This window comes from Trinickia sp. HAY1-2D (genome assembly GCF_056754935.1).
Window position 1 is genome coordinate 4,213,072 of record NZ_JBPGWX010000002.1, and the last position, 55,952, is coordinate 4,269,023.

Genomic DNA, 55,952 nt, shown 5'->3' on the forward strand with positions numbered 1-55,952 from the left:
GCGCTTCAACGCCTCGGGGTTGGCGGCGCGAATCACCACATGGTCGATATCGCGGATGATCGGCTTCATCGGCACACCTCCTCTCATGGGTTCGCTCGAATATCGTTGCCCAGTGTAGAGCGCGGCCGGAATACAAGCGCGGAAGCCCGAAGAGCGGGCGAAAAAAAACCCGCTCGAGAACGAGCGGGTTGAATCCATATCAGGAGGAGACATGGAGGAGACAAGTCACACTATACACAAAGTCATGGTGCAATGCAATATATTTTTGTCGGAACATTGAAAGGTGCGCGGTGAGCATCGCCGCCCGCGTTTCCGGCCGCTCCAAATTAGACCGCAAGATGCGGCGCGCGGAGGACCCGGCGCAGGCATACAGTGAAGCTCATCGATCTTCTTTTTGCGAGGAACAACATGGATTCCGCCTACCGAACCGACGACGAACGCTGGCGCGCCGTGTCGGCTCGCGACGCCAAGGCCGACGGCGCGTTTTTCTATGGTGTCTCCACGACGGGGGTGTTTTGCCGGCCCTCTTGCGCATCGCGTATGCCGCTCCGCGAAAACGTCGCCTTCTTCGCGACTGCCGACGAGGCGCGCGCGGCCGGTTTTCGGGAGTGCAAGCGGTGCCGGCCGGGCGGCCTGCCGCGCGAATTCGCGATCGTCGAGCGCGCCCGTGCAGCCCTCGACGCGGATCCGTCGGCCCGAATGACGCTCGCGCAGTTGAGCGATGCCGTGCATGTGAGCCCGTTCCACCTGCAACGATTGTTCACGCGCGTCATGGGCCTCTCGCCGCGCCAATATCAAGCGGCAAGGCGTGGCGCGGCGCTACGCGATGCCTTGCAGCGCGGTGAACCCGTCACGCGCGCGGCGCTCGACGCGGGGTTCGGCTCCTCGTCGCGCCTTTACAGCAACGTCGCAGGCGATCTCGGCATGGCGCCTTCGACCTACCGGTCAAAGGGCGCCGGTCTTGTCGTTCGCTACGGCTGCGCGCCGACCGTCCTCGGCCACGTGCTCGTCGCGGCCACCGATAAAGGCATCTGCCGCATTGCGTTCGGCGACGACGCCGGCGAGTTGGTTGCCGAGTTGCGCGGCGCGCTCGCGAATGCCTCGCTCGGAGAGGACCCGGCTCGAATTGCGCCGTTCATCGCCCAGATCGAGGCCTACCTGAGCGGCTCGCGCGAGGCGTTCGAGTTGCCGCTCGATGTGGCGGCAACGGCGTTTCGACAACGGGTCTGGGACGCGTTGCGGCGGATACCGTACGGTGAAACGAGGACGTACACGGATATCGCCGAATCGCTCGGCGAGCCGCGGGCCGTGCGGGCCGTGGCCAGCGCGTGCGCCTCGAATCCGGTCGCGCTCGCCATTCCGTGCCACCGCGTCATCCAAAAGGGCGGCGCATTGGCAGGCTACCGATGGGGCCTCGAACGCAAAGCGGCTTTGCTCGAAGGGGAAGCCAGGCGGCGCGGCAGCGGGGCGAGTCGCGCGCCGCAGGCCGCCGCGGCCGAAGACAAACGTGCCGATATGGACGACGCCGCTTGAATGCCGCGCCGGAAGTCACCTTCGAGCTTCGATTCAAAGCGCCCTACGATTGGCCGCGGGTACTGCGCTTTTTCGCGGGCCGTGCAACGCCCGGCGTCGAGATCGTCGAAGACGGCGTCTATCGCCGCGCCATCGAATGGCATGGCGAAACCGGCACACTCGCCGTGCGCCGGCATCCGCGTCGGCATTGCCTCGTCGTCACGGTTCAGGGACCGGCGAGCCGCCATGCCGATGCGCTCGCCGCGCACGTCGGCGTCATGTTCGATGTCGGCGCCGATCCGGCCCGCATCGGCGGCCATCTCGGGCGCGACGCGCTGCTTGCGCCCCTGGTCGAAACGGCGCCTGGCCTGCGCGTGCCGGGCGCGTGGTCGGCGTTCGAGCTCGTCGTGCGTGCGATCGTCGGCCAGCAGGTCAGCGTCAAGGCGGCGACCACGCTCATCGGCCGGCTCGTGGCGCGCGCCGGCGCGCGTATCGAAGACCATACGCACGACGGCACCGCCTGGCGGTTTCCAGGCCCCGCCGCCCTCGCCGCGGCGGATCTGAACGAAATCGGCATGCCCGGCAAGCGCGTCGCGGCGCTGCAAGGCGTCGCGCAAGCGGTGGCATCCGGCGCGGTTCGGATCGAACGCCCCGACGACCCACGCGCTCCCGGCGCCGATCTCCCGACGCTGCGCGCGGCGCTTCTCGCATTGCCGGGCATCGGCCCGTGGACCGTCGAGTACATCGCCATGCGGGCCTGGCGCGATGCCGATGCGTGGCCGGCGACGGACCTCGTGCTGATGCAGTGGCTGAGCGCGCGCGACGCATCGTGCGCCCGCCCCGCCGGACAACATGCGCGCACGGCCCCTTGGCGCCCCTGGCGCGCTTACGCCGCGATGCATCTCTGGAACGAGACGGCAGACCGTGCGGCCGGCGCACGCGGCGGCTGAGCGCGTCCACGCTGCCAACAGGCACGACACTCCGAGGATGCGCCAAGCGCGCTTCCCGGCGCGGTGTTAAAGTGCCCGCTACTCAAAAACGATTGCCCGGCATCGCTCGCGAAACGTGCGAATTCCGGGCTGGCTTCGATGTCAGACAACCCATCTTCGATCCGCTCCGAGACGTTCGCGCGGCGCTTGTCCGTGCTGAGCTCGCCCAAAGCAGGCGACGTGCTCACGCGCGGCCTGCGAGGCATCGAGAAGGAGAGCCTGCGCGTCACACCCGACGGCTCGCTCGCGATGACGCCGCATCCGCGCGCGCTCGGCTCGGCGCTGACCCATCCGTCGCTGACGACGGACTACTCCGAAGCGCTGATCGAGCTCATCACCTCACCCGAGCGCGAGCCCGCCGACACACTTGCACGCCTCGACGAGCTCCATCGATTCGTCTACTCGAAGCTCGGCGACGAGATGCTCTGGACCGACTCGATTCCCGGTGCGCTGCCCGAAGACGACGAAATCCCGATCGCGCAATACGGCACGTCGAATATCGGCCGGCTCAAGCATGTGTACCGTCACGGGCTCGCGTTGCGCTACGGCCGAACCATGCAGTGCATTGCGGGCATCCACTACAACTACTCGCTCGACGAGGAAGCGTGGCGCCTGCTTCACGCGGCCGAGCCGTCGCCCGCCACCGCTGTCGATTTCCAGTCGGCTCGCTACTTTGCGCTGATTCGCAACTTCCGCCGCACGAGCTGGCTGCTGATGTACCTGTTCGGCGCATCGCCGGTGCTCGATCGCGGCTTCTTGCGCGGGCGGCCGCACACGCTCGAGCCGTTCGATGCCACGACGCTTTACAAGCCTTATGCGACGAGCCTTCGCATGAGCGATCTCGGCTACTCGAACACGACGGCCCAGGCCGCCTTGAAGCCTGACTACGATTCGCTCCCCGGCTATCTCGACGCGCTCGCGCGCGCGGTGAGCGAGCCGTATGCACCCTATGAAGCCATCGGCACCCATCGCAACGGCGAGTGGGTGCAAATCAATACCAACGTATTGCAGATCGAAAACGAGTTCTATTCGACGATTCGTCCGAAGCGCGTCGCGCGCTCCGCTGAAAGGCCGCTGCATGCGCTTGCAGCGCGCGGCGTCCAGTATGTCGAGGTGCGCTGTCTCGACATCGATCCGTTCGAGCCGTGCGGCATCTCGCTCGAAACGGCACGGTTTCTCGACGCTTATCTGCTGGTGTGCGCGCTCGACGACAGCCCGCCGCTGCCGCACGCCGCCTATATCGAGGCGAATGCGAACTTCGGGCGCGTCACGCTCGAGGGGCGCAAGCCGGACCTGCGGCTCACGCGCGACGGCCGCGAGGTGCCGCTCGTCGATTGGGCCGACGAATGGCTGGCGAAAATCGAACTCGCCGCCGATGCGCTCGACGCAGTGGCCGGAGGCGATGCGCATCGGCGCGCGCTCGATGCGCAGCGGGCGAAACTCGCGGCGCCCGAGACCACGCCGTCCGCGCGCGTGCTCGCCGCGATGCGCGAGCGCAAACAGGATTTCCTCGCGTTCGGTCTGGCCCAAAGCCGCGCGCACGCTGCCTACTTTCGCGCGCGGCCGCCTGCTGCCGACGAGGCCCGCGCGGCAACCGAGTTCGCCGAACGTTCGCTCCAGGAGCAGGCCGCGCTCGAGCGCGACACGGACCCGGATTCTTTCGACGCATTCGTCAACGATTACCGCAGCTATACGCTCGAACGCTTCAGCGTTTGAGGGCGATCGGCGATCGGAACCGTTTTCACCGATCCACGGCAAGGCTGCTGCGATCCGGCGCGAACGCCGAGGCGCATTGCGCGTCGAACTGGCATGCCAACCAACGAGGGGCGGTTCCGAATGAAGACCATGCCATGGGTAGCCGCGTGCGTACTCGCCGCGGGCTGCTCGACGACGGATCGCGTGACCCCTGACACGATGCAGGCCGCCACCGCGCCGCTCATCTGCGCGCATGCCGACGAATGCGCACGCTGGTGGGTTCGCGCCCAGCAGTGGGTCACCCGCCACAGCGAATACCCCGTGCAAACAGCGAGCGACTCGCTGATCGTGACGACGGGCCCCGAGGGGGGCAGTGGCAAGCTGGCCTATCAAATTACGAGAACGGTCAACGCCGACGGCTCCGAGACGATCGGCTTCTCCGCCCATTGCGACAGTATGACGGGTTGCCGGCCCGATCCGTGGCAGGCGGCCGCCGAGTTCAAACAGTTCGTCAGGGCCGGCGCGGCGCCGGCCAACTGAGCACCGAACTCAGTGCGCCATCGCCGGGCCCGCGCCGCGCCTTGGCTTGGTCACCCAGACGAGCATCGCGAGCAGCACGAACGCGATACATGAGATGCGAAAGAAGTCGTTGGTCGCCATCATGTAGCCCTGCTGCGTGACGAGCTGGTTGATCTGAGCCGTGGCGCCGCTGCCCGCGATGCCCAGCATGCTCAGGGCGTCGAGATAGTGTTGCGTGGCGGCCGAGTAGGCATTGACCGATTCCGACAGCACCGCGTGGTGATAGACGGCATCGTTTTCCCAGTACGTCGTGCTGATCGCGGTACCGATCGCGCCGGCCAGTGTACGCAGAAAGTTCGAGAGACCCGACGCGCTCGCGAGGCGTTCGTCGGGCACGCTCGAGAGCGTGATCGTGGTCATCGGCACGAAGAAACAGGCAACGCCGATACCCTGCACGATGCGCGGCAAAATGACGTGACTGAACGGCACGTCGAGCGTGAAGGTCCCGTTCCAGAGCGAGACGATCGCGAATACGGTGAAAGCGAGACTCGCCACCATTCTCAGATCGAGCCGGTGCATGTTGCGCCCGATGATCGGCGAGAGCACGAGCGCGAGCAAGCCGACCGGCGCGGTCGCCAGGCCGGCGAGGCCCGCGGTGTATCCCATGACGGTCTGCAGCCAGAGCGGGAAGATCACCACGGACCCGAAAAACGCCATGTATCCGAAAAAAATGATCATCGCGCCGAGGGCGAAGTTCCGGTCCTTGAAAAGGGTGAGGTCAATGACGGGGGTGCGTTCCGTCGCCTCCCATACCAGCAGGAACGCCAGCGCCACGGCCGCAGTCAACGCGAGCCCCACGATGAATTGCGAGCTGAACCAATCGCGGTCCTTGCCGAGGTCGAGCATCATCTGCAGCGAGCCCACGCCGACCACGAGCAGGCCGAGGCCCACGCCATCGATGCGCTGGTGCGCGGTGGGCGTCTCGCGGCCACGCAGCAGAAAATACGCCGACGAGGCGGAGAGGAGGCCGATCGGCAGATTGATGTAGAAAATCCAGGGCCAGCTGTAGTTGTCCGTAATCCAGCCGCCCATCACCGGACCGAAGATCGGCGCGACGATCACGGTCATCGCCCACAGCCCCAGCGCAAGGCCGCGCTTTTGCGGCGGGTACGAGCGCATCAGGATCGTCTGCGAAAGCGGCACCATTGGCCCCGAAACGAGCCCCTGGAGCAATCTGAATGCGATCAGCGATTCGAAGTTCGCAGCGAGGCCGCACAGCGCCGAAGCGATCGTGAATGCGAGCACCGCCAGCGTAAAAAGCCGCACTTCGCCGACACGCCGCGCAAGCCAGCCCGTCAGCGGCACGGCGATCGCGGCCGCGACGGAGTACGACGAGATGATCCAGGTGCCGTCACTCGCGGCAACGGCCAGACTGCCCGAGATCGTCGGCACCGCCACATTGGCGATCGACGTATCGAGCACCTCCATGAAGGTGCCGAACGCCAGGCCCACCGTCAGGAGCGCGAGTGTAGCGCCCGTGAGCGGAGCGGGCGGGTCGGCTCGCCGAGGCGAAGCCGTCGAGGAAGCAGCGTTGCTCATTCATATCCCCTTGAATGGTCCATCGCCACAGCGTCGTCCCGCAGATGACGCCTGCTTGTCGAGCTGGTCGACAATATCGCGCTAATTGATTGACATGTCAATATTCACCTATGCAATCATTTTGTCGGCGCGCGGTAACCTGTGTCCTACTGTAATGAGGCGTAACCCGGCCGGGGCACGCACTGCGCTACCATCGCCGCATCGCAAGCCGGGTCCCACCTATGCAGTCCTCTCGAATTCACGCGCGCACCGCCGCGGGCGGCCGCCTGTCGGTGTTTCCTTTCCTGCCGGTCGCCAAGGCGGCCGCGTTGGCCGCGGCGCTCGCGCTCGCCGGCTGCGCCGTCGGGCCCGATTACCACCGGCCCGCGGCGTCGGTGCCTTCGTCGTTCAAGGAGGCGCCGCCCGGATGGAAAGTGGCCGAGCCGGCCGATCGCCATGACCGCGGCCCCTGGTGGGCCATCTACGGCGATGCGCGGCTCGATGCGCTGATGACCCAACTCGATACGGCAAACCAATCGGTGGCCCAATTCGCGGCCGCGTACCGCCAGGCGCGCGCGCTCGTAGACGAAGCGCGCGCCGCGTATTTCCCCACGCTCGGCCTGTCGGGCAGCGCCACACGTTCGGGCCAGCAACTTTCGAGCACATCGGCGTTCGGCACGACGCGCTCGCGTGTTTCGAACAGTTTCCAGATCGGGCTCGACGCCACCTGGGAGCCGGATCTCTGGGGCAAGGTCAGCCGTTCGGTCAGCGCCGAGCGGGCCGGCGAACAAAGCGCCGCGGCCGAACTCGCGAATGCCCGGCTCTCCGCGCAGGCGACGCTGGCCCAAACCTACTTTCAGTTGCGCGCCCTCGATTCGACGCAAAGACTGCTCGACGATACGGTGAAGGCCTACGGGCAGGCGCTGCAGTTGACGCAAAACCGTTACACACAAGGCGTTGCCGCGCGCTCGGACGTCATCCAGGCGCAAACCCAGTTGCAATCGGCCCAGGCCGCCGCGATCGACAACGGCGTCGCTCGCGCGCAAAACGAACATGCGATCGCCGTACTGGTGGGCGTGCCGGCCTCGACGTTCTCGATCGAACCGATCCCCCTCGAGGCCGAGCCGCCCGAAGTCCCGCTCGAGCTGCCTTCCGCGCTGCTCGAACGGCGGCCCGACATCGCCGCCGCCGAGCGCAAGGCGGCCGCGGCCAACGAGCAGATAGGCGTTGCGATAGCGGCTTACTTCCCGTCGCTGACGCTTTCGGCACAGGGCGGGTTCGAGAACTCAGTGTTCTCGAAGCTGCTCACGCTGCCTTCGCGGTTCTGGTCGGTCGGCCCTACGCTTGCGGCCACGCTCTTCGACGCGGGGCTGCGGCATGCGCAGACGCAAGCCGCGCGCGCCGCCTACGATCAGCAGGTCGCGGCCTATCGGCAGACTGTGCTCACGGCATTCCAGGACGTCGAAGACAATCTCGCCTCGCAGCGCATTCTCGCGCGCGAGATCGTCGTGCAGCGGCAGGCAGTCGATTCGGCCCGGCAGGCGCTCGCCATCGTCACGAACGAGTATCGGGCGGGGACGGTCGGCTATGTGAACGTGTTGACCGCGCAAACCACGGCATTCGCCGCCGAGCAAAAACTGGCCAATATCGCGGGGCAGCGGATGGTGTCGTCGGTCGGGCTCGTGAAAGCGCTCGGCGGTGGCTGGGATGTCGCGCGCATGGCGGGTGAAGCCGCCACTGCAGCGGGCGCCGCGCCCGCCTCCGCACCGCTCGCGCGGTAATCGAGCGCGTTCGCGCTGTCTACCGCGTATAGTCGAGCGCGACCGTACCCGTGCCCGTCGGGCGTCCGAGCAGGTTCAAGAGCCCGGCCAGATTGTCGCGCGCGTCGGGGGCCGAGTTCGCCTCGCCGTGAAACGATACGCCGCCGCCCGCGAGCGTTCCGTGACCGCTCAGCAGCAACGGACCTTTGAGCGTCGACAGATCGAGCGTGAACGCCGCTCCCTGCGCCTGCAGCACGACACGGTAGGAGCCCAGCGGCTTCACCTGCGAGACCCGCGAGACCATATCGTTGAGTCTCACATCGAAGCGGCCGAACAGGTTCCTGTGAATCAGGTGCCACTCCGTCCACGTAACATGCACGCTGCCCTTGAGGTCGAGCGTATTGAACGGCGCCCCGAGGCCGTTCAGCAAGGCCGCCGGGAGCGCCATATCGCTCGCGGAGAGCCGGGCGCCGCCGAACGTCGCATCGACGCTTACGGGCCGCGGCATTGCGTCGGTCTGCCGAACGCGGAGGTGCAACCGTCCCGTCAACAACGGCCAAAACGCGGTTTGCCATTCGATGCGCCCGGGCAAGACCGTCGCGCCGCTCGCGTCTGGGCCCGCCGCGAGCATCAGTGTCGCGGAGCCGCTCCAAAGCGAGCCCTGCGGCTCGATCAAATTGATGTGCCCCTGTGTCGCCTTGGCCACCTGTGGTGTGATCCATGCGGCGGGAAGCAACACGAGCAGCACGGCGGTACAGGCCACGACGGCAATCGCGAGCCAAGGCAACGCCGCGGCGATGCGGCGCATCCAGATCTTCATTCGTCGTTCTCTCGGGAAACGTTTCGCTGCGTGTCAGTGGCCTGCACGCGCGGCCGACGGGGGCTGCAACGATGCCGTCAGATCGACCTGGCCGTCGACCTTCAGGGCCGTCGCATGCGCTTCCACCACCTGCACCTTGAATTGCCGTCGGGCATCGTCGAGCCACATCGCCCAGGCCGCAAACGACGCATTCTTCAATTCGATGCGCACGGCGTCGCCGGCGAGCTGCACCTGCGGTGAGACGAAGCCGGCCTGCGTCAGCGAAGCGGCCAGCGCATCCTTGAGCGCAAGCCCCGTGGGCGCCGCTCCCTGCGCGGCCGGCGCGAGCGCGCGGGCCTCGTCCGCCTCGGCCGTCATTTGCGCGAGTTCGCGCTGCATGGCCGGCAACGCCGCGCGCAGCTCGGCACGTCCTTGCTGAGCCGGCGCCCAAAGCACGGAGTAGGCGATCACGACCGCCAGCAGAGCGCCGCCCCATGTCAGCAGCGTTTTCTCGCGGGCCGTGCGTCCGGCCCAGAACCCCGCCCAAGCGTTGGCGAGCACGGTCAGGGTCTTCATTGTCCGCTCCGGTTTCTGATGGTCCATTTGCCCGTGTTGCTGTCGAACTGGCCCCCAAGGCCGTGCTGCGCGAGCCGTGTCAAAAAGTCCGGATCGGCACTGACGTGCGGCTTGAAGGTCAACTCGAGCCGGCGGTCGTGATAGTCGAGCGCCGCGATGCCATTGACGGGCAGGGACCCGAACGCGGCGGCAAGCCGCGATGCCAGCGAGAGGAAATCGTCCGGCGACATCTGACCTGCGGCAAGCCGCAGGCGCTCGAGCTGCGATTTCATCTGCGCCGGCGGATCGAGGACGGCGGCCGTCTTCGGAAACGCGTTCAGCAGCAATTCGGTCATCTGCGCGTTGAGCGCGTCGCGCTCGCGTGCCAGCATGAACCACTGCACATTCGCACTGACGATGGCGACGACGAGCGACGCGGCGATGAGGCCGATCGGCACGCGCAACCGCCTCACCGTCGCGCGATCGAGCCGCCATGGCCGAGACTCGAACTCGAACTGGCAAAGATCGAAGCGAGCGTCGAGTGCCGCGCGGGCGAGGCTCTCGAACGACAACGCGGCGGCTGTGGCAGTCGCGGCGACATGGGTACCGTATGGCCCCGGCGCATCGAGCCGCGGCTCGCTGCCGGGCAAGCCGGTGAGCTCGAAGAGCTCGAACGCGTGACCGCCCGCCAGCGCCGACAGCGTCGAGGCGAGCATCGAAGCCGGCACGGCAAGACCCTCGCCGAGTGCACCGCGTGCGATGGCTACTTCGACCCGCGGCTCGTTCGTCGCGAGCGGCGCGGGGGAGCCGCTTGCCGCCGTCTCGGCCAGGATCGCGGGCGCCGTTTCGCCGACCGCGCCGAGCAGCGCCGCCACGACAGGCTGCGGCTCGGCAATGAGCGGTGCGGAGACCACGGATGCGGCGGGCTGCAGCGGTGCTGCCGCCGGCGCGAGTCCGGCTTCGGCAAGCGCCGGTTCGGGCTCGGCGACCGGAGCCGCGCCTGCGGGCGCAGGCAGGCATCGCGTCACCGGAACGGCACGCAAGCTTCGATGTCCCGCCGCCGAGAACGCCTCGACGATGAAACGGAACCACCCCCGGTCGATGACCGCGAGCACGCGCGCGCCGGTTGGAAGCGGCTGCGGATCGAGCGCGACATGGCACGTCGCCGCGTCCTGGATCAGCCGATCCTCCACGACGTTCGGCAGCGCCTGTCTGAGCCGCGGTCCTCTGAGCGGCGGCAGCATCGCCGCGAGCATCAGGACGTCGCGCGCGGCGACGATCAGGACGGTCGTCGATGCGCGCGGCAAAAAGGCGAGTTCCGCGCGGCCCGCGCGTTCCTTGCGGCCGCCCTTGTCGAACAGGACGAAGGGCATCTCGGGCAGTTGCCACTCCTGCGACGGCACTGCCGGGTCGCGCGGCGGCAAAAATACGATCAACGTGCTCAAAGGCCGTAATCTCCTGGTTGGCTAAGGTCTTCGCAAACCGTCTCAAGGCGCGTCCTCGACGCGCACGATGCGAGTCGAATGCGTCAACGGGTCGCGATAGACGAGGGTCGTGCGATCGACTTCGGCGCGCCGATGCTGCACGCGGCCATGGACGAAAAAATAGCTCGTGGTGACGTCGATGGGAATCGAATTTGTGTCCGACGCCTGCGGCGGCGCGCCGGCGCCGCGCAAAGCCAGCGTCACGTCGCCGGTGTTTCGAAAAAATACGCTCTGGCGCCGCGAAACGAATGCCTGTGCCGTCGAAACCGTCATGCCCGGCGTAATAGCGGCGACCACTTCGGCCGGGGCGGTATTCATGTTGATCGGCGTTTGCGTCGGCAACACCGTCACGAACGGGCGCAACCGCTCGACGATCTCCGGTGTAAAGCCCGGTACGTTCAGCAGTGAATCGACGCTCGTCATCTGCAGCGGTACATCGCCCGAGTCGTCGTCGGTATCCTGAAGCCCGGGTTTGCTCGTGAAATTATTGCCTCCCACCGCGCCGCCGAGTTGCTGCGGCTGAGCGTTGCCCGTCAACGGATTGTTCTGCGCCTGAAAACGCGTGGCGGATTGCTTGAGCGACGCGCGTATGTAAACCGCCGTTTTCCGCGCGAGTTGCTGTCCGGCAAAGCCGAACGATTGCAATAAGCGCTGGAAGGCGAGGGTCTGCTGAATGTCGATCTGCAACTGTCCGGGCGCCGGTATGGAGACGAGATTGCGAAGATTGAACTTGCCCTGCGCGTCTTCGATGGAGCCCGATACATACGTCTCTTCGCCTTGCCCCGCCTGCGCGACGCCGATTTTGCCGAGAAAGTCAGAAAGCTTCGTTTTGGCGATCGGAACCGCCCAGACGCCGCCAAGATACGTAACGGTCGGCGCCGTATCGGCTTCGGCCCGCAAAATGAGCCGCGTCCAGTCGAGCGCGCCGCGCGAGACCCATTGCGCCTGCGCCAGCAGACGCTGGTTCTCGATGCGGCGCACCTGGATCTGTTGCCGCCAGAGCACGCTTGCGACCAGTATCGCCGCCAGAGTGACGACGAAAAGCGCGGTGACGATCGCCGCGCCGCGCTCGTTCGCGCGCCCACGCGGCGCGCCAATACGGGCGCACGACGTCATGCGGCGGCGAACGGCAGGAACGCGAAGGCGCATCGTCACTCTCCGACCAGAAAGACGCGCTTGATCGGCGCGTGCAGGGACGTGGCGCCGATGCTGAGTTCGAGCCCCTTGACCGCGCGATCGAGCGGCGCGTTGCCGAATTGCGGCACTTTGAGATTGTTGGCGTTGCGCGCGATTTCGTCGCTGACCTCGCTCATCTGCGTAGTCCATCCGACGCGCGGCACGAAGAGCCGCGCGTTGATCGCGCCGACACCGCCGATCAACGGCACCGCGCTCCACGCACCGGCGCCGCTCGAGGCATCCAGCAGCCGGCGCAAGTCCCCGGCCGTCGCGACCGGTGGCGAGGCGTAGCGCGTCACGCGCCCGTTCGCGATCTGATACCTGACCACCTGCAAACGCGGCGCTTCGCCTGCCATGCCGAAATGCCGCACGATTTGCAGCGTACTGCCGGCGACGGACACGGACGGTTGCCCGACTTCGTCTTCGGTGGCGGCTTCGCGCGCATCGATGCCGACTTGATCGAACAGCTGGACGAAGACCCGCTCGTCTTCCATCGCATTGGTAATCGTCTGTCGCGCCCGAATGATCTGTTCGAGCCCGCGCCATGAGAGCACGGCGATGACAGCGAGAATCGCGATCGCGACCATCAGTTCGATCAAGGTGAACCCGCCCGTGCGCCGCGAGCGCCGCGCGGCATCAGAGCGCACGGTTCGTCTCATTGGCCACCACCGTGACGAGTTGGGCGAGCACGCCGTCTTCCCCCGGTACCGTCACGGAGACCTCGACGCGCCGAAAGACCGGATTGGGCGTCGCCGCGACGCGCTCGGTGCATGACAACGGTTGGTTGCCCTGCGAGCAATCGAACGTGCGCGCGCCGATATCGGGCCACTGCCGGGCGAGATAGAGTTGCGCGAGGGCGTTCTCGGCGCTCCATCCGGCGAGCAGACGCCGGTGCAGGCCGGCTTCGTCTGTCGCGAGCATCGCGCTCGCGCGCAACGCGGCCGCCAGGGCGACGGCAATGATCGCGAGCGCAACGAGCACCTCGATCATCGTGAAACCGTTCGGTCGGACAAGACATCTTGCGCGGCTTGCGCGCCGGGTGAGCAAGAGTAGGCGTGCAGGCATCGTCAGCGCACCTCGAAGCGGCCGTTTCCGGTGCCGACGACCGTGACGCGGCCGACCTCCGAAAAAAGCGTGACGGTCACCGCGGCACCGATGCTTTCCACCCCGAACACGATGCGATCGGGATGGACATCGGAGCCGGGGTAATCGATCGCGACGTCGGTGATGCCGGCTTCCCACCGCCTCTCGCGCAACAGCTCGTCGCGCTGCAGCGGCCGCCAACCGTCGTCGGTACGGATGTCGAACCGGTAGCCGCCCGCCACCGGCTGCCATGCAATCGGCCGCGCCCGCACCTGGGCTTCGTCGGAGGCCGATTCGAACAGCAACGCAAGGCGCTGCGCCTGCTCCTTCAGGTCCGTGCGCGGATTACGGGTGATCGACACCGACGCGAGCGACACGAGCAGCCCCGCAATCACGAGCACGACGAGCATTTCGAGCAGCGTAAAGCCACGCACGCGCGCGTACGTGGCTTTACGAAAACACAGGCGGCTCGTCGTCGAATCGGGCATCGTCGGTTACCAGGATGCGGCGTCCAGGGGGCATCGCAACGGGCTTACTGCCACGACCCGATATCGGCGTCGTTGCCTTCGCCGCCTGCTTTGCCGTCGGCGCCGAAGCTGAACACATCGATTTCCCCGTGTACGCCTGGATTCAGATACTGGTAAGGATGCCCCCAGGGGTCCGTCGGCAGCTTGTCGAGATAACCGCCGTCCTTCCAGTTATTGGGCACCGGATCGGTCGTCGGCTTGCTGATGAGCGCCTGCAGCCCTTGGTCCTGCGTCGGATAGCGGCCATTGTCGAGCCGGTACAGATCGAGCGCCTGCCTGATCGAGCCGATGTCCTGCTTGGCGGCGACGCGGCGCGCTTCGTCGGGACGGCTCATGATCTTGGGCACGATCAGCGCGGCCAGAATGCCGAGAATCGCGATCACCACCATGATTTCGATCAGCGTAAAGCCGCGCTGGCGCCGTGCACGCGCCGATTCCAGCTCCATATGACGTCGGGTCCATCTTTGCATCATTCCTACCTCGTTCTCAAAAAGTTTGGCCAAAAACGCCGCTGCGTCCGGCGCTCGTTTCGGCCCGTGATTGTAATGTCGGACCGTCCGCGCGCCAGGTCACGCGCAAACCGATCAATACTTCGTACAATGGCTGCATGAACACTCTACAAGTCCGCCTGCTATCTTTTGTCGCCTTTGCGATTCTTTGCGCGACACTGACCTACTGGGCCGTGCTTCTCACCGCCCGGCCGCCGGCCCCGCCGCCCGCCGCATCGGTGGCGCCGGCCGTGTCCGTCGAAGATGCCACCACGCTTTTCGGCGGCAAGCTCACGCGCGAAGTGAACCGGAGCATCAAGCTTTTCGGCATTCTTGCGCTGAGCAAAGGCGCCGCCGCCATCGTCAGTGTCGGCGACGAACCGCCGCACGCGATCTCGCTCGGCGGCCGGCTCGGCGAAGATTCGACGCTTGCGCAAGTGCGCGCGCGTTCGATCATCGTCGATCACAACGGCGCACGCTCCGAGGTATTTTTGCCGAGTACCGTCACGGGCCCCACGATCTACGTGCGCTGATACGTCGCCGGCCTCTCTAGCCGGTCCACACGGTACACCCGATACGCCTGCTCGCGGCGTCACGCGCTCGCGGGCGCGATCACTGAACCATATTGTTCAGATCGATGATCGGCAGCATCACCGCGAGCACGATGACGAGTACGACACCGCCCATCGCAAGAATCAGCAACGGCTCTAGCAGGCTCGTCAGAAACATCGTCCTGCGCTCGAGTTCGCGCGCCTCACCCTCGGCCGCGCGATCGAGCATCGTCGTCACATCCCCCGTCGCTTCACCCGAACGAATCAAATGCACGAGCACGGGAGGAAACGTTTTCACGTTGCCGAGCGAACGCGACAGCGAGGTCCCTTCGCGCACGCGCACGATCGCATCGTCGACGTTGCCTCGCATCGCACGGTTGTTCAACGTTTCACCGGCTGCCTGAAGCGCGCGCAGGATCGGCACGCCCGCCGCGCTCAGAATCGCAAGCGTGCTGGCGAAGCGCACGGTGTTGTACCCGCGCACGAGCTTGCCCGCAAGCGGCGCGGTCAGCAGCCATCTGTCGAACGCGAGGCGGGGAGCTTGTTGCGCGAGAATGCCACGCACCGCGAACACGACGAGACCCACCCCGATCAGAATCGCCCACCACCAGTGCCGCACGAACCCGGAGAGCCCCATCATGAACACCGTGATGAACGGCAACTGCTGTTTGGTACTGGCGAACACATTCACGACTTGCGGCACGACGTAGCTGAGCAGAAACGTCACGATGCCGAATGCGATCATCGTGACGATGGCCGGATAGGTGAAGGCCAGCACGATTTTCTGCGTGAGTGCGTTGCGCTGCTCGATGTAATCGGCGAGCCGCGACAGCACGAGTCCCAGCTTGCCCGTGTGCTCGCCCGCGGCAACCAGCGCGCGGTAGATATCCGGAAAATCGCGCGGATGTTGCTCGAGCGCGTTGGCGAGCGAATGTCCGCCGAGCACCTCGGCGCGAATCGCGGCGACCAGCTCACGGATGTAGTCGCGCTCGGCCTGTTCGGTCAGCACGGCAAGGGCCTCGTCGAGCGGCAACCCCGCCGTCAGCAGGCTCGCGAGCTGACGCGTGAGAATCGCCTGCTCGCGCTGCGACAGCTTGCGTCCGAGCGCGAGGCGGCGGCTGCGCTCGCCGCGCGCCGCGCTACCCGCGGGTTCGACAACGAGCGGCGTCAGGCCCTGCGTGCGCAGCTGCGCGCGCGCGGAACGGGCGCTGTCGGCATCGAGCACGCCTTTTTGGGCATGCCCGACGGTATCGATGGCTTCGAATCGAAATGCCGGCATGCGTGTTAAGCCCCGCCCGTCACGCGGATCAGCTCTTCAAGCGATGTCACGCCCGACGCGAGCCATCGTTCGCCGTCCTCACGCAGCGTGCGCATGCCTTGGGCGCGGCCGGCCTTCAGAATCTCGGCGTCGGCGGCATTGTGGTGAATCATCGTGCGAATCGCGTCGTCGATGATGAGCAACTCATAGATACCGCGCCGGCCCGAGTACCCCGAGCGAGCGCATTTGTCGCAGCCGACGGGATGCCAGTGCGTGTGTCCTTCTTCGACGCGCTCTTCCTTGCAGACGGGGCAAAGCCGGCGCACGAGCCGCTGCGCGAGCACGCCGAGCAGCGAGGAGGCAAGCAGGTACGGCTCGACACCCATATCGGTGAGCCGGGTCACGGCGGACGCGGCGTCGTTCGTATGCAGCGTCGCCAGCACGAGGTGGCCCGTGAGCGACGCCTGCACTGCGATTTGCGCGGTTTCGAGATCGCGGATCTCGCCGATCATGATGATGTCCGGATCCTGGCGCAGGATCGAGCGAAGCGCGCGAGCGAACGTCATGCCGATACGCTCGTTGACCTGCGTCTGGCCGATACCCGGCAGGTCGTACTCGATCGGATCCTCGACAGTCATGATGTTGCTCGAGGCCGTTTCGAGCCGCGACAGCGAGGCGTAAAGCGTCGTCGTCTTACCCGAACCTGTCGGGCCCGTGACGAGGACGATGCCGTGCGGCCGCGAAATCAGGCGATCGAAGCGCTCGAGCGTATCGGGCCCCATACCCAGCGCCTCGAGATTCAGGTGCTGGGCGTCTTTCTCGAGCAGGCGCAGCACCGCCCGCTCGCCGTGCCCGGTGGGCAGGGTCGACACGCGCACATCGACCGCGCGGCCACCGACGCGCAACGTAATGCGTCCGTCTTGCGGTAGCCGTTTCTCCGCGATATCGAGCTGAGCCATGATCTTGATGCGCGAGATCAATGCGCCGTGCAGCGCCTTTTTCGGGCGCACGACATCGCGCAGCGTGCCGTCGACGCGAAATCGCACGACCGACGCATTCTCGAACGGCTCGATATGGATGTCCGACGCATGCTCGCGCGCGGCCTGCGTGAGCAGCGCGTTGATCATGCGGATGATCGGCGCGTCGTCTTCCGATTCGAGCAAGTCCTCGACTTCGGGAATGTCCTGCATGAGGCGCGAGAGATCGACTTCACCTTCGACTTCGCCGACGACTTGCGCGGCACTGCCGTCATGACGCTCGTAGGCGCGGTTGATGGCCTGCGCGAGCTCGTCGGCGGGCAAGCGCACGGCGGTCAACGCGCCGAAATTACGCGCGACTTCCGAAAGCGCCGCTGCGTTCGTGCGGTCGCTGATCCAGACCTCGATGCCTTCGGGCCCTTGATGAGCGACGAGAATCTGGCCGTTGCGGGCAAAGCCGTACGGCAACAGGCGAGCGGCGAGCGGCGAGGGCGCCTCGCGCTCGGCCACCGGTTCCGACGTCGCCTGCGTGACCATCAGCTTCCTCCCTGCGAGACGCCCGGGTTCGACGGCCGGACGCCTTGCTGCGGCGGATTCGCCGTCGACGGATCCGCCGTGCCGGGGGCACCGCCGACAGACGGACTCGCATTGCCCGTGCCCGGCGCGGCGCCACCTTGCTGAGCGGCCCCGGGCGGAGCTGCCATTGCGCCGCTCGCCTGCGGCGTCATGCGCCGCAAGTCGAACAGGTTGCTCGATGGCCGTGCGCCCTCGGCCGGGCCTGGCGGAACAGCGGGCAACTGCGGCACGTTCTTGTCGCGGATCAGGCGGTTGTCGGTTTGATAGCCGAGCTGCTGATCGCGCATGAGGTCATAGCGGTTTTCCGCGATGGCCGTGCTGTCTTCCAGATCGCGCACGATGACCGGGCGCAGGAAAATCATCAGATTGTCCTTTTGCCGGTTCTTGTTTTCGCTGCGGAACAACTGGCCGATCCAGGGAATGTCGCCGAGCAGCGGCACCTTCGAGTTGCTCGCACTGTAGTTGTCGCCGATCAGCCCGCCGAGCACGACGATCGATCCGTCGTCGGCAAGCACCGTCGACTGCACCGAGCGCTTGTTGATCGAAAAACCGCCATTCGACGCGCTGTTGTTGATCGTCGCCTGATCGACCGACGATACCTCCGTGTACAGCTGCAGCTTCAATATGCCGCCGTCGGTGATTTGCGGTTTGATGTGCAGCACCGTGCCGACGTCTTGCCGGTCGAATGTATTGAAGGCATTGACGCCCGTCGCGGAGCTCGTATTCGTGGTGTACGACCCCGAGGGAATCGGCACGTTCTGGCCGACGATGATTCGCGCTTCCTCGTTGTCGAGCGTCATGAGGTTCGGCGACGACAGCACATTCGCGTCGCTCGACTGACTGAGGGCCTGCAGCAAGCCGCCCAGCCCGAAGATGTTGCCGAAGCGATGCAGCAGGCCGATGTTCAGTCCGTTCGGCAAAATCGGGGTGCTGGATCCCGGATTCAGCGAACTGATCGCGCTCGAGAGATTGCCCGATGACGCGGCGCCTCCCGCCAGCGCCGTCAGATTGACGATGTTGCTCGTGCTTCCGCCAAAGTTGGACCCCCCGTAGACACCGTTGTTGCCGCTGTTCGACAGCAGCGCGCCTTGCCATTGAATGCCGAGGTTGGCAGCGCTCGATGCTTGCAGCTCGACGATCAGCGCTTCGATATAAACCTGGGCACGGCGTGCATCGAGCTGGTCGATCACCGCCCGCAGGTTCCGGTAGACCGGATCGGACGCCGTGATGATCAGCGAATTCGTGGCCGCATCGGCCTGGATCATGCCGCCGGGCGGATTGTTGTCCTCGTTGCCGCCGCCTTGCCGATTGCTCGAAAAGCTGCGATTGCCGCCCAAGCCGCCCGAACCGGAGCCCGCGCCCGAGCCATAGTTGCCGCCCATCGAGCCCGAGCTCGACGAGCTGCCGAACGACGAGGGCAGCGGAGGCACACCGGGCGTTCCGGTCGAGGTCGCACTGCCGCCTCCGCCACCCTCGTTGAACGAGCCGGCATTGTTCGATTCCGCGCTCGACCCCGTCGTTCCCTCGGAGCCGCCTTTGCCCATCATGCCGCGCAACGTCTTGGCAAGCTGCACGGCGTTGGCGTTGCGCAGATGCACGACATGCATGTTGCCGGGCTGCGAGCTGGGCGCGTCGAGTTGTTGCGCGAGTTTTTTCGCGGCAGCGAGCCGCGCCTTGTTCGACGCGCGCAAGAGCAGCGAATTCGTGCGCGGATCGGGCGTGACCGAAACCTTCAGCGTTGCGTCGGTGCTTCCGATCGCGCCCGGGTCGAGCAGCTTGGAGAGCTGCTGGGCCACATCGACGGCGATCGCGTTCCTGAGCGGCACGACCTCGATTTGGCGACCCGCGGCGTTGTCGACGCCCGCGATGATCGACCCGATGCGCCGCACGTTATCGGCATAATCGGTCACGACGAGCGTGTTGTTGGCGGGATAGGCGGCAATGGTGTTGTTCGGCGAAATGAGCGGCCGCAGGACGGGCAGCAGGTTGTTCGCCGATTCGTTATGCAGCTCGAAGACCTGCGTGATGACCTGATCGCCGCGCGCCGGCGTGGAATTGCCGAAGTAGGTCGGCACGCCCTGCAGCTTCGCATCGGCCTCGGGCACGACCTTCAGTACGCCGTGGTCCTGCACGAGGGAGAACCCCTGCATGCGCAACGCCGATTCGAGCGTCTTGATCGCCTGCTCTTCGGGGACGGGGTGTTCCGAGACGAGATTCAACTGCCCTTTGACGCGCGGGTCGACGATGATGGTCTTTCCCGTCGCCGCGCCGATCGCCTTGGCCACCTGGTCGATGTCGGCGTTGACGAAGTTGAGCGTGACTTCCGCATGCGCGCCCTGCGCAACGACGAGACCGGCCATCAGCAACGCGGCTGCGATCCGGCGCAATGCCTTACGGTTTCTTATCATGGAATAGGAATCAATGCGAAATTGCTAGGTTGCGGCCCTTGGCACAAAGCCCCGCTCGCGCCCTCGGTCATGCCGCCGCCGAAGTTAAGGTCGAACATTAGCAGCTTTTCATGTCCCGACAATCACAAACCCCGAACTTGGGCAGCGATTCACCGGCTACGATTGCGGGACAAGCCTCGGCGCGCCATTCGTAAGGAAAATGTCGGCGTCGCCGCGCGCTAACCGATCGTTACCTTTTTGTCGGCGGGCAACGGTCTTATGTCTGCCGGCCTGCTGTGCGCATACGGCGCCAGCCGCTATGATACGAGCGGTATTTCGGATCGCACGCTGGCGCGGGCCCGGGGTTTTCCCTTGATCGGCGCGCGGACATGCCATTCGGGTAATTCGAACGACAATAGACTGAGAGGGTCGGTCCGGCGATGAAACGGGCAATCGTCATTCTGGTATTCAGCCTGGCCGGGTGGTCGGCAAGCAGTGCCGCGCGCGCGGATTGCTTCGACGAGGCCGCGCGCTATCAGAAGGTCAACCCGCTCGTGTTGCGCGCCATCGCGTGGCAGGAATCGCATAACCGGCCCGACGCGCTCCATAAGAACGACAACGGCTCGGTCGATTACGGCCTCATGCAGATCAATTCGGTTCACCTGCCCACGCTCTCGCAGTACGGTATCTCCACCGGCACGCTGATGGAGCCGTGCAAGAACGTTTATGTTGCCGCCTGGCATCTGCGCCAGAAGATGAACAAATACGGCAACAGCTGGCGGGCCATCGGCGCCTATCACTCCGAAACGCCCTCGCTGCGCGACCGGTACGCGCGGCAGATCGCCGATATCCTCACGCGCTGGAAGCTCATTTCCGCGTCGCGATGAGCGGCGATAAGCGTGCCGCGCAGGGCGCGCGGCACCGGCCTTCGGGCGTTTGGTGCACAATGCTCGCTGCGCCGCCTCATTTCCGGGCGTCTTGCACTCTTTCGCCCACTCGATGTCCACCCTCATGAACCAGCCCACCTTGCCCGTCACCGTGTTGTCGGGCTTTCTCGGCGCGGGCAAGACCACGCTGCTCAACCACATTCTCGCCAATCGCGCCGGCTTGCGCGTGGCTGTCATCGTCAACGATCTCGCCTCGGTCAACGTCGACGCCTCGCTCGTGCGCGGTGCCGCCGCGCTCTCGCAGTCCGAGGAACGTCTGGTCGAACTGTCCAACGGCTGCATTTGCTGCACGCTGCGCGAGGACCTGCTCGCCGAAGTGCGCCGTCTTGCCGACGAGCACCGATTCGATGCGCTCGTCATCGAATCGACGGGCGTGGCGGAACCCATGCCGATCGCCGAGACGTTCGCCTTCGCGGACGACGACGGGGCCACGCTCACCGATGTCGCGCGCCTCGACACAATGGTCACCGTCGTCGACGCACTCAACTTTTTGCGCGACTACGAATCGTCCGAGGCGCTCGCCGAGCGCGGACTTGCATCGAGCGAGGAGGACGACCGCACGCTCGTCGAATTGCTCGTCGAGCAAGTCGAGTTCGCCGACGTGCTCATCGTCAACAAGGCGGATCTCGTGGATGACGATTCGCTCGCGCGCTTGCAAGGCATACTCGCCGGGCTCAACCCGCGCGCGCGGCAGATCGTCAGTACCTTCGGTGCCGTCCCGCTCGCCGAGGTCGTCGGTACCGGGCGTTTCGATTTCGACGAAGCGGCAAGCGCACCCGGCTGGCTCGCAACGCTTAACGGCGATCATGAACACGATCATGTGCACGACGACGGTACGCATGAGCATGAACACGAACCGCACGGCGAAGCGAAAAAATATGGGATCGACAGCTTCGTTTACCGCGCTCGGCGTCCCTTCTCGCCCGAGCGGCTCTGGGCACTGCTGCACGACAGCGCGTCATGGAGCAATGTGCTGCGCAGCAAGGGCTTTTTCTGGCTCGCGACGCGTAACGATGTCGTAGGTTCGTTTTCGCAAGCGGGCAGTGCATGCCGCCACGGGCCGGCAGGCTTCTGGTGGGCTGCCCAGCCGCGCGACGAGTGGCCCGACGATGACGAGCTTGCCGCGGAAATCGCGGCCGACTGGCACGGCGCACCGAACGATATGTCGATCGGCGACCGTCGCCAGGAACTGGTCTTGATCGGCGTCTCGCTCGACGCCGGTCAGTGGCAGGCCAAGCTCGACGCCTGTCTCTTGACGGACGAAGAATATGCGCTCGGACCGCTGGGCTGGCCCGCGCTTGCCGATCCATTCCCGGCCTGGGACCTCGACGCCGAGGACGAAGAGCACGGCGGCACGGGGCAGATCGTTCGTTAGGAATCGCTCGTCAGGGACGAGGGACGAGGCCGACCGGCACAACGCTTACACACCAAATAAAAAACCCGCCTGAGGGCGGGTCTCGAACAAACGTCGAGCTGCAAGCATCAGCGCTTGTTGACCGCATCCTTGAATGCCTTGCCAGCCGTGAACTTGACCGTCTTCGCGGCCGGAATCTTGATGGTCTCGCCCGTCTTCGGGTTACGGCCGGTGCGAGCAGCGCGCTTGCCCGAGCCGAAGCTGCCGAAGCCGATCAGCTGAACCGCGTCGCCCTTCGAGACTGCCTTCTTGATCACTTCGAGAAGCGTATCCAGCGTTTCGCCGGTCTGAGCCTTGCTAGCGCCCGTCTGAGCCGCGACGGCGTCGATCAGTTCCTGTTTGTTCATTAACGTTCCTCTTTATCAGATTGAAATGACACGGACAGCGCGAACACGCGCCGTTATACGTACGCAAGCTGTGCCGTCGAGTAGCTGTGGCGAAGCCAGCGCCCCCGGCTGCCGCGAACCCAGCGCGCGGCCGTCGTGCGGCGCTTGCTATGATAGCTCAGCGCAAACCCAATAACGGCAAGGGTTTCAAAGAATTTAACGCTTCTTAACCTTGTCGGCGCTGGGTTTCCCGCATTGTCGTACCCGAAAAGCCCGTCTGCCAAGGGCTTTCGGGGTATCGGCGAGCTGCGACGTTGGATTTTGCCAACGTTCGGGGAAAGCCCGGATGACGGGCGCCCGCAGCGGTTTCGCAGTCATTCGAACCTCGTGCCGCATGCCCGGATCGAGCCGGGCCGGCCGCAACCGCCTCATGTTCTCCCTGCCATGACTCATCCACTCGTGCCCGCCACCCTCGCTTTTCGCGGCGACGGCACACCGTACTCGCCGCGCTTCGACGACATCTATCACAGCGCGTCAGGCGCGCTCGCGCAGGCGCGGCACGTGTTCCTCGGCGGCAATGCATTGCCGCAACGCTGGCAAGGACAGCGCCTTTTCACGATCCTCGAGACGGGATTCGGCATCGGCGTCAATTTCCTCGCCACCTGGGCCGCATGGCGCGCCGATCCTGGGCGTTGCGAGCGGCTTGCGTTCGTCTCGGTCGAAAAGCATCCGTTTCCGGCCGCCGATTTGGGCGCTCTGCATGACAAGCTCGTTGCCGACACAACCATCGCGCCGCTTGCCGCCGAGCTCGTGAAGGCGTGGCCGCCGCTCATCGGTGGCATCCATCGGCTTTCGTTCGAGGGCGGCCGCGTGACACTGACGATCGTGTTCGGCGATGCGCTCGAATGGCTGCCCAAGCTCTGGCTGCGCGCCGATGCCTTTTATCTCGACGGCTTCGCCCCGGCCAAGAATCCCGATATGTGGGCGCCATCCGTCTTCAAGTCGCTGGCGCATGTGGCCGGCACCTTCGCCACGCTCGCCACCTACACTTGCGCGGGGGATGTTCGGCGGGGGCTCGAAGCCGCCGGCTTCACCTGTGAAAAAGCGGCTGGTTTCGCCGGCAAGCGCGACATGCTCGTCGGCCGCTTTGCGCCCCGCTGGCGCGTTCGTCGGCACGAACCGCCGCTGCCGTTTTCGGCGGTGCAACGTCACGCCGTCGTCATCGGTGCGGGCATGGCCGGCTGCGCGCTCGTCGAGCGATTGGCCGCGCGGGGGTGGCAGGTCACATTGCTCGACCGGAACACCCGAATGGCAAGCGAAGCGTCGGGCAATCCGGCCGGCGTATTTCATCCATTGCTCTCGCGCGATGAAAGCGTCGCTACGCGCATCTCGCGCGCGGGCTTTCTCATGGCGTTGCAGACTTGGCGCGCGCTAGAAGCGCGCGGCCACGATTTCGCACGTACCGATCGAGGCCTGCTGCATCTGCCGGCCGATGCGCACGAAGCGCGCTCGCTGGCCGATGCGATCGATGCCTATCGCTATCCGGATACGTTCGTTCGACACGTGTCGTCCATCGAAGCCACCGATCTTGCCGGTGTGACGCTCGGTCGCGACGGCTGGTTCTACCCTCGAGGCGGCTCGCTCGATCCCGCCTCGCTATGTGCCGCGCTGTGTGCCGAGGCCGGCACCGCGCTCGATTGGCGTGCCGGAGTTCGAGTCTCGCGCATCGAACGCGAGGGCTCCGCTTGGAGCGTGCGCGATGAAACCGGCGATGTCCTCGCCCGCGCCGAAGTCGTCGTGTTCGCCAACGCCCATGAAGCGGCGCGGATCGCCGGTCTGCGTCACGCCCCAACGCGGATCGTGCGTGGACAATTGACGCGACTGCCTATCGGCACGGAGCTGCGTGTGCCGTTGATCGGCGAGGGTTATGCCGTGCCGCTCGCCGGGGGATTGCTTGCGGGCGCAACCTACGGGATCGACGACGCCGACAGCACTTCACGCGAACTCGATGACGCGGAAAACATCGCCCGGCTCGCGCAACTCGTGCCGGCGTGGGCGGAGCAACTTGCGGCGCTCGACACATCGGCTCTCGCCAGCCGTGTCGCATTCCGCTGCGTGACGAGCGATCGTCTGCCGATGATCGGGCCGCTCGCCGATGAAGCGCTGTGCGCGCAGCACGCCAGCGCATTGGCCGGTGCGTGGCCGCTCGACCTGCATCGCTCGCCGGGCCTTTACGGGGCATTTGCGTTCGGTTCGCGGGGACTCGTCTGGTCGACGCTGGCCGCCGAGCTCATCGCCTCACAGCTGGAAGGCGAGCCATGGCCCATCGAACGCGAACTGGCCGAAGACCTGGATCCTGCACGCTACTTTCTGCGAGCGTTGCGACGGGGCAGTGTGCAGCCGTCATGAATCTGGAGAGGGAGCTTATCCACCGGGAGCTGTGGATAAGCCGTCGAAGCCAACATGAAATGGCTGTGAACGGAGCGTGGACGTAAACGGGACAACTTGCCGATTCGCCGGAAGCGATGAAAGTTGTTCTCGGAAAGGGCTGCCGTCCGCACATGCTGCCCGTGCGGTTATGCGGTCGGCAACTGCTTGATTCGCCTCGGTAAACGGGCGTTATCCACAGAAATGGCCGAGCCTTGTTAACTGCTACTACTTGTATACATACGTAAACCTGTAAACCCTGGAGCCCCGCGTGCCGCTGCCGGAAACGACGAGCCGCTGCGGGGAATATCGACCGCAACCATCGGATGAATTTTCCTATTCGGTTCTCGTTGACGATCATTCCTACCGAATTGACCGCCGTTCGATGTGGATTCGTTCCAAATCGAGCAAGCTGTGGCACAATCCGCGTTTCTTCCAGCATGAGTTGCGCGTTGGCGAATCGAGGCACCACTCGCCAACGGAACGGCGCCAGCCGAATCGGAATCACAGACGAGAGCGGCAGCGTCCCGTCCTAATTGTCCCGCCGGGGAGCGAGCTCGCCGGCACATCGTCGTTGCGCGCGGCTCGAAGCCAGCGCCCGCGACCCTCATCGAACCCGCCGGCGCGGTGCGCCGGTTCGGCAAATACACTGATCCGACATGCCGCTTCGTCCTCTCAGGCGGAGCGGACTGTCCGTAAAGGAGAAGCTATCTCATGAAATCGGCGTTTTCCTTCCTTCCGAGCTGGCCGTTCGCGACAAATGCGGTCTTCTGGGCAGGACTCGCCTTGCTCGTCGCAGGGCTGTGCGGCGAGCTCTGCTATCGCGCATGGCGCCTGCCGCGTATCTCGGGCTATGCGGTCATCGGACTCATCGCCGGTTCGGCCGGGGTCGGCGCCATCGATGCCGGCATGGGCGCGACATCGCGGCTTTTACTCGACGTCGCATTGGGCCTGCTGCTGTTCGAACTGGGCAGCCGTCTCGATCTTCGGTGGATTCGCCGTAACCCCTGGCTCATCGCCTCGAGCCTCGCCGAGGCGACGCTCACCTTCGCCCTCGTACTGATCGTCTTGTTGTTCGCCAAGGTGGCGCCGCCCGTCGCAACGGTGCTGGCTGCCATTTCGATGTCGACTTCGCCTGCCATGGTGATTCAGCTCAAGACGGAGTTGCGCGCGGAAGGGCAGGTGACGCAGCGGCTTCTGACGTTGACGGCGCTCAACAGCATGTATGCGGTCGTCGTCGAAAAGCTCGTCTCGAGCTGGCTACACCAGGAAGTGTACGGAAACGTTTTTGCCACGATCGTTCAGCCGGTCTATCTGCTTGTCGGCTCGCTCGTCGTCGCCTACCTGCTCGCGCGCGCCTGCATGTTCTTTTTCAAACGCATGAATATGCAAGACGAGCATTCGTTCGTTGCGCTGTTCGGCCTCGTACTGCTTGCGATCGCGATCGCGAATATTTTCAAGCTTTCGACGATCCTGAGCCTCCTGGCCGCCGGCATCATCGTCAAAAACCTCGAGCAAAAGCCGCAACTGTGGCCTCAGCATTTCGGCACGGCCGGATGGCTGCTGACGGTGATTCTCTTCGTGCTGACGCTGACGTCGTTCGAGTGGCACGACATCGCGCTCGGTGGCGTGGCGGCGCTAGGCCTCATCGTCGCGCGCTTCGTTGCGAAGCTCGTCGGCGTGCTGGCGTTCGCGAAACCGAGCGGCCTGGGATGGAACCAGGGCATCGCGCTCGGCGTGTCGCTCGCGCCGATGTCGGCGCTTGCCTATCTGCTGGCCGACGACACTTACCAGCTCTATCCGCAGTTCGATCCGACGCTGCGTGCCATCGTCATGTGTTCGATCGTGGTGCTGCAGATCGTGGGACCATGGATCGTCTACCGCAGCCTGACGCTCGTCGGCGAGCGCCGCGAGTAGGCGCCGCCGCGCGCCGCATCTTTTGCTCGTATCTGCCCGCATAACAGGACACGCACATGGCACTCGAAACCTTTGTCAATTCCAAGCCTTTCACATTCGGCGTCGAGCTCGAGATCCAGGTCGTCAATACGCACGACTACGATCTGACCAAAGCGGCGTCGGACCTCATGCGCCTCGTCAAGGATTACAAAGGCCCGGGCAACATCACGCCCGAGATCACCGAAAGCATGATCGAGCTGTCGACCGGCATTTGCACCTCGCATGAAGAGGCGCTCGCGCAGTTGCGCTCGATCCGGGACACGCTCGTCGCGGCGGCCGATCATCTCAACGTCGGTCTTTGCGGGGGCGGCACGCACGCGTTCCAGCAGTGGAGCGAGCGGCAAATTTTCGATGCGCCGCGTTTTCAATATCTGTCCGAGCTTTACGGGTATCTCGCAAAGCAGTTCACGGTTTTCGGCCAACACGTGCACATCGGCTGCCCCGATCCCGACAGTGCGCTCTTTCTGTTGCACTCGATGTCGCGCTTCATCCCGCATTTCATCGCGCTTTCGGCTTCGTCGCCGTATGTGCAGGGTGTCGATACCGGCTTTCATTCGGCCCGCCTGAACTCGGTATTCGCATTCCCGCTGTCGGGGCGCGCGCCGTTCGTGCTGACCTGGGATGCCTTCGAAGAATACTTTTCGAAGATGGTCGCAACCGGCGTCGTCAACAGCATGAAGGATTTCTACTGGGACATTCGGCCCAAGCCCGGTTACGGCACCATCGAGGTGCGGGTGATGGACACCCCGCTATCGGTCGATCGGGCGGCGGCGATCGCCTGCTATATCCAGACGCTTGCGCGCCACTTGCTCACGGACAAACCGTTCATTCCGAAAGAGGACGACTACCTCGTTTATACGTTCAACCGTTTCGAGGCGTGCCGCTTCGGCCTGGGCGGTACCTGCATCAATCCGCAAACCGGCGAACGACGCACGATATTCGAAGATATCCTGCAAACGCTCGACGTCATTGCGCCGCATGGCCGGGCACTTCAATCGACGGCCGCGCTCAACGAAATCGCGGCAATTGCCCGCGGGCAAGTGAACGATGCCGCGTGGCTGCGCGACGTGGCGTCGAAAGAAAAGTCGCTGCACGAAGTTGTCCGCCAGCAATGCATCCAGTGGCGCAGTGCTTAGGTTTACCGTCTTGACTCGTATACAAACGTAGTAATAGTTAACAAGCGACGCTCATTTCTGTGGACAACCTTGATTTTGCTTGCGATCTCAAAGGGATAGCGCTGCGATAACCGGGTGGACGAGCGGTGCGCAGCGCTTTTGGTCTGCTGATAACTTCGACGCAATTTTTTATGCGGCGGGGTTATCAAGAAAGACGCCACAATCGGCCAGCACGGTTATACAAACGTTATCCACAGCTTGGTTGCCAATACATGGCTGTGCGGTCGGCTTTACTCGCTTAAAATGGCGCGTCCGGTCGCGAAGTATCGAAGAGTAAAATCAGTTTGGCCCCAAGAGAGGGGGCGGGTCGTCCCACGGAAGGTTGCGGCGTGTCGAGAGGCACTGCGCGTGCGTAACCGGATCGGCAGCGGCAATGCTGTCACTGGCGAAAGCGAACAATGACTATGAGTGAAGGTGTTTTTACAGAACGGGCGAGTGGGCGCGTGACCCACAGCCTGTTACGGTTGGGCACGGCAATGCGCAGCCAGGCGTGGGAATGGGCTGAAAGTGTGGGACTCACGCCGACGCAAGGCGAAATTCTCATGCTGCTCATGCAGCGCAAGGCGCCGCTGCGCCTTGGCGAGATCGCGCGCGAAACGGCGCTGACGGCTGCCACGACGAGCGATGCGGTGAGCACGCTGGAGGCGAAAGGGCTGATCGAAAAGCGCCGTGCGCTCGACGATGGCCGCGCATTGGCGGTTCGCTTGACGGCGCGGGGCCGAACGGCGGCCAAGCGTGCGCAGCAGTGGCCTGAATTTCTGAATTCGGCGGTCGGCAAACTGGCCGATGACGAGCAAGCCGTGTTTTACCGTACGCTACTCAAGATGATTCGTCATCTCGAGGTGCAAGGCGACATGCCGGCGCATCGGATGTGCATGACATGCTGCAACCTCGTCACGAGCAAGAACCCGAAGAAGACGCCGCATCGATGCACTGCTTTCGGGCAGGACATCGGCGACATCAATCTACGCCTCGACTGCGAGCGCCACGAGCTGGCCGATTTGCCCACGCAGAAGAAGATCTGGAAGATCTTCGCGCAACAGACCTGACAGACTTCGCGCGGCGCGCTCGAGCCCGGCGCTCATGGCCCGCGGCGGTCCGTTTCCCGTTTTATTGCGGACAACGTTGAACGAAGATGTCGTCAACGTGTACGATTTCGCTTTGTGACGTGTGTCACGTCAGTGTCGACGCGGCGCCTATTGGCGCCGCGTTTCATATCGATCGCTGTTCTGGTCCCGCCAGCGATCCGTGATCGAAAATGCTCGCATAGGCGGCGACGCTCCCGCGCCGCGATGGCGACATGGAAGCTATTCAGAGGATTCGTCGATGAGTTCACGCAAGTTGGTCGTGCGCCGCTCGGGGGTGCATGGCAAGGGGGTTTTTGCCGCTCAACCGCTCAGGGCTGGCGAGCGCCTGCTCGAATACAAAGGGCAACGGATCTCATGGAAAGAGGCGGTGCGCCGGCATCCGCACGATCCGGACGAACCGAATCATACGTTCTATTTCGCACTCGAAGATGGGCGTGTGATCGACGGTAACGTGGACGGGAACAGCGCACGATGGATCAATCACTCGTGCTCGCCCAACTGCGAGGCCGAGGAAATCGAAGGGCGCGTGTTCATTCAGGCGCTGCGCGACATCTCCGCCGATGAAGAGCTGTTCTACGATTACGGGCTTGTCATCGACGAGCGCCAGACCAAGAAGCTCAAGAAGGAATACGCGTGCCATTGCGGCGCGCGGAAGTGTCGGGGCACGATGCTCGCGCCGAAGCGAAACGGCAAGGCTTGATCAGAGCCGGTAAGAGCTGGTCCGTTCCTCGCGAACGGGACCGGATTCGCGGTTCGGCTCGCGATCGTCATGGTTGGGCGCAAGCGGAATGCGCACCACGAACCGCGCGCCGCCGTCCGGGGCATCGGCGTAATGAACGCTGCCAGCGTGCAGATCCATGATGTCGCGCACGATAGCGAGCCCGAGACCCGCGCCGCCGTCGGCCGCATCGTCGGCGTTATCCTGCCGGTCACCGCGGAAAAAGCGCTTGAACAGATCGGCTTGTAGTGCCACGGGTACGCCCCTGCCGTTGTCTTCGACGGCAATCTCGGCGATGGGCGTATGGGCGGCCGTGACGGTGCGCGTAACGGTGACGGTCACCCTTGCCCCATCGAGGCGGGTGCTCGGCACGTACTTGAGCGCATTGTCGAGTAGATTGGCGATCACTTCGCGCAACAGCACGGGATTGCCCTTTACGACGAGCGAAGAATCGTTCGTCGGATCGTCGAGCCGCTGAAAGCCAAGGTCGACGCGCGCCGCGAGCGCGCGAGGCACCCACTCCGCCCCCGTTTCGAATGCGAGCGCCGCGATATCGACATCGACGAAACGCGCGGCCTGCGCCCCCGGTTCTGCGCGTGCGAGCGACAGCAATTGATTCGAGAGCCGCACGGCGCGATCCGCCGCCACGCGCAATTCACGCACGGATGCGAGCGATTGCGCGAGATCGCGGGCTTTCACGGCTTGTTCCGCATGCAGCTTGACGGCCGTCAGCGGTGTACGCAACTGATGCGCGGCGTCCGCGATGAATTTGCGTTGGGCGTCGAGTGCGGTCTTCAGGCGATCGAGCAGGGCGTTCAATGCGCTCGTCAACGGGCGGATTTCGAGCGGCACATGCGTTTCGTCGACGGGCTCGAGCGACATGTGCGTCTGGCGGTTCAGCGAATCGGCAAGCGTCGTGAGCGGGCCCAATTGCTGATTGACGACGCGCCAGACGATGCCCCAGCCGGCGAGCAGCAGCAGCAGGAGCGGCATCATGATCGCGACGAGGAATTCAGCCGCGATGCGGTAGCGATGACGCAGCGGTTGCGCGACCTCGACGACGATCGGCTTTTTGCCGCCTTCCTGCGCGACGCGAACCTGGGCGACGCGCACGAGCATGTCACGATGGTGCGTTTCGAAAATCGACGCGTAACGTGTCTCTCGCACGCTCGAGCCTATGAGCGGAAGATCGGGATCGCCGGCGAGATCGCGCTCGCCGTCGTTGATGCGATAGATCAGATGCTGCGGGGGATCGGAGAACATCGCGCGCGCGAGCGGCGGAACAACGATGCGCGCGTTGGGGCCGGCGATCTGGACTTGCTTGGAGATGGCGGTAGCCAGATCCGCGAGCGACCGATCGATGACGTGCTGCGTGTATTGCCACGCGAGCCAATACGCGATGAGGCCGCTCATCAGCGCGAGCAGAGACAGCGGCGCCGCCAGCCGCCGCAAGAGAGAACGACGCAAACTTGTCGCGGCGGCGTGAGGCATGTTCGACCGGCCAGGGCCCTACACTCAGGACGCCTGACGAATCTCCTGCAACAAGTAGCCGAAGCCGCGCACCGTCACGATTTCGACGCGACAGTTTTCGAGCTTTTTGCGCACCCGGTGTACGTAGACCTCGATGGCGGTATCTCCGAGGTCTCCGCCGAAGTGAGTCAGATGGTCCTGCAACTGCGCCTTGCTGACCACCCGGCCATGGCGCAACAGCAGCATTTCGAGCACGGCGAATTCGCGCGGCGAAAGCTCGAGCGCCTTGTCTTCGTTGAAGATGCGGCGATCGACACCCGACAGGCGCACGCCGCCCAGCGAAACTTCCGGGCGCGGTACGTTGTTGGCGGGGCCGCTACGGCGCATGACAGCACGGATGCGCGCTTCGAGCTCGGCGGGCTCGAACGGCTTGAGCATGTAATCGTCGGCGCCGGCATTGAGGCCTTGCACGCGGTCGCTCAGGTCGTCTCGTGCCGTCAGCACGATCACGGGCGTGTGTCGGTTGCCCTGCCGGAACCGCGAGAGCAGCGTCATGCCGTCGATACCGGGCAGGCCGAGATCGAGGATGATCAATTCATGGCGGTTTTGCGTGAGAGCCTGTTCGGCGAAGATCCCGTCGTGAACCATGTCGACGGTGAATCCGGCTTGTTCGAGGCTGCTTTGGATGCCGCGTGCGATCGGGCGGTCATCTTCGATCAGGAGGAGTCGCATGGAAGTCGCTCAAGTACAATGGGTTACGCATTCAACGCGCGCTGGGGTCAACGTGCCGGCACGCGGTTCGCTGGAGCCTCGTCGCCACAGTCGAGCGCGAGCCGCTTGCCACGCCGGGTCCGCCCGGGCACCCATGCAGCCGTCACCTCAACCATGTCCGATATTACGATCAACGAACTCGAAGCGGCGATCAACTTCTGGCGCGCCCGCTCGCCATCGAGCGGCGACGAACTCAGCCTGTGCAAGGAGGCCAGTGCGCTCTCCAAGCCGTATGCGTTGCTGATTGTACAGCGTCGGGGGCATATGCCGGTGGAAGCGCTGGAGGCGCCCGCCCGCGCGGCCTGGGACGGGTATCGCCAGGCCATGGACGGCGAGGCGGGGCGGAGCGACGGTTGACGGACGGGCGATGGCGGGGGATGGCCCCCCACGCCGATTTCTCAGTTGCGCTGCATCGTACGTGCGACGTCGTCGATAAAGCGTGCGAGCACGAGATCGCGCTCGGTCACGCCTTGCGCTTCGTGCGTAGATAGCGTGATATCCACGGTCTGATACACGTTGAACCACTCGGGATGGTGGTTCATTTCCTGGGCCTTGATGGCCACGCGGGTCATGAACCCGAACGCTTCGTTGAAATCGGCGAATTTGAACTGGCGGTGAATGGCGTCGCGACCGTTGACGGGCAGCCAACCTTGCAGCTCGGTCATCTGCCGGGCACGTTCCTCGGAAGTCAGCTTATGAATCATGGGAATTTCCTCTCAGTGGGGCGGCCCGGCGGCGCTCAGCCTCGCCGCGACGGTCGCCAGCCCAACAGGCATTTTTTCACAGATCCCGCAGTGATGTACCCCGTGCGGCTTTTCGTCGGACATGCGCCGGAAAGCCGGCTAAATCGCGCGCGATCGGCGCAACTGGGTGGCGTGCCTGGCAGCGCCGCGCCGGCTCGATCGCTCAAGTCGCCCATTGCGCTTCCGCGAGCTTGAACGCGGCAGCGATAGGCGGTTCGTCCATGCGTGCCGCGAGCGCGATCAACGTGAGTTCGGTCGGCACCGTGATGCCTTCGACGATCGTCAGCCCATGTGCGTGCGCTTCGGCAAGCGCGATCGAGTCGCGCGCGAGCGTCAGCCCGACGCCCGATTTCACGAGATCGAGCATCGAGGTTTCCTGATCGACCTCGGCAACTTTGATGGGGCTCGCCCCGGCTTCGGCGAAGCGGCGCGACAACAACCGCTGATGCGCCGATGCGGCCGGCGTCCAGATCCACGGCAGCGCGGCCAGCGCGCGCCAATCGCTTGCCCGGCTCACACGGTCCTTCCAGCCGGCCGGCGCGAGTACGCGGTACTGAAAGCGCGTGAGTGTGGCCGTGTGGAAGAGTCCTTCGGGCATGCCGTCTTCGACGGGTTGGCCGATGTAGTAGCCGACATCGAGCTCGCGGGCGCGGATCTCCTGCGCCACCCAGCCCGACATCCCATGGCGTAGCGCGGTTTCGATCTGAGGATAGGTTTCCACGAGCTGCTTGAGAAACCCGCCCAGGCGCAGGAAATGGGGATCGAGAATCGTACCGATACGCAGTTTGCCGCGCACTTCCTGGCGCAGCGCTGCCGCCGCCCGCTCCACATCGCCGGCCGCGGCGAGCGCGCGTTCCGCGTGGGGCAGCAGCACTTGTCCGTCGCGTGTCAGAACGAGCCCGTGCGCCGTGCGTGAAAACAGCGCCATGCCGAGCGTTTCCTGCAAATTCTTCAGTTGCAGACTGACGGCCGGCTGGGTGAGGTGCAGCTGCGCGGCCGCCCGCGTCAGATTGCCGACGCGGGCGACGGTGACGAACGCACGCAGCAATGTCAGGTCCATGCCGCGATATTAGCGCGGCTTATATCGCAATTGAACAGAACTCATTGGATTTCCATGATCACCGGCGCGTACGCTTGCGAGCGACGAGCAACCGCGGGGATGCGCCATGGACAAAGAGACGATTTCAGCCGGCGAATTCGACTATGTGATCGTCGGCGCGGGCACCGCGGGGTGCGTTCTTGCCGCGCGGCTCAGCGAGGACAGCAGCGCACGCGTGCTGCTGATCGAGGCGGGCGGCAAGGACGATTATCACTGGATTCATGTTCCCGTCGGCTACCTCTACTGCATCGGCAACCCGCGCACCGACTGGCTCTATCGCACCTGCGCCGAACCGGGCCTGAACGGGCGCGCGTTGTCGTATCCGCGCGGACGTGTGCTCGGCGGCTCGTCTTCGATCAACGGCATGATCTATATGCGCGGTCAGCGCGAGGATTATGACGAATGGGCCCGCATCACAGGCGATGCTTCGTGGTCGTGGGATGCGGTTCTGCCGGTCTTCAAGCGCAGCGAAGATCACCACGCCGGCGGCAATACATGGCACGGTGCGGGCGGTCCCTGGCGCGTCGAGCGGCAACGCCTGAAATGGAAAGTGCTCGAGGCGTTTCACGAGGCCGCTCAGCAGGCGGGCATTCCCGCCACCGACGATTTCAATCGCGGCGACAACACCGGCGTCGGCTATTTTGAAGTCAATCAAAAGCGCGGCGTACGCTGGAATGCATCCAAGGCGTTTCTGCGGCCGGCGCTTGCTCGGCCCAATCTCACGGTCGTGACCGATGCGCACGTGAATCGGCTCGTGTTCGAGGGCAGGCGGTGTGTGGGTGTGGCCTATCGGCGCGGCAACCCCGCCGTTGGCGAGGGGGGAATGCGCGAATTCGTCGCGCGTGCGCGCGGCGAGGTCGTCGTCGCAGCCGGTGCCGTCAATTCGCCGCAGTTGCTCGAGCTGTCGGGCATCGGCAATGGCGCGCGTCTTCAGCGGCTCGGTATCGGTGTCGTGCAGGATCTGCGGGGCGTCGGCGAGAACTTGCAGGATCACTTGCAGTTGCGCATGGCCTACCGCGTGCACGGCGTACGCACGCTCAATACGCTGTCGGCCCACTGGTGGGGCAAGCTGTGGATCGCCGCGCAATATGCGTTCTCGCGCAGCGGCCCCATGTCGATGTCGCCTTCGCAGCTTGGCGCGTTCGCCAAGTCGTGCCCCGACGATTTGTCGATCACGCGTCCCGACATCGAATATCACGTGCAGCCGCTCTCGCTCGATCGCTTCGGCGAGCCGCTGCATCGCTTCAATGCGTTTACCGCATCGGCTTGCCATCTTCGGCCGACTTCGCGCGGCAGTATCCACCTCCAATCTCCCGATGCGAGCACGCCGCCGCTCATTGCACCCAACTATCTGTCGACCGACTACGATCGCCATGTGGCCGCCAATGCACTGCGACTCACGCGGCGCATCGTGGCTTCGCCGGCGCTCGCCCGCTACATGCCGCAGGAGATCATCCCGGGCATCGAATTCCAGACCGAGGACGAGCTCGTCAAGGCAGCCGGTGCGGTAGGCACGACGATCTTTCATCCGGTCGGGACCTGCCGCATGGGCGTTGCCGACGATCCCGCCGCTGTCGTCGATTCCCGCTTGCGCGTGATCGGGGTGGCGGGGCTGCGCGTTGTCGATGCGTCGGTAATGCCGACAATCACATCGGGCAACACGAATTCGCCGACGTTGATGATCGCGGAGCGTGCGAGCGAGATGATTCGCGCCGACCGGCGAGCGGATCAGGGTGTGTCCGCAATCAATGCCGAGCAACGGGTTGCGCCCGGCGCAGTGGACGTATCGGCTGGCCAATCGGTCGGGCGTCTCACCGACGCGAAGGCATAGTCCATAGCCGATGCACGGCGAGCGACGATGAAAAGCTTTTCGGTGGAGTGGTGTCCGCTTCGTGAAAACCGGCCATATGCATTGGCGCAATGGCTAGAGTTCCCACTGTCGAAATCAAGCAGTGCGGAGCCTCTCTCATGGGAAACGACATCGGACCGACTGGCCCCCGTGCGACGGGCGGAAGTGACGGTGAGCCGGCTCATCCGGTGAATCGAGCTGCCGAAACGCCGGCGCACGCGCCGACGCCTCGCGCGAACCCCAGTGCACTCCTCGCAAAACTCGTTGGGCCCGTGCAGCGAATGGCTGGTGCCATGCGCGGTTTCCGGGCTTCCTCATCAGCGGATGATGCGCGCGCGGCCGAGTTGCGCGCAAAGACGCTCGATCGCGCGCGGAAATCCTGGCATGCATGCACGATAGACAACGGCAACTACGCCCAAATCCTGGACTCGATCGCGCGCTCGCTCACATTCGACGGGCTGTTCGACGAACCGCCGCCGCTCGGCGATGTTTCGCGCGGCGCCCCGAAGCGGGTGGCCGAGCATCCGGCTCACCGAGCCGTCGACCCGAGCAACGTCGAGGAGCTGCGGACGGTATTTTCGGACATGCGGGCGTTGTCATCGAGCCTCCCAGCCCATAGCCAGCGCCACTGGGTCGCAGCGCTCGTCCGGATTGCGGGCATGCTGCCGCACTCGCAAGGAGAGCAAAGCGAGCAACGCCAGGCGCTGTCAGCTGCACGACAGGCATGGGACAGACGGAAAATCCACGCCGCGGATTACGCGGGCATTCTTTCGATGCTCGGCCGAGGCGCCGGTTCGGCGCATCCAAAGGTCGACCCGGAATTACTCGACGACATTTCCATGGAGTCCTTGAAATTGCCTCTCCCGCTCAAAGAGGCGCTCGCCCGCTCGCTGCAGCAGGCGGCCATTGCGCCCGAACAGGAATAGTCCGGCGGTTCGAGTCCCGGGTTACGTAAACAAACCTAAGTGCAAATCCCGATGAATGCGCTGCATCATTGGGGAGACAATCTCCGATGCCGCATGGTGCGGGGCCGACCTTCCCGCAATGATGCACCATGCCAAAAAAATGGCGGGGCTTGCGTCTTGACACTCAAACCCCGTTCCGATGCGACGCGCCCACCCGGCGCGCGTGACAAAGCGGCGCAACGCCCAACTTCGGCATGGAAGGGGACATGATTCTCGGCGACACGATTCTCGAAACGCGCGGGCTCACCAAGGAATTCAAAGGATTCACGGCCGTGAACGGCGTGAACCTGCGCGTGCGCCGCGGCTCGATCCATGCTCTGATCGGCCCGAACGGCGCGGGCAAGACGACCTGCTTCAACCTGTTGACCAAGTTTCTCGAACCCAGCGCGGGCCAAATCGTTTTCAACCATGTCGATATCACGCGCGAGCGGCCCGCCCAGATTGCGCGCCGGGGCATCATTCGTTCGTTCCAGATATCGGCCGTGTTTCCGCATTTGACGGTCTTGCAGAACGTTCGCGTGGGTTTGCAGCGTACGCTCGGCACCGCGTACCACTTCTGGCGCTCGGAGCGCACGTTGGAGGCCCTCGACGCGCAGGCCCACGATCTGCTATCGCAGGTGGGTCTGACCGATTTTGCCGATACGCCGACGGTCGAGTTGTCGTACGGCCGCAAGCGCGCGCTCGAGATCGCGACGACGCTGGCCATGGAGCCGGAACTCATGCTGCTCGACGAGCCGACACAGGGCATGGGACACGAAGATGTCGATCGCGTGACCGCGCTCATCAAGAAAGTCTCGGCGGGCCGGACCATCCTCATGGTCGAGCACAACATGAACGTGATCGCGGGCATCTCCGACACGATCACGGTCTTGCAGCGCGGCGAGGTGCTGGCCGAAGGCAGCTATGCGGAAGTTTCGAAGAATCCGCTCGTGATGCAGGCGTACATGGGCAGCGCCGAGGCCGCCCTCACAGGGGCGCACGGATGAACCAGATGGCGCATCAAACGCATCAAAACATCGAAGCCGACGCGCGGGCGGCAGCCGTCGCGCCGCAGGGCACGCCTGCGCTGACCATTGCGGGCTTGCAGGCGTGGTACGGCGAGTCGCACATCCTGCATGGCGTCGATCTCACGGTGAACCGCGGCGAAGTCGTGACGCTGCTTGGCCGCAACGGGGCAGGGCGCACCACCACGCTGCGCGCGATCATGGGCCTCACCGGGCGGCGTACAGGCTCGATTCGCATCGGCGAACGCGAGACGATCGGTCTGCCTACGCACAAGATCGCGCACTGCGGTGTCGGGTATTGCCCCGAGGAACGCGGTATCTTTTCGAGCCTGTCCTGCGAAGAGAATCTGATCCTGCCGCCGCTGGTGGGCGCCGGCAAGGACGCGATGCCGATCGACGAGATCTACACGATGTTCCCGAACCTGAAGGAGCGGCGCGCAAGCCAGGGCACGCGGCTATCGGGCGGGGAGCAGCAGATGCTGGCCGTGGCGCGTATCTTGCGCACCGGGGCGAACCTGCTGCTGCTCGACGAGATCTCCGAGGGACTCGCGCCCGTCATCGTGCAGACATTGGCGCGCATGATCCTGACGCTCAAGGCGCGGGGTTATACCATCGTCATGGTCGAGCAGAACTTCCGCTTCGCGGCGCCACTTGCGGACCGGTTCTATGTCATGGAACACGGTGGCATCGTCGAGCACTTCGAAGCGAGCGAGCTCGAACGCAAGATGCCCGTGCTGCACGATCTGCTCGGCGTTTGAAGCTCCATAAGCGTTTCCTTGCATGCGGCGCGACGCGACGCATGCGTCAAAATAGTTGCACGAACAACCATAAGCGAAGGAGATTCTGATGAGGACCAGTTTGTTCGCAAGCGCTGCCCGGACGCTCGCGCTGACCGCTACCGCGCTCGCCGCCGGGCTCGCGGCGCAGCAGGCCACCGCGGCCGAGAATCAAGTCACGATCGGGTTCATTACCGATATGTCGGGGCTCTATGCCGACATCGACGGCAAGGGTGGGGCCACGGCGATCCAGATGGCCATCGACGACTTCGGGGGCAAGGTCAACGGGTTGCCGATCAAGCTGCTCACGCAGGACCACCAGAACAAGGCCGACATCGCCGCATCGGCAGCGCGCAAGTGGATCGACACCGAAGGCCTCGATATGCTGCTCGGCGGGACGAACTCGGCGACGGCCTTGTCGATGGACGAGGTCATCAAGGAGAAAAAGCGGCCGTACTTCTCGATCGGCGCGGGCACCGATGCGCTGACGAACAAGCAGTGCACGCCCTATACGATCCACTACGCATACGACACGACAGCGCTCGCACGCGGTACGGGCTCCGCGATCGTGAAGCAGGGCTTCAAGACGTGGTACTTCCTGACGGCCGATTATGCGTTCGGCAAATCGCTGGACAAGAATACGACCGAGGTCGTCGAAAAGAATGGCGGGAAGGTGTTGGGTCACGCTTTCCATCCGCTCTCGGCATCCGATTTCTCGTCGTTCCTGCTTCAGGCTCAGGCATCGAAGGCACAGGTGCTCGGCTTGGCGAACGCGGGTGGCGACACCGTGAACTCGCTCAAGGCAGCGAAGGAGTTCGGCATCACGAAGACGATGAAGATCGCGGCACTGCTGATGTTCATCGACGATGTGCATAGCGTCGGCCTGCCGACGGCGCAAGGTCTTCTGCTGACGGACAGCTGGTATTGGGATCAGAACGCGAAGTCGCGCGAATGGGCTCAGAAGTACTTCAAGAAGACGGGCAAGATGCCTTCGAGCCTGCAAGCGGCCGACTACTCCGCGACGATGACTTATCTGAACGCCGTGAAGGCCGTCGGTTCGACCGATCCCGACAAGGTCATGGCTCAGTTGCACAAGCAGCCGATCGATGATTTCTATGCGAAGGGTACGGTGCGCCCCGACGGTGTCATGCAGCACGACATGTATCTGTTCCAGGTGAAGACGCCGGCCGAGTCGAAGAAGCCATGGGACTACTACACGCTGAAGGCGACGATCCCGGGCGACCAGGCGTTCGGTACCAAGGCGGAAACGCAGTGCGAGCTCTGGAAGTAAACGCAGTGCGCGGCGCGCGGTGACGATGCGCGCCGCGCTTTTCGCTCGCGGCCATCCTTTTCGACGGCAGGTTAAATGGACATCTTCGGCATTCCGTTGCCAGCGATGCTGAGCCAGCTCTTGCTCGGGCTCGTCAACGGATCGTTCTACGCGATCCTGAGCCTGGGGCTGGCGGTCATCTTCGGCATGCTCAACGTGATCAACTTCGCGCACGGCGCATTGTTCATGCTCGGCGCGATGCTCGCCTGGATGGGGTTCAACTATCTCGGCCTGCCGTACTGGGCGATGCTCGTGCTGGCACCGCTCGTGGTCGGCGCGTTCGGTATCCTGATCGAGCGCACGATGCTTCGCTGGCTCTACCGGCTCGATCATCTCTATGGCCTGCTGTTGACGTTCGGCATCACGCTCGTCATCGAAGGCGTGTTCCGCTCGCTCTACGGTTCATCGGGGCAGCCCTACGACGGTCCGGAGTTGCTTGCGGGCTCAACGAACGTCGGATTCATGTTCCTGCCGAACTATCGCGCATGGGTCGTGGTGGCTTCGCTCGTCGTTTGCTTCGCCACCTGGTTCGTCATCGAGAAGACGCGCATTGGCGCCTATCTGCGCGCGGGCACCGAAAACCCGAAGCTCGTCGAGGCGTTCGGCGTGAATGTGCCGCTCATGATCACGCTCACGTACGGTTTCGGGGTGGCGCTCGCGGCTTTCGCGGGCGTGCTCGCCGCGCCGGTCATCCAGGTCTCGCCGCTGATGGGGCAATCGATGATCATCACCGTGTTCGCGGTCGTGGTGATCGGCGGCATGGGCTCGATCATGGGGTCGATCCTGACGGGCCTGATGCTCGGTGTCGTCGAAGGGTTCACGCGCGTGTTCTATCCGCAGGCCTCGTCCACCGTCGTCTTCGTCATCATGGCGCTCGTGCTGCTCGTGCGCCCCGCGGGTCTTTTCGGCAAGGAACGGTGATGCAGAGAAAAGCGCTCTATGGCCTGCTCTTCGCGGGCCTCCTGATCGCGCCGTGGGTCGGCGTATACCCCGTGTTCGTCATGAAGGTACTTTGCTTCGCGCTCTTCGCGGCGGCCTTCAATCTGCTGATCGGCTACACGGGATTGCTGTCGTTCGGCCACTCGATGTTCCTCGCCACTGCCGGCTACGCCACGGGGTTCGCGATTCAGTCGCTCGGGTTTCCGCCGCTCGTCGGTGTCATCGCCGGCACCGCGGCCGCGACGCTGCTCGGGTTCGTCGTCGGACTCTTTGCCATCCGGCGGCAGGGTATCTATTTCGCCATGGTCACGCTGGCCTTCGCGCAGATGATCTACTTCATCTATTTGCAGGCGCCGTTCACGCATGGCGAGGATGGCCTGCAAGGCGTGCCGCGCGGCACCTTGTTCAAGGTGATCGATCTGTCTTCCGATGTCGCGCTCTACTACCTCGTGCTCGTGGTCGTGACGCTCGCCTTTGCGCTGATCGTGCGCATCGTTCATTCGCCGTTCGGTCAACTGATGACGGCCATTCGCGAGAACGAGCCGCGGGCCATTTCGCTTGGCTACGACACCGATCGCTTCAAGCTGCTCGCCTTCGTGCTCTCGGCCGGGCTCGCGGGCCTCGCGGGTTCGCTGAAAGTACTCGTGCTCGGCTTCGAGACGCTCAGCGACGCGCATTGGACGATGTCTGGGCTCGTCGTGCTGATGACGCTCGTTGGCGGAATGGGCACGCTGTTCGGGCCCGTCCTCGGCGCCACGATCATCATCACCCTGGAGGACCGGCTCGGCGATATCGGCGGCGTGCTGGCGTCGGCGACGGGCGTCACCTGGTTCAATACGCTCGGCGAATCGACGACGATCGTCGTGGGCTTCATCTTCATCGTATGCGTACTCGCGTTCCGGCGCGGCATCGTCGGTGAGATCGTGTCCCGCGTGCGTATGCTGCGTGCGTGAGTGCGAAGTCCGTACGTTTCGCGTGCCGGATGCGTATGAATTGCGCGCGAATGCACACCACTAGGGAAAGTGCTAGGTTGTCGCCCCAGACGGGGGCGTTTAATCTTCGTTCCAGTTCTGATGCACCGAATTTGCAGGTGGAGAACGAGGAGACAATCGAGGCACTCAGTGCCCGGACGAAAGCGCTGTTGGAGAGATCCAACAGCGCTTTTATTTTGCCGTTCGCTTTTCAGCACCCGCACGAGACCTGCCGCGGCCAGCCGCCATTCGCATCGTTATCGTTGCGTATCGCCATCGCGCGAAACGCACCGCTTTTCCCCCGTTTCCTTTTCCAGCGCCGTCGCGCCAGTGTGGCCCGCGGCGTGGCAACGCCTGCGTGCTTTTGCCGCCGCGCGCCGCGCTTCACGCTACGATTGGTATTTTCTCTCGGTGTACGAATCGATTCAGATCGCCGGACAGACCGGCTACAACAACAACGCTTTCGAATGAAGCGTCTGGAGATCCGCAATGACGATGAAGCAGTGGGTATGTAACGGCACGATCGCGGCACTGGTCTGCGCCTGGGGTACCGCGTTCGCGCAGGTGAAAGTCGGCGTTGTCTTGTCCGCCACGGGACCGGCTGCATCGCTCGGCATTCCCGAGAAAAACACCATCGAGTTGCTGCCGAAGGAAATCGGCGGCAAGAGCGTGCAGTACATCGTGCTCGACGATGCGTCCGATACGACGAAGGCCGTTCAGGACGCGCATAAGCTCATCGACGAGGATCACGTCGACGTCATCGTCGGCTCGAGCACCACGCCGAACTCGATGGCCATGCTCGATGTCATCTCCCAAGCGAAAACGCCGATGATCTCGATGGCCGCTTCGGCCAACATCGTGCAGCCCGTCGATGCCAAGCGCAGCTGGGCGTTCAAGACGCCGCAAAACGACAGTCTCATGGCCGATGCGATAGCGAGCTACATGCAGTCGCACGGTATAAAGACGGTGGGCTTCATCGGCTTCACCGACGCTTATGGCGAAAGCTGGCATCAGGCGTTCACGAAGGCAGCGGGCGAACACGGGCTCAAGCTCGTCAGCGACGAGCGCTATGCGCGTACGGATACCTCGGTGACGGGGCAGGTACTCAAGACGATCGGCGTGCGGCCCGATGCGGTGCTGATCGCCGCCTCGGGCACGCCGGCCGCGTTGCCCGCCAAGGAACTCAAGGCACGCGGCTACGCGGGCAAGGTCTATCAGACGCACGGGGTGGCGAACAACGATTTTCTGCGCGTGTGCGGTAAGGACTGCGACGGGGAAGTGCTGCCGGTCGGTCCGATCCTCGTAGCCGATCAACTGCCCGACACGAACCCCGTGAAGAAGTCGGCGCTCGCTTATAAGAGCGGCTACGAAGGCAAGTACGGCGCCGGGTCGGTCGTCACGTTCGGCGGCCACGCGTGGGACGCGGGCCAGATGCTGCAGCAGGCGATCCCCGGCGCGCTGAAAAGCGCTCAACCCGGCACGCCGGAGTTCCGCGCGGCGTTGCGCACTGCGCTCGAAGAAATCAAAAACCTGCCCGTTTCGCACGGCATCATGACGATCACGCCGACCGATCACAACGGCTTCGACAAGCGTGCACGCGTGATGGTGCAGATCGTCGATGGGAAGTGGAAGGTCGTCGGCGAATAGGTCGAATAGGTCGGGACAACGAAGCATGGATCTATCGATCGCGGCCATCCTGGCTCAGGATGGCGTGACGACGGGCGCCGTCTATGCGCTGCTCGCGCTGGCGCTCGTACTCGTCTTTTCGGTGACGCGCGTCATCTTCATCCCGCAAGGGGAATTCGTCTCCTACGGCGCACTCACGCTCGCGGCGCTGCAGGCCAACAAGTTGCCGCCGACGACGCTCCTGCTGATGGCGCTCGGCGCGGCATGCTTCGTCACGCAAGCGTTGGGGCTAGTTCGTCGGACTGGCGGCGCGCAGGGCATGATTCGCAAGATCGCGCTGCTTGCGGGCCGATATCTGATCTTTCCTTTGGCGATCTATCTGGTCAACGTACGTTTGAGCGCGCAGCCGATACCGATGCTCGCGCAAGTGGCGTTGACGCTGCTTATCGTCGTGCCGATGGGACCGTTCATTTACCGGCTGGCGTACGAGCCGATCGCGCAGGGCTCGACGCTGCTGCTTCTGATCGTTGCCGTCGCGGTGCACTTCGCGATGGTCGGGCTCGGTCTGTGGATGTTCGGCGCGGAAGGCTCGCGCACGACGCCGTTCTCGGATGCGACGTTCACGGTCGGTGCCTTGACGATGGCGGGGCAAAGCGTGTGGGTCGTGCTCACGACGCTTGCGCTCATCGTCGCGCTCTACGTCTATTTCGACCGCTCGATCTCGGGAAAGGCGCTGCGCGCGACCGCGGTGAACCGCCTGGGGGCGCGGCTCGTCGGCATCGGCACGGCGCAAGCCGGAAGGCTCGCGTTCACGCTGGCAGCCGCGCTCGGCGCCCTCTCGGGCGTGCTCGTCGCGCCGCTGACCACGATCTATTACGACTCGGGCTTCCTGATCGGCCTGAAGGGTTTCGTCGGGGCGATCATCGGCGGGCTCGTCAGCTATCCGCTCGCAGCCGCCGGTTCGCTGCTCGTCGGATTGCTCGAATCGTATTCGTCGTTCTGGGCGAGTGCTTACAAAGAGGTGATCGTGTTCACCGTCATCATTCCGGTACTGCTCTGGCGCAGCCTGGCAAGCCCGCACGTCGAAGAGGACGAAGACTGACATGACTGCGACGAGGCGCCCGGCCTGGCTCGCCAAGCCGTTCTGGTTCTTTCTCGTGGCAATCTTCGCGCTACCGGTGTTGCCGGGGCCGCTGAATGTGCCCGAGTATTGGATCACGCTGCTCAACTACATCGGCCTCTATTCGATCGTGGCCATCGGCCTCGTCTTGCTGACCGGTATCGGCGGCATGACGAGCTTCGGCCAGGCGGCGTTCGTCGGCGTGGGTGCCTACGCGAGTGCCTTCCTGACCACGCGGCTCGGCATCTCCCCGTGGGTGGCGCTCTTTGTCGGCATCGCGCTGACGGCGCTCGTCGCGTTCGTCATCGGCGCAGTCACGATGCGTCTATCGGGGCATTTTCTGCCGCTGGGGACCATCGCCTGGGGGCTCTCGCTGTATTACCTGTTCGGGAATCTCGAAGCGCTCGGCAAATACGACGGGATCAGCGGGATCCCGCCGCTCTCGCTGTTCGGCGCGTCGCTCGCTTCGGGCCGCAGCATCTACTACGTCATCTGGATCGTCGTGCTCGCAGCGGTACTCTCCGTGCAGAACCTGCTGAACAGCCGGCCCGGACGCGCGATCCGCGCGCTGCGCGGCGCCGGCACGATGGCGGAGGCCATGGGCGTCAATACGGCGTGGATGCGCGTCGTGATCTTTGTCTACTCGGCCGTGCTCGCGTCGATTTCCGGGTTTCTCTATGCGCACTTGCAGCGCGCGGTGAATCCCACCCCATTCGGGCTCAACCACGGCATCGAATATCTGTTCATGGCGGTCGTGGGCGGCGTGGCGCACGTCTGGGGCGCGATATTGGGCGCCGCGATCCTGACGATCCTGCAGGACTATTTGCAATCGATCCTGCCCGTGCTGCTCGGCCAAAGCGGCAATTTCGAAGTCATCGTGTTCGGCATTCTCATGGTGCTGCTACTGCAGCATGCGCGGCAAGGCGTCTGGCCCTTCGTGGCACGGGCCTTTCCGAGGGCCCCCGCCGCGCGCGTGCCTGAACAGGCACCAGTTTTGCCGCAGCGCACAAAACCAAACGCCGGTGAACCGTTGCTTGTCGTCGAGCGGGCGCGCAAGACGTTCGGCGGTCTCGTGGCGGTCGACGATGTCAGTTTCGAGGTGAGAGCGGGGCAAATCGTTGGGCTCATTGGGCCGAATGGCGCCGGAAAGTCGACCACGTTCAACCTCGTGACGGGCGTATCGCCAGTGACGCACGGCACGATTCGGTTTGCGGGCGAGCGCATCGATACGCTCAACGCGCGCGAAATCGTTCGCCGGGGGATCGGGCGCACGTTTCAGCACGTCAAGCTTCTGCCCGGGATGACCGTACTCGAAAACGTTGCGATCGGCGCGCACTTGCGCGGCTCGGCCGGCGTCTGGCGCAGCGTTGCGCGGCTCAATCGAGCGGAGGAAGCGCGGCTGATGGCCGAGGCCGCGCGCCAGTTGGCGCGAGTCGGTCTGGAGGCGCACTTGTACGAGGAGGCGGGCAGCCTTTCGCTGGGGCAGCAGCGCATCCTGGAAATTGCACGCGCACTGTGCTGCGATCCGTCGCTGTTGCTGCTCGACGAGCCGGCGGCCGGCCTGCGATACCTGGAGAAGCAAAGACTCGCCGAGCTGCTGCGCAAATTGCAGGCGGAAGGCATGAGTGTGCTGCTCGTCGAACACGACATGGACTTCGTGATGAATCTTGCCGACCGGCTCGTGGTCATGGAATTCGGCACGCGCATCGCCGAGGGGCTGCCGCGGGATATTCAGAACGATCCGGCGGTCCTCGAGGCTTATCTGGGCGGAGTGGATTGACATGGATGCAACGATGGCTGGGCCGATCCTCGACGTCACGGGTTTATCGGTGCGCTATGGAAAAGTCGAAGCGCTGCACGGCGTCTCGATTGCCGTGCGGCCGGGACAAATCGTCAGCGTCATCGGTCCCAATGGCGCCGGTAAGTCGACGCTGCTCAACGCGGTCATGGGTGCCTTGCCGCTGACGGGCCATGCGACAGGCGAGTTGCGGTATCGCGAGGCCGACGTGACGAGTTTGCCCATCGAAGCCCGTGTTGCGCTCGGCCTATGCCTCGTTCCGGAAAAGCGCGAGCTCTTTTCGACGATGTCGGTGGAGGACAACCTCGTGCTGGGTGCCTATCGGCGCAAGCGCGCAGGGGAGCGGAATTTTCTCGATCAGCTCGAACCGGTCTTTGCGCTTTTTCCGCGGCTGAAAGAGCGACGCCGGCAGGCCGCCGGCACGCTTTCCGGCGGCGAGCGGCAGATGCTGGCGCTCGGCCGAGCATTGATGGGCAAACCCGATCTGCTCATGCTCGACGAGCCCAGCCTTGGACTCGCGCCGCTCATCGTCAAGGAAATCTTCCATGTCGTCAGCGCGCTCAGGCAGACCGGCGTCGCCATACTGCTGATAGAACAGAACGCGCGCGCGGCGCTGCAGATCTCGGACTATGGCTACGTGCTCGAGACAGGCGAGGTCGCGTTGGAAGGGGCGGCGGCCGAGCTGGCCGCCAATCCGCAGATCATCGAGACTTATCTGGGGCTCGCCAGAAAGAGGGCGTGACGATGGGCGGCGAGGTATTGGGCTGTTTCACGTGAAACAACCGCTCCGCTTAGCCCCTTCAACCGCCCTCGGCAGGTCGTAGCCCGAGAACGCGAATCGCGATCCTCCCGAACCCGTTATAATTTCGCGCATCTCCGCTCTCGAATGGCCCGCACGCGTTCTCGTCGCGGGATCCACAATGCTTTATCCCACTGAATTTGACGTCATCGTTGTCGGCGGCGGTCATGCCGGCACGGAGGCCGCTTTGGCCTCCGCGCGCATGGGCGCAAAGACGCTGCTGTTGACCCACAACATCGAAACGCTCGGTCAGATGAGCTGCAATCCGTCGATCGGCGGGATTGGCAAAGGCCATCTGGTCAAGGAAGTCGACGCGCTCGGCGGCGCCATGGCGGCCGCAACCGATGAGGGCGGGATTCAATTCCGCATTCTCAACTCGTCGAAAGGGCCTGCTGTGCGCGCGACGCGTGCCCAAGCCGACCGCCTGTTGTACAAACAGGCCATCCGTCATCGGCTCGAGAATCAGCCGAATTTGAGCCTGTTTCAGCAGGCGGTCGAGGATTTGATCGTGGAGGGCGACCGCGTGGTCGGCGCCGTGACGCAAGTCGGCATTCGTTTTCGCGCGCGTGCAGTGGTGTTGACGGCCGGCACGTTCCTCGACGGCAAGATTCACGTTGGCCTCAATCATTACACCGGAGGCCGCGCCGGCGATCCGGCCGCCGTATCGCTGTCGGCCCGGCTCAAGGAATTGAAGCTGCCGCAAGGGCGGTTGAAGACGGGGACGCCCCCGCGTATCGATGGCCGTACGATCGACTTTTCCGTACTGGAAGAGCAGCCCGGGGATCTGGATCCTGTTCCTGTCTTCTCGTTTCTGGGCCGCGCAGAACAACATCCGCGCCAGGTGCCGTGCTGGGTCACGCATACGAACGAGCAGACGCACGAAATCATTCGCGGCGGCCTGGACCGGTCGCCGATGTATACCGGGGTCATTGAGGGCGTGGGCCCGCGCTACTGCCCGTCCATCGAGGACAAGATCCATCGATTTGCGACGAAGGCGTCGCATCAGATCTTCCTGGAGCCCGAGGGGCTGACGACGAACGAGTTCTATCCCAACGGTATTTCGACGAGCTTGCCGTTCGACGTTCAGCTGGCGCTCGTTCGTTCGATGCGAGGCCTGGAGAACGCGCATATCCTTCGTCCCGGCTATGCCATCGAATACGACTACTTCGATCCGCGCGGGCTGAAGGCGTCGCTCGAAACGAAAGCGATCAAAGGGTTGTTCTTCGCCGGTCAGATCAACGGCACCACCGGCTACGAGGAAGCGGCGGCGCAGGGTCTGCTCGCCGGCATCAACGCGGGACGCTATGTGCAGGAGAAAGACGCCTGGAGCCCGCGGCGCGATCAGGCCTATCTCGGGGTTCTCGTCGACGATCTGGTCACGCGGGGGGTGTCGGAACCGTATCGGATGTTCACGAGCCGGGCCGAATATCGTCTGAGCCTTCGGGAAGACAATGCCGATATGCGCCTGACCGAGATCGGGCGCGAACTCGGCGTCGTCGACGATGCCCGCTGGGACGCATTCTCCCGCAAGCGGGATGCTGTTTCACGTGAAACAGAACGTCTGAGGATGACCTGGGTAAATCCGAAGACGCTGTCCGCGGTCGAGGCGACGGCGCTGCTCGGCAAGCCGATCGATCACGAGTACAGCTTGGCGGACCTGCTGCGCCGGCCGGGTGTCAGCTACGCAGGAATCTGTGCACTGCGCGAGGGTGGGTGCGGGCCCGATGGCCCGCTGGCCGACGATCCTGTCCTGCTTGCGCAGATCGAGGAGCAGATCGAGATCGGCATCAAGTACCAGGGCTATATCGATCGCCAAGCCGACGAGATCGAACGCAACGAGGCGAACGAAAACACGCGCCTGCCGGATGGCATCGACTATGCGGCCGTGCGCGGGCTATCGTTCGAGGCGCGTCAAAAGCTCGAGCAATTCCGGCCGGAAACGATCGGCCAGGCATCGCGCATCTCGGGCATTACACCGGCCACGATCTCGCTGCTGATGGTTCATCTGAAGAAAGGTCTTGGCCGGCGGCCGGAGCCTGCGACTCACGGCGACGGCGGCCCGGACGCCGCGTCGGCGGCACGATGACGTCCTCGCGCAAGGGAGCGGGGCAGACGCTGGATCGAGACACGTTGCGCAGCCTCCTGGATTCAGGGGCGGCGAAGCTTGGCTTGGCGTTGTCCGGCGAGCAGTCGGAGCGGCTGCTCGATTACCTGGGCCTGCTGTCGAAGTGGAACGCCGTCTACAACCTCACGGCAATACGCGACCCGCGGCAGATGCTGATTCAACACGTCCTGGACTCGCTTTCGGTCGCGCCGCATCTTGCCGCGCACACCGGCGACAGCATCCTGGACGTGGGATCGGGCGGCGGCTTGCCCGGCATCGTGCTCGCGATCGTACTTCCCGAACGGGCCGTTACCTTGAACGATATCGTTCAGAAGAAAACGGCGTTTCAAGCGCAGGTCAAGGCGGAGCTGAAACTCTCCAACGTCTCGGTCGTGACGGGCAGGGTGGAAACGCTGCGTCCGGGCGTGGAAGTCGCGGGAAAATTCGACGCGATCGTCTCCCGCGCGTTCGCAGAGCTCTCCGATTTCGTTACACTTGCGCGGCACCTCGTCAGCGAGCGAGGGTCGATCTGGGCCATGAAAGGTGTGCGTCCCGATGCCGAGATTTCGCGGCTGCCGGCGGATGTCCGCGTGGCGCAGCTCGTTCGGCTGGACGTGCCGCTGCTCGACGCCGAGCGGCACCTGGTCGAGATCGTGCCCGAGCGCCATGCCTCGGACGATCGATCCGCTTATCACGCTTAGGACCCAATAAACGATGGCAAAAATCTTCTGCGTCGCGAATCAGAAGGGCGGCGTCGGCAAGACGACGACGGCGGTCAACCTCGCCGCGAGTCTCGTATCACAGGGGCAACGAGTATTGCTGATCGATCTCGATCCGCAGGGCAACGCGACCATGGGTAGCGGCATCGACAAGGCGAAATGCGAGAGCACCGTCTACGAGGTGCTCGTCGATGGGGTCTCGGTGGCCGATGCGCGGCTCAAACCCGAGGCGGTCGCGTACGACGTGCTGCCCGCGAACCGCGAGCTCGCCGGCGCGGAAATCGAGCTCGTCGGCGTCGAAAATCGCGAGAAGCAGTTGAAGGAGGCGATTGCGCTCGTCGCTGACGATTACGACTTCGTTCTCATCGACTGCCCGCCCGCGCTGTCGCTGCTGACGCTGAACGGCTTGTGCGCGGCCCACGGCGTGGTCATTCCGATGCAGTGCGAGTATTTCGCGCTGGAAGGGTTGTCCGACCTCGTCAATACGATCAAGCAGGTCCATGCGAACTTGAATCGCGATTTGAAGGTGATCGGCTTGCTGCGCGTCATGTTCGATCCGCGCATCACGCTGCAGCAGCAGGTTTCGGATCAATTGAAGGAACATTTCGGCGACAAGGTGTTCGATGTCGTCATCCCGCGCAATGTGCGCCTTGCCGAGGCGCCGAGCTATGGGCTGCCGGGCGTCGTCTTCGACCGCGCTTCGCGCGGGGCACAGGCCTATGTGCAGTTCGGTGCGGAGATGATTGAACGCGTGCGCGGGCTCTGACGCGCGCCGCGATACGGAATGCAGAAGAGGAAGCGAAATGAATGCAGTAGCGAAGAAGAAAGGGTTGGGTCGAGGTCTCGAGGCGCTGCTCGGCGGCAGTCCTGACATCGCCGCGGCGGTCAAAAGCGAAGCGGCGCCGCATGTGTTGCCGCTCAGTCGCCTGCAGGCGGGCAAGTATCAGCCGCGTACCCGCATGGACGAGGGCAGCCTCCAGGAGCTCGCGGCGAGCATTCGCGCGCAAGGCCTGATGCAGCCGATTCTCGTGCGTCCTGTCTCGGCGGAGAAGTACGAAATCATTGCGGGCGAGCGGCGATTCCGCGCTGCGCATCTGGCCGGGCTCGACGAGGTGCCGGTGCTCGTCAAGAGCGTGCCCGATCAGGCCGCGGCGGCCATGGCGCTCATCGAGAACATCCAGCGCGAAGATCTGAATCCGCTCGAAGAAGCGCAGGGCATCCAACGGTTGCTCGATGAATTCGGTTTCACGCACGAGCAGGCGGCCGAATCGGTCGGACGCTCGCGCAGCGCCGTGTCGAACCTGCTGCGGCTGCTCAATCTGGCCGCACCGGTTCAAACGATGCTGCTGGCCGGCGATCTCGACATGGGGCATGCGCGTGCGCTGCTGGCCGTGGACGCCGCGACGCAGATCACGCTCGCCAACCAGGTCGTGAACAAGCAGATGTCCGTGCGGGAGACGGAGCGGCTCGTCAACGCGACGACCAAAGCGGCACCGACGGTGAAAGCGCGCGCGAGTCAGGACGGCGGCCGCGACACGCGCCGGCTCGAAGAGGAACTGTCCGACCTTCTCGCCTCCGCCGTGAAAATAAAACTGGGCCGCCGCGGACGCGGTCAAGTGCAGATCGAATTCGGCAGCCTCGATGCGCTCGAAGGCATTCTCGCGCGTTTGCGCGGCAACGTCGGCGCATGAGTTCGGCCGAGAAGCCGCGCAGCGCCGGGGTGTCCGGCTTGCGCAAAACAGTCGGATTTGTTGCAAATGAGCCAGTCCTGGCCATTCTCGTCGCGGCGCTCGTTGTGCTGCAATGTCTGCATCCGCAGGCGTGGCGCGCGTTGCCCGGGCTCGTCGACTGGCCCACGGTTCAGACGCTTGCGGGTCTGCTCATTCTGACCAAAGCCGTGGAACTGTCGGGTTTTCTGATGTGGCTCGCGCATCGCGTCGTACACCACGTGCATTCGGAGCGTGGTCTTGCCGGCCTCGTAATTGCGTTGGCCGCGGGGCTGTCGATGCTCGTGACCAACGACGTCGCGCTGTTCGTCGTCGTTCCGCTCGTGCTGTCGCTGAACCGGCTCACGTCGCTGCCGGTCAAGCGGCTTACGATTTTCACGGCGCTGGCGGTCAACGCGGGCTCGATCCTGACGCCGCTCGGCAATCCGCAAAACCTGTTTCTCTGGCAGACGAGCGGCGTTTCGTTCGGCGCTTTCGTCTACGCGCTGCTGCCGCTTTGCGCCGCATTGACCGCCATGCTGTATGCGGTGGCGTTTTTCGCCTTCAAACCGCGCCCACTCGATTTGTCGCGCGATACGGCGACACAACCGGTCGATCGCGCGTACGCCGGAACGGCGGGACTGCTGTTCGTGGCGTTCGTGCTGCTGGCCGATTCGCATCACGCCGCGATCGGGTTGGCCGCCATCGCGCTGGGCTTTCTTCTCTGGCGGCGCGACGCCGTGCTGAAGATCGACTGGCCGCTCCTGCTGATCTTCGTGCTGATGTTCATCGTCCTGCGCAGCGTGGCGGCGCTGCCATGGATCAAGACGACCATCGCCGCGATCGGTATCGATACACCCCTGCGCGCTTTTGTCGCAGGCTCGGTGTTATCGCAAGGTATCAGCAATGTCCCGGCGGCGATCATGCTGGCCGAGTTCACGCATGACTGGCGTGCGCTGGCGTTCGGTGTCAGCGTCGGCGGGTTCGGCCTCGGCATCGGCTCGCTCGCGAACCTCATTGCGATCCGGCTCGCCAAAGAGCGCGGCGCGTGGACCGCGTTCCACCTGTTGTCGATTCCGTTCTGGATCGTCGCGACGGCGTTCGGCGCCTGGCTCGTGCGCTGACATCGAGCGGCGCGCCGCTTGCAGGCGCCTTGCAACGGCAGTCAACCGGCAGCGTGGGGCGCCGCGCGAGCGGTCGCCCGGACACCGTTCGCCCCATGGCTGCGTTCGACCTAAAGTCTTGAATCGCCTGCGACTATCGCTTACAATCGCCCGGATTTATTAGCTAGGCAGCCCCGTAAGCACGTCGAAAGAAGCTCGCACGTGGCGAAGTGATGGAAAGCGCGCGCGACGAAGCGGCGGCGGGTCGGAAATGGGTTTTTGAGCAGTCGTTTTTGGCGGATAGGCGATGGCGGATCGAGAGCCGGAAGAAAGGCACGAGGCACGCGCGCCACAGACTGTTTCCACTGCGCCGCGCGTCGGTCACGTCGAACATGTCGACGATGCGTGGGATGCCGAGCAGCAAGATATAAATATCGTTCCGCTCACGCGGGCGGAGGCCGAAAAGCTCTTCGGCCCGAAAGTGAGCCATCCATCGCGCGTCACGCCGTTCCGGGTCGTGATGGCGCAAATGGTTTTGTCCCTGGTTGCAACGCTGGTTTGGTGGCTGTTTTACGAGCCGCCGGGTGCTGCTGCGCTGTCGGCGTTCCTCGGGGGAGCGATTTGTTGGGTGCCGAGCGCATTGTTCGCGGCACGTCTTGGAAGAGCGGGCGCAGGCGGATCGATCTTCGGTTGGATGATCGGCGAAGCGCTCAAGATGGGGGTGACGGTTGCGATGTTCGTCGCAATCGCGTTCTGGTATCACGACGTGCGGTGGTTGCCGCTTTTCGTGACCTATCTCATCGCGCTCAAGACGTATTGGATCGCGCTCGCGCTGCACTGAAAGATTTTCGACAATTTGGGTGGCATTAACGATATGGCAGCTAGCGAAGGCACGCGCGTGGCGGATCCGTCCGAGTACATTGCGCATCACTTGCAGAACTTTTCCACCTCGCACCAGACGTCGATTTTCGACATCCATGTCTGGAATCTGGACACGCTGTTCTGGTCGATCGTTTGCGGCGTCATCACCATTCTCGTGCTGCGTCTTGCCGCGCGCAAGGCCACGCCCGGCGTGCCGGGGCGCTTCCAGTGCGCTATCGAGATGCTCGTCGAGATGGTCGAGGATCAATCGAAGTCGATGATCCACGGCAATCGCGCGTTTATTGCACCGCTCGCACTGACCGTGTTCGTCTGGGTCGCGCTGATGAACTCGCTCGACTTCATCCCCGTCGACCTGCCGGGCCGCGTCATTAGCCTGTTGGGCCTGTCGGGCGTCATCTCGCACCACCGCATCGTGCCGACGGCCGATCTGAACGGCACCATCGGGATCGCGCTCGGCGTGTTCGTGCTGATGATCTACTACAACTTCAAGATCAAGGGCGCCGGCGGCTTCCTGCACGAACTGCTGTCCGCACCGTTCGGCTCGCATCCGCTGCTGTGGATCCCGAACCTCGCACTGAACATCATCGAGTTCGTCGCCAAGACCGTTTCGCTCGGCATGCGGCTTTTCGGCAACATGTACGCCGGCGAGTTGCTGTTCCTGCTGATCGCTTTGCTCGGCAGTCTCTGGAATTTCGGCGCGGACACGACGGTCCTCGGCTTCATCGGCCACGTGATCGCGGGGAGCGTGTGGGCGGTCTTCCACATTCTGATCGTGTTGCTGCAGGCGTTCATCTTCATGATGCTGACGCTCGTGTACATCGGTCAGGCTCACGACACGCATTGACGCGACAGGGCCTGCATCAGCGAATTCGTTTTCGTTTCTCTAAATCCAGTTCTAAAAAGTCATCTACAAAGGAGTGATCATGCAAGCTTTCATCGCCAACATCCAAGGTCTGACCGCCATCGGTATCGGCATCATCATCGGCCTGGGTGCAATCGGCGCCTGTATCGGTATCGGCCTGATGGGCGGCAAGTATATCGAAGCCTGCGCACGTCAGCCTGAACTGATGAACCCGCTCCAGACCAAGATGTTCCTGTTGGCCGGTCTGATCGACGCGGCGTTCCTGATCGGCGTCGGTGTGGCAATGCTGTTTGCGTTCGCGAACCCGCTGCTCTCGAAGCTCGCAGGCTGAGGTTTCTCGGAAGTTTGCGCGGACGGCGGCATGCGTCGGCGCAAGGGGCGAAACGGATCTTGGGCGCTGATCGAACGTGAAAGTCGATGAGCGCCTTACCGTTTCACTTTCCGAACTAGCAACGTTTAAGGAAACACCGTGAATCTCAACGCAACCCTGTTTGCGCAAATGGTCGTGTTCCTGATCCTCGCGTGGTTCACGATGAAGTTCGTGTGGCCGCCGTTGATCAACGCTCTCGACGAACGCGCGAGGAAGATCGCCGACGGCCTGGCCGCCGCCGAAAGGGGCAAGACGGAGCTCGAAGCCGCGCACAAGCGCGTCGATCAGGAGCTCGCCCAAGCCCGCAACGATGGTCAGCAGCGCATCGCCGACGCCGAAAAGCGCGCGCTCTCCGTGGCCGACGAAATCAAGGCCAATGCGCAAGCCGAAGCGGCGCGCATCATTGCGCAGGCCAAGGCCGATGCCGACCAACAGATCGTCAAGGCGCGCGAAGTGCTGCGCGGCGAAGTCGCCGCGCTCGCAGTGAAGGGCGCCGAGCAAATCTTGAAGCGCGAGATCGATCAAGCGGCCCACGCCGAATTGCTCAATCAACTGAAAGCCGAGCTCTGATCATGGCCGAACTTGCAACCATCGCCCGCCCGTACGCGGAAGCGCTATTCGGCGTTGCCGAGGGTGGCGACGTCGCCGCCTGGTCCGCTCTTGTGCAGGAGCTGGCACAGGTTGCGCGTCTGCCGGAAGTGCTGTCGGTCGCCACGAGCCCGAAGGTGAGCCGTGCACAAGTCGTCGAGCTCCTGCTCGCGGCGGTCAAATCGCCGCAAAAGGATGCGCCGGCGGCGAAGAATTTCGTGCAAATGCTCGTCGATAACCACCGACTCGCGCTGTTGCCCGAAATCGCCGTGCAGTTCGACGAATTGAAGAACGCTCGTGAAGGGGCGGCCGATGCGCTGATCGTCAGCGCGTTTGCCCTCGAAGGCCAGCAACTCGCCGATCTCACCGCCAGTCTCGAACGCAAGTTCAAGC

54 protein-coding genes (2 of these 54 only partly in view) are annotated in these 55,952 nt (G+C 64.1%); 36 read left to right on the forward strand and 18 right to left on the reverse strand.

The annotated features are described in order from the left end of the window. On the reverse strand, positions 1-69 hold the 5' end (the start) of the coding sequence (locus tag ACR9ZC_RS26630; protein ID WP_331573634.1) for a VOC family protein. Its footprint begins 345 nt before the window's first position; 69 of the gene's 414 nt are visible here — the first part of the coding sequence; the start codon lies at positions 67-69; its stop codon lies beyond the left edge, outside the window. A 339-nt stretch (positions 70-408) separates the two neighbouring features. On the opposite strand from ACR9ZC_RS26630, the gene ada reads away from it, so the two are divergent. From ada to ACR9ZC_RS26650, 4 genes are all read left to right on the forward strand, one after another. After that, positions 409-1,533, forward strand: coding sequence for a bifunctional DNA-binding transcriptional regulator/O6-methylguanine-DNA methyltransferase Ada (gene ada, locus ACR9ZC_RS26635; RefSeq protein WP_481582548.1), 1,125 nt, complete (start codon positions 409-411; stop codon positions 1,531-1,533). Further along, positions 1,530-2,462 carry a DNA-3-methyladenine glycosylase family protein gene (locus ACR9ZC_RS26640; RefSeq protein ID WP_481582549.1) on the forward strand — a complete coding sequence of 311 codons (933 nt, stop codon included), beginning with the start codon at positions 1,530-1,532 and terminating at the stop codon, positions 2,460-2,462. The genes ada and ACR9ZC_RS26640 overlap by 4 nt, the downstream gene beginning before the upstream one ends. A 138-nt stretch (positions 2,463-2,600) precedes the next feature. Continuing rightward, positions 2,601-4,217 (forward strand): glutamate--cysteine ligase, encoded by a 1,617-nt coding sequence (gshA, locus tag ACR9ZC_RS26645; protein ID WP_481582550.1) that lies wholly within the window; start codon positions 2,601-2,603, stop codon positions 4,215-4,217. Between the two features lie 120 nt (positions 4,218-4,337). Further along, positions 4,338-4,736, forward strand: a complete 399-nt coding sequence (locus ACR9ZC_RS26650) for a hypothetical protein (protein ID WP_481582551.1) — start codon at positions 4,338-4,340, stop codon at positions 4,734-4,736. A gap of 9 nt (positions 4,737-4,745) precedes the next feature. Here ACR9ZC_RS26650 and ACR9ZC_RS26655 read toward each other — a convergent pair whose 3' ends face one another. Further along, positions 4,746-6,314 (reverse strand): DHA2 family efflux MFS transporter permease subunit, encoded by a 1,569-nt coding sequence (locus ACR9ZC_RS26655; protein WP_481582552.1) that lies wholly within the window; start codon positions 6,312-6,314, stop codon positions 4,746-4,748. Between the two features lie 221 nt (positions 6,315-6,535). On the opposite strand from ACR9ZC_RS26655, the gene ACR9ZC_RS26660 reads away from it, so the two are divergent. Further along, entirely contained in the window at positions 6,536-8,074 is a 1,539-nt protein-coding gene (locus ACR9ZC_RS26660; RefSeq protein ID WP_481582553.1) for an efflux transporter outer membrane subunit, read from the forward strand. 19 nt (positions 8,075-8,093) lie between these two features. Here ACR9ZC_RS26660 and ACR9ZC_RS26665 read toward each other — a convergent pair whose 3' ends face one another. Genes ACR9ZC_RS26665 through gspG form a run of 8 tightly spaced genes read right to left on the reverse strand, consistent with a single transcriptional unit; the run spans position 8,094 to position 14,147 of the window. Further along, positions 8,094-8,873: a type II secretion system protein N gene (locus tag ACR9ZC_RS26665; RefSeq protein ID WP_481582554.1), complete on the reverse strand. Its 780-nt coding sequence runs from the start codon at positions 8,871-8,873 to the stop codon at positions 8,094-8,096. 33 nt (positions 8,874-8,906) lie between these two features. Beyond that, positions 8,907-9,428 carry a type II secretion system protein GspM gene (gspM, locus tag ACR9ZC_RS26670; RefSeq protein ID WP_481582555.1) on the reverse strand — a complete coding sequence of 174 codons (522 nt, stop codon included), beginning with the start codon at positions 9,426-9,428 and terminating at the stop codon, positions 8,907-8,909. Next, positions 9,425-10,852, reverse strand: coding sequence for a type II secretion system protein GspL (gspL, locus tag ACR9ZC_RS26675; protein ID WP_481582556.1), 1,428 nt, complete (start codon positions 10,850-10,852; stop codon positions 9,425-9,427). The genes gspM and gspL overlap by 4 nt, the downstream gene beginning before the upstream one ends. 42 nt (positions 10,853-10,894) lie before the next feature. Further along, positions 10,895-12,040: a type II secretion system minor pseudopilin GspK gene (gene gspK / locus ACR9ZC_RS26680; RefSeq protein ID WP_481582557.1), complete on the reverse strand. Its 1,146-nt coding sequence runs from the start codon at positions 12,038-12,040 to the stop codon at positions 10,895-10,897. Positions 12,041-12,042: 2 nt separating this feature from the next. Continuing rightward, the gene (locus ACR9ZC_RS26685) at positions 12,043-12,726 is read right to left on the reverse strand and encodes a PulJ/GspJ family protein (RefSeq protein WP_440559731.1); all 684 of its coding nucleotides are present in this window, start codon (positions 12,724-12,726) and stop codon (positions 12,043-12,045) included. Continuing rightward, a complete protein-coding gene (gspI, locus tag ACR9ZC_RS26690) occupies positions 12,704-13,132 on the reverse strand; it encodes a type II secretion system minor pseudopilin GspI (RefSeq protein ID WP_481582558.1) in 429 nt (142 codons plus the stop codon). Before gspI ends, ACR9ZC_RS26685 begins: the two co-directional genes overlap by 23 nt. Before the next feature lie 2 nt (positions 13,133-13,134). Further along, on the reverse strand, positions 13,135-13,638 hold the full coding sequence (locus tag ACR9ZC_RS26695) for a GspH/FimT family pseudopilin (protein WP_331573612.1): 504 nt from the start codon (positions 13,636-13,638) through the stop codon (positions 13,135-13,137). Positions 13,639-13,682: 44 nt separating this feature from the next. Further along, positions 13,683-14,147, reverse strand: coding sequence for a type II secretion system major pseudopilin GspG (gene gspG / locus ACR9ZC_RS26700; protein WP_331573646.1), 465 nt, complete (start codon positions 14,145-14,147; stop codon positions 13,683-13,685). A gap of 137 nt (positions 14,148-14,284) precedes the next feature. On the opposite strand from gspG, the gene ACR9ZC_RS26705 reads away from it, so the two are divergent. After that, positions 14,285-14,698: a hypothetical protein gene (locus ACR9ZC_RS26705; protein ID WP_481582559.1), complete on the forward strand. Its 414-nt coding sequence runs from the start codon at positions 14,285-14,287 to the stop codon at positions 14,696-14,698. Between the two features lie 79 nt (positions 14,699-14,777). On the opposite strand, the gene gspF is transcribed toward ACR9ZC_RS26705, so the two are convergent. From gspF to gspD, 3 genes are read right to left on the reverse strand one after another with little or no spacing between them, the layout of a single operon-like run. After that, positions 14,778-15,995: a type II secretion system inner membrane protein GspF gene (gspF, locus tag ACR9ZC_RS26710; RefSeq protein WP_440559734.1), complete on the reverse strand. Its 1,218-nt coding sequence runs from the start codon at positions 15,993-15,995 to the stop codon at positions 14,778-14,780. 5 nt (positions 15,996-16,000) lie between these two features. Next, positions 16,001-17,488 carry a type II secretion system ATPase GspE gene (gspE, locus tag ACR9ZC_RS26715; RefSeq protein WP_331573605.1) on the reverse strand — a complete coding sequence of 496 codons (1,488 nt, stop codon included), beginning with the start codon at positions 17,486-17,488 and terminating at the stop codon, positions 16,001-16,003. After that, positions 17,488-19,935: a type II secretion system secretin GspD gene (gspD, locus tag ACR9ZC_RS26720; RefSeq protein WP_481582560.1), complete on the reverse strand. Its 2,448-nt coding sequence runs from the start codon at positions 19,933-19,935 to the stop codon at positions 17,488-17,490. The genes gspE and gspD overlap by 1 nt, the downstream gene beginning before the upstream one ends. Positions 19,936-20,354: 419 nt before the next feature. On the opposite strand from gspD, the gene ACR9ZC_RS26725 reads away from it, so the two are divergent. Beyond that, positions 20,355-20,801: a lytic transglycosylase domain-containing protein gene (locus tag ACR9ZC_RS26725; protein WP_331573602.1), complete on the forward strand. Its 447-nt coding sequence runs from the start codon at positions 20,355-20,357 to the stop codon at positions 20,799-20,801. Between the two features lie 124 nt (positions 20,802-20,925). After that, on the forward strand, positions 20,926-22,236 hold the full coding sequence (locus ACR9ZC_RS26730; protein ID WP_481582561.1) for a GTP-binding protein: 1,311 nt from the start codon (positions 20,926-20,928) through the stop codon (positions 22,234-22,236). Positions 22,237-22,343: 107 nt separating this feature from the next. On the opposite strand, the gene ACR9ZC_RS26735 is transcribed toward ACR9ZC_RS26730, so the two are convergent. Next, positions 22,344-22,622: an HU family DNA-binding protein gene (locus tag ACR9ZC_RS26735; RefSeq protein ID WP_006401505.1), complete on the reverse strand. Its 279-nt coding sequence runs from the start codon at positions 22,620-22,622 to the stop codon at positions 22,344-22,346. Positions 22,623-23,045: 423 nt separating this feature from the next. Between ACR9ZC_RS26735 and mnmC the strand changes: the two genes are divergently transcribed. From mnmC to ACR9ZC_RS26760, 5 genes are all read left to right on the forward strand, one after another. Next, positions 23,046-25,010 (forward strand): bifunctional tRNA (5-methylaminomethyl-2-thiouridine)(34)-methyltransferase MnmC2/FAD-dependent 5-carboxymethylaminomethyl-2-thiouridine(34) oxidoreductase MnmC1, encoded by a 1,965-nt coding sequence (mnmC, locus tag ACR9ZC_RS26740; protein ID WP_481582562.1) that lies wholly within the window; start codon positions 23,046-23,048, stop codon positions 25,008-25,010. Positions 25,011-25,742: 732 nt separating this feature from the next. Then, positions 25,743-26,945, forward strand: coding sequence for a cation:proton antiporter (locus ACR9ZC_RS26745; protein WP_481582563.1), 1,203 nt, complete (start codon positions 25,743-25,745; stop codon positions 26,943-26,945). A gap of 56 nt (positions 26,946-27,001) precedes the next feature. After that, complete coding sequence (locus tag ACR9ZC_RS26750) at positions 27,002-28,120, forward strand: YbdK family carboxylate-amine ligase (protein ID WP_331573596.1); 1,119 nt, start codon at positions 27,002-27,004, stop codon at positions 28,118-28,120. Between the two features lie 443 nt (positions 28,121-28,563). Then, on the forward strand, positions 28,564-29,208 hold the full coding sequence (locus ACR9ZC_RS26755; RefSeq protein WP_481582564.1) for a MarR family winged helix-turn-helix transcriptional regulator: 645 nt from the start codon (positions 28,564-28,566) through the stop codon (positions 29,206-29,208). 277 nt (positions 29,209-29,485) lie between these two features. Further along, positions 29,486-29,947 carry an SET domain-containing protein gene (locus ACR9ZC_RS26760; RefSeq protein ID WP_440560228.1) on the forward strand — a complete coding sequence of 154 codons (462 nt, stop codon included), beginning with the start codon at positions 29,486-29,488 and terminating at the stop codon, positions 29,945-29,947. Here the strand turns inward: ACR9ZC_RS26760 and ACR9ZC_RS26765 are convergent, their stop codons facing one another. Then, positions 29,948-31,456 (reverse strand): sensor histidine kinase, encoded by a 1,509-nt coding sequence (locus tag ACR9ZC_RS26765; RefSeq protein ID WP_481582565.1) that lies wholly within the window; start codon positions 31,454-31,456, stop codon positions 29,948-29,950. It abuts the gene before it with no gap. Positions 31,457-31,480: 24 nt separating this feature from the next. Further along, a complete protein-coding gene (locus ACR9ZC_RS26770; protein ID WP_481582566.1) occupies positions 31,481-32,167 on the reverse strand; it encodes a response regulator transcription factor in 687 nt (228 codons plus the stop codon). 153 nt (positions 32,168-32,320) lie between these two features. Here ACR9ZC_RS26770 and ACR9ZC_RS26775 point away from each other — a divergent pair, with 153 nt between their 5' ends. Continuing rightward, entirely contained in the window at positions 32,321-32,563 is a 243-nt protein-coding gene (locus ACR9ZC_RS26775) for a DUF3717 domain-containing protein (protein ID WP_331573644.1), read from the forward strand. Between the two features lie 41 nt (positions 32,564-32,604). Here ACR9ZC_RS26775 and ACR9ZC_RS26780 read toward each other — a convergent pair whose 3' ends face one another. Together ACR9ZC_RS26780 and ACR9ZC_RS26785 are read right to left on the reverse strand one after the other, a co-directional pair. After that, positions 32,605-32,910, reverse strand: a complete 306-nt coding sequence (locus tag ACR9ZC_RS26780) for a 4a-hydroxytetrahydrobiopterin dehydratase (RefSeq protein WP_173257811.1) — start codon at positions 32,908-32,910, stop codon at positions 32,605-32,607. Positions 32,911-33,112: 202 nt separating this feature from the next. Next, complete coding sequence (locus tag ACR9ZC_RS26785; RefSeq protein WP_481582567.1) at positions 33,113-34,009, reverse strand: LysR family transcriptional regulator; 897 nt, start codon at positions 34,007-34,009, stop codon at positions 33,113-33,115. A gap of 106 nt (positions 34,010-34,115) precedes the next feature. On the opposite strand from ACR9ZC_RS26785, the gene ACR9ZC_RS26790 reads away from it, so the two are divergent. The 22 genes from ACR9ZC_RS26790 to ACR9ZC_RS26895 form a co-directional block, all read left to right on the forward strand. Next, positions 34,116-35,879 carry a GMC family oxidoreductase gene (locus tag ACR9ZC_RS26790; protein WP_481582568.1) on the forward strand — a complete coding sequence of 588 codons (1,764 nt, stop codon included), beginning with the start codon at positions 34,116-34,118 and terminating at the stop codon, positions 35,877-35,879. 311 nt (positions 35,880-36,190) lie between these two features. Then, the gene (locus ACR9ZC_RS26795) at positions 36,191-36,823 is read left to right on the forward strand and encodes a hypothetical protein (RefSeq protein ID WP_481582569.1); all 633 of its coding nucleotides are present in this window, start codon (positions 36,191-36,193) and stop codon (positions 36,821-36,823) included. 245 nt (positions 36,824-37,068) lie between these two features. Continuing rightward, positions 37,069-37,848 carry an ABC transporter ATP-binding protein gene (locus tag ACR9ZC_RS26800; RefSeq protein ID WP_173257819.1) on the forward strand — a complete coding sequence of 260 codons (780 nt, stop codon included), beginning with the start codon at positions 37,069-37,071 and terminating at the stop codon, positions 37,846-37,848. Between the two features lie 5 nt (positions 37,849-37,853). Then, the gene (locus ACR9ZC_RS26805) at positions 37,854-38,624 is read left to right on the forward strand and encodes an ABC transporter ATP-binding protein (protein WP_481582570.1); all 771 of its coding nucleotides are present in this window, start codon (positions 37,854-37,856) and stop codon (positions 38,622-38,624) included. A gap of 88 nt (positions 38,625-38,712) precedes the next feature. After that, complete coding sequence (locus tag ACR9ZC_RS26810) at positions 38,713-39,933, forward strand: ABC transporter substrate-binding protein (protein WP_481582571.1); 1,221 nt, start codon at positions 38,713-38,715, stop codon at positions 39,931-39,933. 75 nt (positions 39,934-40,008) lie between these two features. Continuing rightward, complete coding sequence (locus ACR9ZC_RS26815; RefSeq protein WP_440560217.1) at positions 40,009-40,893, forward strand: branched-chain amino acid ABC transporter permease; 885 nt, start codon at positions 40,009-40,011, stop codon at positions 40,891-40,893. Further along, entirely contained in the window at positions 40,893-41,864 is a 972-nt protein-coding gene (locus tag ACR9ZC_RS26820; protein WP_481582572.1) for a branched-chain amino acid ABC transporter permease, read from the forward strand. Before ACR9ZC_RS26815 ends, ACR9ZC_RS26820 begins: the two co-directional genes overlap by 1 nt. Positions 41,865-41,941: 77 nt before the next feature. After that, positions 41,942-42,397 carry a hypothetical protein gene (locus tag ACR9ZC_RS26825; RefSeq protein ID WP_481582573.1) on the forward strand — a complete coding sequence of 152 codons (456 nt, stop codon included), beginning with the start codon at positions 41,942-41,944 and terminating at the stop codon, positions 42,395-42,397. Continuing rightward, positions 42,372-43,529: an ABC transporter substrate-binding protein gene (locus ACR9ZC_RS26830; protein WP_481582574.1), complete on the forward strand. Its 1,158-nt coding sequence runs from the start codon at positions 42,372-42,374 to the stop codon at positions 43,527-43,529. Before ACR9ZC_RS26825 ends, ACR9ZC_RS26830 begins: the two co-directional genes overlap by 26 nt. A 25-nt stretch (positions 43,530-43,554) precedes the next feature. Then, positions 43,555-44,610 carry a branched-chain amino acid ABC transporter permease gene (locus ACR9ZC_RS26835; RefSeq protein ID WP_481582575.1) on the forward strand — a complete coding sequence of 352 codons (1,056 nt, stop codon included), beginning with the start codon at positions 43,555-43,557 and terminating at the stop codon, positions 44,608-44,610. 1 nt (position 44,611) lies between these two features. Beyond that, positions 44,612-46,408, forward strand: a complete 1,797-nt coding sequence (locus ACR9ZC_RS26840; RefSeq protein ID WP_481582576.1) for a branched-chain amino acid ABC transporter ATP-binding protein/permease — start codon at positions 44,612-44,614, stop codon at positions 46,406-46,408. A 13-nt stretch (positions 46,409-46,421) separates the two neighbouring features. Further along, positions 46,422-47,168: an ABC transporter ATP-binding protein gene (locus tag ACR9ZC_RS26845; RefSeq protein ID WP_481582577.1), complete on the forward strand. Its 747-nt coding sequence runs from the start codon at positions 46,422-46,424 to the stop codon at positions 47,166-47,168. 178 nt (positions 47,169-47,346) lie between these two features. Then, positions 47,347-49,311: a tRNA uridine-5-carboxymethylaminomethyl(34) synthesis enzyme MnmG gene (mnmG, locus tag ACR9ZC_RS26850; RefSeq protein WP_481582578.1), complete on the forward strand. Its 1,965-nt coding sequence runs from the start codon at positions 47,347-47,349 to the stop codon at positions 49,309-49,311. Next, a complete protein-coding gene (gene rsmG / locus ACR9ZC_RS26855) occupies positions 49,308-50,030 on the forward strand; it encodes a 16S rRNA (guanine(527)-N(7))-methyltransferase RsmG (protein WP_481582579.1) in 723 nt (240 codons plus the stop codon). Before mnmG ends, rsmG begins: the two co-directional genes overlap by 4 nt. 13 nt (positions 50,031-50,043) lie before the next feature. After that, a complete protein-coding gene (locus tag ACR9ZC_RS26860; protein WP_173257842.1) occupies positions 50,044-50,814 on the forward strand; it encodes a ParA family protein in 771 nt (256 codons plus the stop codon). 37 nt (positions 50,815-50,851) lie between these two features. Continuing rightward, positions 50,852-51,739, forward strand: coding sequence for a ParB/RepB/Spo0J family partition protein (locus tag ACR9ZC_RS26865; protein ID WP_481582580.1), 888 nt, complete (start codon positions 50,852-50,854; stop codon positions 51,737-51,739). Continuing rightward, positions 51,736-52,878 (forward strand): SLC13 family permease, encoded by a 1,143-nt coding sequence (locus tag ACR9ZC_RS26870; RefSeq protein ID WP_481582581.1) that lies wholly within the window; start codon positions 51,736-51,738, stop codon positions 52,876-52,878. Before ACR9ZC_RS26865 ends, ACR9ZC_RS26870 begins: the two co-directional genes overlap by 4 nt. 286 nt (positions 52,879-53,164) lie before the next feature. Further along, entirely contained in the window at positions 53,165-53,698 is a 534-nt protein-coding gene (locus ACR9ZC_RS26875; protein WP_481582582.1) for an ATP synthase subunit I, read from the forward strand. A gap of 33 nt (positions 53,699-53,731) precedes the next feature. Further along, positions 53,732-54,583 carry a F0F1 ATP synthase subunit A gene (gene atpB, locus ACR9ZC_RS26880; protein ID WP_331573560.1) on the forward strand — a complete coding sequence of 284 codons (852 nt, stop codon included), beginning with the start codon at positions 53,732-53,734 and terminating at the stop codon, positions 54,581-54,583. Positions 54,584-54,662: 79 nt separating this feature from the next. Next, positions 54,663-54,932: a F0F1 ATP synthase subunit C gene (atpE, locus tag ACR9ZC_RS26885; RefSeq protein ID WP_007180033.1), complete on the forward strand. Its 270-nt coding sequence runs from the start codon at positions 54,663-54,665 to the stop codon at positions 54,930-54,932. A 138-nt stretch (positions 54,933-55,070) separates the two neighbouring features. Further along, positions 55,071-55,541 carry a F0F1 ATP synthase subunit B gene (locus ACR9ZC_RS26890; RefSeq protein ID WP_331573558.1) on the forward strand — a complete coding sequence of 157 codons (471 nt, stop codon included), beginning with the start codon at positions 55,071-55,073 and terminating at the stop codon, positions 55,539-55,541. Positions 55,542-55,543: 2 nt separating this feature from the next. Beyond that, positions 55,544-55,952, forward strand: the 5' portion of a protein-coding gene (locus ACR9ZC_RS26895; RefSeq protein WP_331573556.1) for a F0F1 ATP synthase subunit delta. It continues 131 nt past the right edge of the window; the window shows 409 of its 540 coding nt (coding positions 1-409); its start codon is at positions 55,544-55,546; the stop codon falls past the right edge of the window.

What these genes read in the sequence shown, in the direction of transcription:
- ada (WP_481582548.1), top strand. Translation starts at nt 409, where the DNA reads ATGGATTCCGCCTACCGAACCGACGACGAACGCTGGCGCGCCGTGTCG.
- gshA (WP_481582550.1), top strand. Translation starts at nt 2,601, where the DNA reads ATGTCAGACAACCCATCTTCGATCCGCTCCGAGACGTTCGCGCGGCGC.
- ACR9ZC_RS26650 (WP_481582551.1), top strand. Translation starts at nt 4,338, where the DNA reads ATGAAGACCATGCCATGGGTAGCCGCGTGCGTACTCGCCGCGGGCTGC.
- ACR9ZC_RS26655 (WP_481582552.1), bottom strand. Translation starts at nt 6,314, where the DNA reads ATGAGCAACGCTGCTTCCTCGACGGCTTCGCCTCGGCGAGCCGACCCG.
- ACR9ZC_RS26660 (WP_481582553.1), top strand. Translation starts at nt 6,536, where the DNA reads ATGCAGTCCTCTCGAATTCACGCGCGCACCGCCGCGGGCGGCCGCCTG.
- ACR9ZC_RS26665 (WP_481582554.1), bottom strand. Translation starts at nt 8,873, where the DNA reads ATGAAGATCTGGATGCGCCGCATCGCCGCGGCGTTGCCTTGGCTCGCG.
- gspM (WP_481582555.1), bottom strand. Translation starts at nt 9,428, where the DNA reads ATGAAGACCCTGACCGTGCTCGCCAACGCTTGGGCGGGGTTCTGGGCC.
- gspK (WP_481582557.1), bottom strand. Translation starts at nt 12,040, where the DNA reads ATGCGCCTTCGCGTTCCTGCCGTTCGCCGCCGCATGACGTCGTGCGCC.
- ACR9ZC_RS26685 (WP_440559731.1), bottom strand. Translation starts at nt 12,726, where the DNA reads ATGAGACGAACCGTGCGCTCTGATGCCGCGCGGCGCTCGCGGCGCACG.
- gspI (WP_481582558.1), bottom strand. Translation starts at nt 13,132, where the DNA reads ATGCCTGCACGCCTACTCTTGCTCACCCGGCGCGCAAGCCGCGCAAGA.
- ACR9ZC_RS26695 (WP_331573612.1), bottom strand. Translation starts at nt 13,638, where the DNA reads ATGCCCGATTCGACGACGAGCCGCCTGTGTTTTCGTAAAGCCACGTAC.
- gspG (WP_331573646.1), bottom strand. Translation starts at nt 14,147, where the DNA reads ATGCAAAGATGGACCCGACGTCATATGGAGCTGGAATCGGCGCGTGCA.
- ACR9ZC_RS26705 (WP_481582559.1), top strand. Translation starts at nt 14,285, where the DNA reads ATGAACACTCTACAAGTCCGCCTGCTATCTTTTGTCGCCTTTGCGATT.
- gspF (WP_440559734.1), bottom strand. Translation starts at nt 15,995, where the DNA reads ATGCCGGCATTTCGATTCGAAGCCATCGATACCGTCGGGCATGCCCAA.
- gspE (WP_331573605.1), bottom strand. Translation starts at nt 17,488, where the DNA reads ATGGTCACGCAGGCGACGTCGGAACCGGTGGCCGAGCGCGAGGCGCCC.
- gspD (WP_481582560.1), bottom strand. Translation starts at nt 19,935, where the DNA reads ATGATAAGAAACCGTAAGGCATTGCGCCGGATCGCAGCCGCGTTGCTG.
- ACR9ZC_RS26725 (WP_331573602.1), top strand. Translation starts at nt 20,355, where the DNA reads ATGAAACGGGCAATCGTCATTCTGGTATTCAGCCTGGCCGGGTGGTCG.
- ACR9ZC_RS26730 (WP_481582561.1), top strand. Translation starts at nt 20,926, where the DNA reads ATGAACCAGCCCACCTTGCCCGTCACCGTGTTGTCGGGCTTTCTCGGC.
- ACR9ZC_RS26735 (WP_006401505.1), bottom strand. Translation starts at nt 22,622, where the DNA reads ATGAACAAACAGGAACTGATCGACGCCGTCGCGGCTCAGACGGGCGCT.
- mnmC (WP_481582562.1), top strand. Translation starts at nt 23,046, where the DNA reads ATGACTCATCCACTCGTGCCCGCCACCCTCGCTTTTCGCGGCGACGGC.
- ACR9ZC_RS26745 (WP_481582563.1), top strand. Translation starts at nt 25,743, where the DNA reads ATGAAATCGGCGTTTTCCTTCCTTCCGAGCTGGCCGTTCGCGACAAAT.
- ACR9ZC_RS26750 (WP_331573596.1), top strand. Translation starts at nt 27,002, where the DNA reads ATGGCACTCGAAACCTTTGTCAATTCCAAGCCTTTCACATTCGGCGTC.
- ACR9ZC_RS26755 (WP_481582564.1), top strand. Translation starts at nt 28,564, where the DNA reads ATGAGTGAAGGTGTTTTTACAGAACGGGCGAGTGGGCGCGTGACCCAC.
- ACR9ZC_RS26760 (WP_440560228.1), top strand. Translation starts at nt 29,486, where the DNA reads ATGAGTTCACGCAAGTTGGTCGTGCGCCGCTCGGGGGTGCATGGCAAG.
- ACR9ZC_RS26765 (WP_481582565.1), bottom strand. Translation starts at nt 31,456, where the DNA reads ATGCCTCACGCCGCCGCGACAAGTTTGCGTCGTTCTCTCTTGCGGCGG.
- ACR9ZC_RS26770 (WP_481582566.1), bottom strand. Translation starts at nt 32,167, where the DNA reads ATGCGACTCCTCCTGATCGAAGATGACCGCCCGATCGCACGCGGCATC.
- ACR9ZC_RS26775 (WP_331573644.1), top strand. Translation starts at nt 32,321, where the DNA reads ATGTCCGATATTACGATCAACGAACTCGAAGCGGCGATCAACTTCTGG.
- ACR9ZC_RS26780 (WP_173257811.1), bottom strand. Translation starts at nt 32,910, where the DNA reads ATGATTCATAAGCTGACTTCCGAGGAACGTGCCCGGCAGATGACCGAG.
- ACR9ZC_RS26785 (WP_481582567.1), bottom strand. Translation starts at nt 34,009, where the DNA reads ATGGACCTGACATTGCTGCGTGCGTTCGTCACCGTCGCCCGCGTCGGC.
- ACR9ZC_RS26790 (WP_481582568.1), top strand. Translation starts at nt 34,116, where the DNA reads ATGGACAAAGAGACGATTTCAGCCGGCGAATTCGACTATGTGATCGTC.
- ACR9ZC_RS26795 (WP_481582569.1), top strand. Translation starts at nt 36,191, where the DNA reads ATGCGCGGTTTCCGGGCTTCCTCATCAGCGGATGATGCGCGCGCGGCC.
- ACR9ZC_RS26800 (WP_173257819.1), top strand. Translation starts at nt 37,069, where the DNA reads ATGATTCTCGGCGACACGATTCTCGAAACGCGCGGGCTCACCAAGGAA.
- ACR9ZC_RS26805 (WP_481582570.1), top strand. Translation starts at nt 37,854, where the DNA reads ATGGCGCATCAAACGCATCAAAACATCGAAGCCGACGCGCGGGCGGCA.
- ACR9ZC_RS26810 (WP_481582571.1), top strand. Translation starts at nt 38,713, where the DNA reads ATGAGGACCAGTTTGTTCGCAAGCGCTGCCCGGACGCTCGCGCTGACC.
- ACR9ZC_RS26815 (WP_440560217.1), top strand. Translation starts at nt 40,009, where the DNA reads ATGGACATCTTCGGCATTCCGTTGCCAGCGATGCTGAGCCAGCTCTTG.
- ACR9ZC_RS26820 (WP_481582572.1), top strand. Translation starts at nt 40,893, where the DNA reads ATGCAGAGAAAAGCGCTCTATGGCCTGCTCTTCGCGGGCCTCCTGATC.
- ACR9ZC_RS26830 (WP_481582574.1), top strand. Translation starts at nt 42,372, where the DNA reads ATGACGATGAAGCAGTGGGTATGTAACGGCACGATCGCGGCACTGGTC.
- ACR9ZC_RS26835 (WP_481582575.1), top strand. Translation starts at nt 43,555, where the DNA reads ATGGATCTATCGATCGCGGCCATCCTGGCTCAGGATGGCGTGACGACG.
- ACR9ZC_RS26840 (WP_481582576.1), top strand. Translation starts at nt 44,612, where the DNA reads ATGACTGCGACGAGGCGCCCGGCCTGGCTCGCCAAGCCGTTCTGGTTC.
- ACR9ZC_RS26845 (WP_481582577.1), top strand. Translation starts at nt 46,422, where the DNA reads ATGGCTGGGCCGATCCTCGACGTCACGGGTTTATCGGTGCGCTATGGA.
- mnmG (WP_481582578.1), top strand. Translation starts at nt 47,347, where the DNA reads ATGCTTTATCCCACTGAATTTGACGTCATCGTTGTCGGCGGCGGTCAT.
- rsmG (WP_481582579.1), top strand. Translation starts at nt 49,308, where the DNA reads ATGACGTCCTCGCGCAAGGGAGCGGGGCAGACGCTGGATCGAGACACG.
- ACR9ZC_RS26860 (WP_173257842.1), top strand. Translation starts at nt 50,044, where the DNA reads ATGGCAAAAATCTTCTGCGTCGCGAATCAGAAGGGCGGCGTCGGCAAG.
- ACR9ZC_RS26865 (WP_481582580.1), top strand. Translation starts at nt 50,852, where the DNA reads ATGAATGCAGTAGCGAAGAAGAAAGGGTTGGGTCGAGGTCTCGAGGCG.
- ACR9ZC_RS26870 (WP_481582581.1), top strand. Translation starts at nt 51,736, where the DNA reads ATGAGTTCGGCCGAGAAGCCGCGCAGCGCCGGGGTGTCCGGCTTGCGC.
- ACR9ZC_RS26875 (WP_481582582.1), top strand. Translation starts at nt 53,165, where the DNA reads ATGGCGGATCGAGAGCCGGAAGAAAGGCACGAGGCACGCGCGCCACAG.
- atpB (WP_331573560.1), top strand. Translation starts at nt 53,732, where the DNA reads ATGGCAGCTAGCGAAGGCACGCGCGTGGCGGATCCGTCCGAGTACATT.
- atpE (WP_007180033.1), top strand. Translation starts at nt 54,663, where the DNA reads ATGCAAGCTTTCATCGCCAACATCCAAGGTCTGACCGCCATCGGTATC.